This window comes from Bacillus cereus group sp. RP37, assembly GCF_040459695.1.
Lineage (GTDB): Bacteria > Bacillota > Bacilli > Bacillales > Bacillaceae_G > Bacillus_A.
The window spans coordinates 4312237-4369907 of record NZ_JARVHP010000001.1 but is presented as its reverse complement, the minus strand read 5'-3'; the positions used below and the strand labels follow the sequence as shown (position 1 = coordinate 4369907).

Here is a 57671-nt window from a genome sequence, read left to right as displayed (position 1 = left end):
TAGATGATGTAGTAGAAAATTCATCTGATGGAAGTTCGGTAGCGAGAATTGAATCTGTAGGTGAAGTAGAGCAAGGATATGAACAGACAGAAAGACGTCTCATTTTAGAGGATATTTTTAACGTATTAAATGAGACAGAAAAGAGTGTTATTCATTATATATTTGGAGAAAATTTAAATCAAAAGGATACAGGGGAACGGTTAGGTATTTCACAAATGCACGTTTCTCGTATTAAAAGACAAGCGATAAGTAAATTGAAGCAAGCGGCGTTTTTAGATACATAAAAATTTTAAATAATTATGTTTAAAACATGTGAAAAGGGGTAGTTATTAAGTATAGGAGGAGATATGAAAATGTCACACGATGTGAAAGAACTAATCGAAGGATTGAATGAAGACTTAGCAGGAGAATACTCAGCAATTATTATGTATAACCATAATGCAGCTACAGTTTCTGGTATATATAGACAAGTGTTAAAACCTTTCTTTGAATCTGAAATTAGTGATGAACAAGGACATGCCCTATATTTAGCGGAGAAAATTAAGACGCTAGGTGGTACACCTACTACAATCCCTTTACCAGTGAAACAAGTAGAAGATGTTAGAGAAATGTTAGAATACGCTAGACAATCAGAATATGAAACAATTAAGCGTTATGAAACGAGAAAAGAACAGGCAGCGAAATTAAATATGACAGAGTTAGTTGTAAAGTTAGAAGATATGATTGCAGATGAAACAAATCATATGGAAGAATTGGATCGTCTTTTAAATGATAAAGCAATGGTGCTAAATTAAAAGTGGAAATTTATAGAGTGAAAGAACAAACTCTCATTTCTGGGGGTTTGTTCTTTTTCTGTATAAAAAATATGTTTGAGTAGGAAATTTTCATTTTATAACTGAGTATGTAATACTAGAAAAATAGAAAATGATAATAGATTTACATTTTAAATACGAAAAGGGGAAATAACTTGTGTCCATTTTAATTGTCGATGATAATCCGGTTAATATCTTTGTAATTGAAAAAATTTTAAAACAAGCCGGATATCAGGATCTTGTATCGCTGAATTCTGCACAAGAGCTTTTCGAATACATTCATTTTGGAAAAGATTCTTCCAGGCATAATGAAATAGATTTAATTTTATTAGATATCATGATGCCTGAAATTGATGGACTTGAAGTTTGTAGGCGATTACAAAAAGAGGAGAAGTGTAAAGATATTCCTATTATTTTTGTAACAGCTTTAGAAGATGCGAATAAATTAGCTGAGGCTCTTGATATGGGGGCAATGGATTATATTACGAAACCTATAAATAAAGTTGAATTGTTAGCGCGTATGCGTGTAGCATTACGCTTGAAATCGGAATTAAATTGGCATAAAGAACAAGAAGAAAATCTTCGAAATGAACTAGATTTAGCTACACAAGTACAAAGAAACTTATTAAGTAGCCCATTAAGAGAAGAGCATATAAAAATTGAAGCAAGTTACTTACCTTCATTTAAACTAGCTGGAGATATGTATTATTGGTATAAAATCGATGAAAATCGCTACGGTATTATATTATTAGATGTGATGGGACATGGTGTATCTGCTTCATTAGTTTGTATGTTTATTTCGTCTGTATTACGTGAAACGATTAAATGTTTAATCGATCCAGAACTCGTTATTAAAGACTTAAATAAATATATGACTCTTTTACATAATGAGAATGACAACATTCCATATTATTTTACAGCGATATACTTAGTAGTGAATACAGAAAATAGAACAATTGAATATGTAAATGCAGGACATCCTTCTGGATATGTTTTAGTTGATGAAACAAATGTAGTTGAACTAGATCGCGGGAGTTGTGCGGTAGGATTTTTTGATGAAATAAAAGTTCAGAAGACAGTTATACCTTTTGAGAAGAACGCTCAAATCGTATTGTTTACAGATGGTGTACTTGAAGCAATTGCAAATGATGAATTTGAGTCTGAAGAGAAACTACGCACTTTTACAGGAAGAAAATGGGGAGATTTAGAAGAAGAGATAGAAGGGTTTTATAAGGAAGAACAGAAGAAAGCACAATCAGATGATATGTGTCTAATTATGATACAAACGAATGCGAAATAAAAAGCGTATGAAATCCAAACAGAGGATTTCATACGCTTTTATTGTATTTTTTGATAAATTTGTTCGTTAGGATTAAATTGGATATAATGCGGCATTATATCTGAAAAACGAAGAGTTTCTTTATTTCCTAAACATAGGAATCCATTGTGACCTAAACTTTCATAAAATAGTTGCTGTACTTGGTTTTGAAGTTTACTCGTAAAGTAAATTAAAACGTTACGGCAAAGTATAATATGAAATTCGTTAAAAGATTGATCAGTTACTAAATTATGCTGCGCAAAAATAATGTTTTGTAAAAGAGAAGGATTAAAATAAGCGAAACGATTATCTGTTGAATAATAGTTAGAAAATGCTTGTGTACCACCAGCTTGTAAATAATTTTTCGTATAAGTTTGCATTTTATTTAACGGAAGGATAGCTTGTTTTGCTTTCTCTAACACATCTGTATTCATATCTGTTGCGTAAATAACAGCTTTTTCACTTAATCCTTCTTCGTGAAGTAAGATGGACATTGATAATACTTCTTCACCAGTTGCGCATCCAGCGTGCCAAATTCTAATTTCAGGATACTTTTTTAATTCAGGAATCACATGCTCTCTTAGCGCTTTAAAAAAGTTAGGGTTACGGAACATTTCAGTTACATTAATGGAGAAATCATTTAATAACTGTTCTAAAACCCCTTCCTCATGAATTACTTTTTCAATTAATTTTGAAATGGTAGGGATATGAGAGAGCTGCATTCGATTACAAATTCTTCTATAAATAGATGTGCGAGCATATTGTCGAAAATCAAATCCTGATAGTTTAAATACCGCTTCCAATAGTAATTCAATTTCTAAGTTCGTGCGCTTATCCATATCTACAGATGGATCAAAATTATAATACTTATTTTCCACTTAAACTAAACCTCACTTATTTTATTAACCATACACTCATTACCGAATAGAGTTGATGTAAATTTAATGGTTTACTTATATAATCTGAAGCGCCAGCAGATAAACATTTTTCTTTATCATTTGGCATTGCTTTAGCAGTTAATGCGATAATAGGTATTTCATGTAACCTTAAGTTCATTCGGATATGTTCCATCGTTTCATAACCGTCCATATTCGGCATCATAATATCCATTAAAATAAGGTCAATATTTGTATTGTTTTTTAGTATGTCTAAACACTCTATGCCGTTTTGTGCAGTAATAATGTTGGCATGTTGTTTTTTTAATGCATTTTGTAATGCAAATATATTTCGATGATCATCATCGACAATTAAAATAGTTTTCTCTTGGAAGACGTTATTTGTTTCTGGAGTAACGATAGTTTCCTCGACAACTTCAGCAGGAATAACGTCATCTATCGTTGCTGCGACTTCTAAATTGGATACCTGTATATCATGTAATCCATTTGGAAGGTTAGGAATATATACGGTAAAAGTACTGCCTTCTCCTATATGACTCTCTAACGTAATCCAACCACCTAATAATCTAGCAAACTCTTTACAAATAGATAAACCTAAGCCTGTACCACCATATTTTCGAATCGTTGCTCCATCTGCCTGTTGAAAGGCTTCGAAAATAAGTTGATGCTGTTCTTTAGCGATACCAATACCAGTATCTTTTACTGAAATTGTAATCCAATCATTACTGATAGACTGCATATCATGACTCAAATTGGTTGTTTCTATTGAATCGAAATGTAAAGAGACAGATCCTTTTTCCGTGAATTTAAATGCATTGGATAATAAGTTTTTAATAATTTGTTCAACCCGTTTTGCATCTGTATAAAACAGATCAGGAATTGTATCACTGTCTTCAATCGTAAATTCGACATTTCTTTGTGCAGCTATATGTAAAAAGTTTTGATGCATATTTGCTGCCATGTCACTTATGTTCGTTGCTTCAAAAATGACATCTAGTTTTCCGGCTTCTACTTTAGATAAATCTAGTATGTCATTAATTAAAGTAAGTAAATCTTTCCCTGATGAATGAATAACGGTTGCTAATTCAATTTCATCATCAGATAAATGATTATCATGATTTTCTCTTAACATTTCAGATAATAGTAAAATACTATTTAACGGTGTGCGTAATTCATGTGACATATTTGCTAGGAATTCTGATTTGTATTTTGAGCTACGTAACAACTCGCTTGCTTTTTCTTCTAATTCTGATTTAGCAATTTGTAAGTCAGTTGTCTTCTGCTCGGCCTCTTCAGTTCTAGACTCTAATTGTTCATTCGTTGTTCTTAACTCTTCGGCTTGCATTTGTAGTTCTTCAGCTTGTGTTTGCAATTCTTCTGATTGAACTTGCAACTCTTCCGTCATTGCTTGTGATTCATGTAAAAGATTTTGAATTCGCATACGTCCCATAATACTATGGATTGTTAAACCTAGATTATCAACGGTTTGTTGAATTAAATCTTGATGTAAATCTGAAATCTCAGTTACACTTACTAACTCCATTACTGCGATAACTTCATCTTCAAATAAAATAGGGATGACTAGTAGATTTTTGGGACGTATTTCTAATAATCCAGTAGTAACGTAACGAAACTCTTCGGGTATGTCTCGAAGAATAAAGCTTTGTTTTTCTAAAGCACATTGCCCAATTAAACCTTCACCCATTTTAATGGATTGTTTTCCAATATCAGAAATTTGATCGGCGAAAGAAGCTTTTTTCACATAGTAGACAGTTTCTTCAACTTCTTCACGTACATAGAATGCACCGCAAGAGATTTGCGTTTTTTGTATCATTCCACTAAGAATTTTGTTACCCAACATCTCAATAGAAGGTACACCTTGATACATTAAAATTAATTCTGCAAGCTCGGTTTGTAACCACTCTCTTTTAGATATTTCGTCTAGTAGATGGTTCGTTGTATGAGCAAGCTCTTTTATTTCATCATGGGTGTTTACATGAATTCTTTCCGTAATTTTTTCTTTAGAAGAAATGGATGTAATAGCTTGAATTACATTTTTAATCGTTTTTGTAATGGAATTCGAAATATAGAGTGAAATGATAATAGAAATACAAGAAAGTAAGAACAATAAACTGTATAACCAAATCTCTAATTTATTATTTTCAGTATCTAATTGTGCAGCTCTTTTTTTTGTTAGTTGCTCCTCTACACTACGGAAGTTAGTTAGCTGTGATTGTAATGATTGAATTTGAGTCGTGTCGATTGCTTGTATGTTATTACTATTATGATTCGTAATGAATGGGTGAATCTCTTTATTAATCCAACTAGTAATGTTTTCATTAATCTGTTTTAATTTTTCTTGCTGAGAGGGGTTATCCTCTAATAAAGCAAAAAGATCTTGATAATGTTTTTCGTAATCCTTTTCCGTAGCGTTAAGGGATTGAACGTAATTAGGGTTATTAGAAGTGATAAATCCTTTCGCTTTATTTTCAATTGTTAGCAGCTCTTTCTCCACTTGATTCGTTAAATTAAGAACTTTAAAATCGTGATCAATAATAAAATTACGAGATTTTTGTAAATTAGAAATCTCATTGTTTAACATAATGAAAGAAATAAGTAAGAACAAAATGATAACTAAGTAACCAGCCATAATTTTGTAGCGAATACTAAATTTTGCTTTCGGGTTCATTAAAAATTCCTACCTTCAAGGTTAGTAAAAGTTTTCTATTGTAAAGAATGAAAAACGTAATATATATTATATCAGTTTTCGTAAGGCCAAACTAGAAATCCCCCTATTGTATTAGGGGGTCTCGTTTTGAATAGAGGAAATCATTTTGAAATATAAAAAGATATATGAAAAGTAACAATCGAGGGAATAGGGGGATTATAAAACTTTTAAGAAGGAAAGAGTGTTCTTAAAGCTTTTTTTGCATCTATTCCTTCAAAGATAAATAATACAAGCTCTCTCTTTTTTACAGTAAGGAAAAAGGATATTAATGTACTTAAGTTTTTAATAGAAGTAAGTGTCCCGTGTTTACTTATAAATAAATTCGTTTGAAATGTTGTCATTAAAGCATAAAAATGATGAATCTGAGTTATTGTAGGTGTTTCATTATAAGAAATAGTAGTAGAGTGAATGGCATTCATCGAAATATTCCTTTCTGTATAGTAAGCATAACAATATAAACATACCCGTTTTAAAAAATGTTAAACATATAAATACGAAAAAATATAATTATAGTTTTTTAGGTTTAGAAAGGGTTACGAAGGGTATACATATACTACAAAGAGATTGGCTGAAGAGGAATGATAAGATTTCTAGTCTATAAAAATATACTTTTACTTTAAATAAAAAGGAGTCTGGTATACATGAATGAAATGATGATTGATATTACGTTTGATTTAATTTACTTGTTAAGTAGTTCGCTTGTAATGCTTTTACTATTCGCTTTTTTCGTAAATGGTTATGTTAATAAGAAAATTAGTGTATACAGAAATGAAGAAAGATAAAGATACAATATATAAAACTTTAGGAGGTTAATAGTTATGGATGTAGATAGAAAAATAGTAGGTATTTTTAGAACAATTGATGATGCGGCACTCGTTATTAATGAATTAAATGAAAAAGGATATGCAAAAGATAACATTTCAGCTATTGCGAAGGATCAAAAGGAAATTGAACATCTGGAAGAAAAATCGGGTGAAAAAGTAAATAATGAAACTGCACATAAAGCGGATATCTTTTCAGCGACAGGGCTTGTGGCAGGAGGAGTAGCAGGCGGACTCGGTGGTTTATTAACCGGCCTTGGCATACTTGCCGTATCTGGGATGGGTCCAATCGTAGCAGCGGGACCTATCGCAGCAGCTGTTGGAGGAGCCGGTATTGGCGGAGGAGCTGGAAGTTTAATAGGAGCATTTATCGGCTTAGGAATCCCTGAAGAACACGCTAAGAAATATGAAGAATACATTTACGATGGAAATATATTAATTTTAGTAGATGCAAAATTAGATGATAAGTTAGAAATTTATAAAATATTTGATAAGCATAATGCTTATAACTCTGATTTCTTTAAATAAAATGATGAAAAATGTAAACATAGTGAATATCGTTTTTGGTCTTACAACTTTGGCGCGACCGAGGAGTCGTATGACTATAAGAGAGGAAGGGCTTATAGTAAAAGATCAAGTTCTATTACGTTATTGAAAAAGAGAGAGGTGTCTATTCGTGATTGTGAAAATATTAAAGGATAGTAGTAATAGTTTCCTTTGTACAGTTCAAAATAAAAATGGAGATCAGTATGTGAAGAGATGGTTTCGTAAACAGGAAAACAATGAAGAATTAGGACGACCAACTTTCAAAGAAGTAGAAAGGGACTGGAGAGAAAATAGAGAATCATTTATGTATCCAAATGTTAAAGCGCTTTATTAAACATAATAGGCGTTTTATTCTTACAAAATTGTCACACTCCTGTAAGGTAATTCAATAGATTCGTTGCTTGTTCCATGTCATAATAAAGACATAAGAAAGCTAATCAAAAATTATAAGTTATAGGAGAGTGTCAGTCATGATTGTAACAACAACGTCTGGAATTCAAGGTAAAGAAATTATTGAGTATATCGATATTGTAAATGGTGAAGCTATTATGGGTGCAAATATTGTCCGCGATTTATTCGCTTCCGTTCGTGATGTTGTCGGTGGTCGTGCTGGTTCTTATGAAAGCAAGCTAAAAGAAGCTCGTGATATCGCAATGGATGAAATGAAAGAACTTGCAAAACAAAAAGGTGCGAACGCTATCGTTGGTATTGATGTAGATTATGAAGTTGTTCGTGATGGAATGTTAATGGTTGCTGTAAGTGGTACAGCTGTACGTATATAATTAAATAAAAAACAGGCTCACCCCTTGAAGTTCATGCTTTGAGGGGATTTTTTTGTTTCATGATTAAAGTTAAAATGAAGAAGAGTTGATGGCGTATTATAAGTACAAAAAATAAGATGATGGCGAATGTACTGGCTCGCTAAAATGATATAACCGCTTAAAGGATAAGCTGAAAAAACTATACTGTACATATGTTTAAAATAAGCAAAACGTTATTGTAAAAAATGCTAGGATTGCTCCTAGCATTTCGTGAGGGGGTATTGCACGGGAATTTAGATAATAAGCAGACATACCCACTTATTTCAAATGTAGTATATATTGTTTTCAAGGAGAAAAGTAAGAAATACAACAATCTTTATATATGTTTAACGAGAGTGTTAACTTTATGATAAATAATAAAATTGTTATTTGGGGTAAGGAGAGAATGAGGGATATGGATAACTTTAAAGGTGGTTAAGAGGAATTTACAATGAAAACAAAAAAGCGGATATACAAAAGAGGGAGGAGAGGAAAATCAATAAAAAAGGTGTATAGGATGTGAAAGGTAAGGTGATAGTGTTGATGCAAAAATAAAGGACAGTACATATTGTATATGACTACTATGTACTGTCCCGATGATTCTTTTTGGATTATGAAAAGTTGTTTCCTGTCTTGCTATAAATTTCATAGGCGAAATAACCAAATAAATAGCCTATTCCAGACCCTAAACTAATGGAAAGCAGTGAGAAAGCCGGGAAAAACATACCGAAAATCAAACCAATCATACAGCCGACAAGCATTCCCATAGGTATTAAACTATCTAATAACAGTTGAGCTTTTTGAGATTTTTTTTTACCTAATTTTCCGTTCTTATATTTATGTTCCAATCTTTTAATTACAAATACTACAATTCCACCAACTATTACAACAGGCGCGATTGCCGAAATGAACCACATGTCAGAAGCTCCTTTCGTTTTTAATTAAATAATACCATATATTAACATTTTTAATTTAAGCGGAGACAAGATCTTCTACATTTCTTTTCCTTTTATTCATGACTAAAGTTAATAGGAATAAAAGGAAGCTTAAAAGTGCCATTATAATAAAAACTTGCGTATAACTATTAAAATAATCACGAGCGATTCCTGTTAGGACAGGAATGAATCCGCCCATAATATATCCTCCGGACTGCATCATAGCAGTCCATGCACTCGCATCTTCTGAAGTTTTTGTTTCATATAGCGGTAGCATAAGAGCGAGTGGAAATACGCCGCCGAGCCCGATACCTAGTAAAATAGTAGGGATCCATGGTGTAGTTAGTGGGTAAATCATAAGCGATAAACCTACGAGTACAAAGCATATACTCCCTAATAACCAAAGTGCTCGGTTTTTATAAATATCCGCTAATGTTGGAATTAAAAAGCTGCATATCATTTGAACAACTGTAAAAACAGTTATAAGAGTACCAGCTTGTTCGCTACTGACACCCATATTTTGATTTGCCGGCGCAAGCCAAGTCGTAATGGAATAAAAGATTCCTGATTGTAGTCCGAAAAAGATTGTGAACAACCATGCTTTTTTATTTCTTAAAGGTAAGCTATTATTCTTTTTATCTTGTGTACTCGTATTCTTTTTTCGTTTCATAACCGGATACCAAAATATAATAGCGATTATAGTAAGTACACCCCAAAAAGCGAGTGCCATATTCCAATCGTCTTTTAATACATGTTGTAAAGGAATCGTTAATCCTGCACTTAAAGAAGCGCCAGTTCCCATGCCTACTGAATATATTCCAATCATTAAGCCGATTTTCGTAGGGGATTTTTCTTTAATAAAACCTGATAGTAACGGACCTGCAAGTGCAATTCCAATGCCGATAAATAAAGAGCTCGCGAATAATGTGGAAATGGAAGAGGTAAAAGCCCTCATACATGTAGCAAAGCCAATTAAAATAAGACAAGCCATAATTGCTTTTTCTGCCCCATATTTTTTAATTACCTTCCCAGTCAGTAAGGCGAATGCCCCCATACAAAAAACAGGAATAGCTGTTAAAAAACTAACGGAAAAATTGCTTATATTTAAGTCTTGTCGGATGGTTTCTAATAAAGGTGAAATAGATGTAATTCCGATACGTAAATTAATGGAAACAAAAAATAGTGCTAGTATATACAAATAAGTTCGTCCTTGATGTTTCAATTTCATTTTCTCCTCTCATAAACATCAGATGTTATTGAGTATATCATCTGATGTTTAAGTGTAATATATAAGGAGCTTATTTCAGCTCCAAATTTTGAACGGCGTATGTTCGTGCCTCTTCGGCATTTTGTTCTAAAATAGCTTGGAATAATTTTTCATGAATTTCAGAGTTATCTTCATAGTTCACTGTATTTAATATTAATTGGCTTAAAATGTGGCGAAGGGCAGGTACGAAAGATTGATACAAATCAAGTAGAACTTCGTTTTTGCTCGCCTTTGCAATTGCTAGATGAAACTGAATGTCTGCATCTATGTATGCTACATAATTTCCTTCTTGAAGGGCATGTTTTCTTTTATTCAAATGTCCTTTTAAGTATAAAAGATCCTCTTCACTTCGGCGCTGTGCCGCTAACATAGCTACTTCTTTATCTAACATATTTCTTGCTTCATACACATGATTAATATTAGCTGCTTGCAATCGTTTTTCAAATGAATCTTGTGTTGTATTTAGTGAGACAATACGAGTACCTTGTCCTTGTCGAACTTCTAAGATGCCGGCATGTACTAATATCTTTATGCTTTCTCGCAGCGTTGAACGTCCTACTCCTAACTCTTCCATTAATTGCGGCTCTGTAGGGAGGCGATCGCCAACTTCATACTCGCCAGAAAAGATTTTCTCTTGTAGACGTTCCAACACTTCATCGACTAATTTCCGCCGAGAAACTTTTGAAAAAGATTTCTTTTCGTTCATATTCATCTGCTCATCTCCTGTTATATTAGTTTTTATGATAACCAATTTAAGGTCTGTTGACAATGTTATTTTTTAGGTAGTTGAAGCCGGGATACTAAAATAGGGTTTATAAGACATAAAAAAATCTATTTTGATAAAATCGATTTCTCCTGAATACATAGTAATATAAGAAAAAGACGCCCTTGTGAGCGTCTTTTTTCAACTTGAGATAGATGTATCATTATTGTTCTGCTAGGTTACATAGTTCTCGTATAAAGTTTTCTCACACAAATGATCTGTGTATCAATTTGTTTTTGATATACAGATCATTTGTATGATAATTCTTATAAATAATTGCTGAATGATAACCTTACATGAATGCTTTTAAAAGCTCTTGAACTAATGGAATTACTCCACCTACAAAGTTTAAAACTGCCATTGCGATTTCCATATGATTGCCTCCTTTAGTAGTAAGATGTAATAAATCTTTATAATTCCATTATAGTAAGCGCTTACAAAGACATCAATGCATTTCGATATGCAATATTTCATATTTATATTTGGTAATGAGGATGAGGCGGAATCAGTAACTTATCCCGCTATTTGTGGGAGTCGGGCTGTCCATAAAAGCACAATTGGTGAGGGCTAATAACTAATGGGGATGGACAAAAGCCCCAATGATTAAAGTTTCACTTTATCAAAATGTAAGCTGTATCTTGTATAATATAATGGTGGAGGTCGAATATGAAAAAAATAAATTCAAATATAGATTTGGATAAAAATGTATTGGAAGCGGTATTTATTCCAAGAAGGTTTATTGTTTTATGGATTACACTCGTATATATAGCTTCAATACTTTTAGAATTTCGTAATAATATTTTCTCTATGGATAGTTTTTTCTTTACAATAGTCATTGTTATTCATACTATTTTTCATTGGTATGCGAGTTCATTAAAAAATAGGCAATTGTTGTACTTCTTTTTTGTACAACTTTTCATTGTGTTTTTGGCTGCGTTTATTGCGACAAATGCTTCGATAGCGATTTTTGTTGGATTAACTCCTATTTTAATCGCCCAAAGTTTATATGTTTATAACAATATATTTAAAGTAATGGCAGTTTTTACTCTTATGTATGCAATATTTTGTGCTGCAATTAGTATTAATTATGGTGTGAATAAATTAGCTATTCTTATCTCTATGTTTCTTTTAGTGTTAGCAATTATTATTCCTTTTTCTTATATTAATAAGCAGCAATTTGATGCACGTAATCGTATACAGAGCTATATTCAAGAGTTAGAGTCTGCATATATGAGAGTGGAAGAATTGACATTAGCTAATGAAAGGCAGCGTATGGCAAGAGATTTACATGATACGTTAGCGCAAGGTTTAGCAAGTTTAATTATGCAATTGGAAGCAATAGATGCCCATATGCAAAAAGGGAATACAGGACGCTCTCAAGAGATCATGAAACAAACTATGATAAGAGCGAGACAAACTTTACATGATGCAAGGTTGGTTATTGATGATTTGCGTCATACTACTAATTCATTTAATGAAGCAGTAAAGGAAGAGGTTCAGCGTTTTTCTGAAGCTACGTCCATACATGTGAGACTCACTATCCAAAGTCCACCGTATATTTCAAGCGTAGTAAAAGAGCACTGTTTATATGTAATTAGTGAATGTTTAACGAATATCGCAAAACATTCACAGGCAGCAGATGTAAATTTAAATGTTGAATATATCGATGATCTTGAAAAACTTACTATTGAAGTTGAAGATAATGGAATTGGTTTTGACACTAGATATATCGGTAAGAATCCTGGACATTATGGTTTAATTGGTCTAAATGAGCGTGTTCGATTGATTAAGGGAGAAATACATATATTGAGTGAAAAGATGAAAGGTACGAAAGTGTATATTCAAGTGCCTATAAATAAAGAAGGAGATAGCCATGAAGCATAATGTATTAATTGTAGATGATCATTTCGTTGTAAGAGAAGGTCTGAAATTAATAATAGAAACGAGTGATTCATTTCAAATTATAGGTGAGGCTGCAAATGGAGAAGAAGCTCTTTCTTTCATAGAGAAAAAGGAACCTGATGTCATTTTAATGGATTTGAATATGCCTAAAATGAGTGGTTTAGAAACAATTGAGGCTTTGAATAAAAAACAAAACCATACGCCGATTATCATATTAACTACTTATAATGAAGATGAATTAATGTTAAAGGGAATTGAGTTAGGGGCAAAAGGATATTTGCTAAAAGATACGGATCGTGAGAATTTGTTTCGAACGTTAGAAGCGGCTATTCGAGGTGAGATTTTACTACAACCAAATATTATGGAAAAGATAGTGAACTATAAAAGGAAAGAAATACATGCTGATAAGGTTGAAGGGAACAGCTTAACAGAAAAAGAATTGTTTGTGTTGAAAGCTATTGCACGCGGATATAAGAATAAAGAAATTGCATTTGATATGGGGATAGCTGAGCGAACGGTAAAAGCGTATTTAACAAATATATACAATAAATTAGGTGTTAATTCCCGGTCAGAAGCAGTAGCTGTATCTATTGAAAGGAAGTTAATTCATTTTTAAAACATTATATATGCCCAATCGTACATTATAGGCTTGCCCTTTTGTACGATTTTTTTATTTCTTTCTCGTGTTATGCTTCAGAAAGTATGAGAGATTTAAGAACATTGTAATTGTATTACAATTACAGGCGTTTCTAATGTAGGAAAGGAAGAAGAATAAGTAAATGGAAACTTTGCTTTTAATTCCTGTATTAATTTTCTTTATTTGGCTGCAAAGCAAACAAAGAAAATTAAACTGGATAGATATTATAACTTTTCTCATGATGATAGGGATTATTACTTATATGGCGCCGCAACCAATGACTAGGGATTTACAAGCAGAGTTACTGGCAGTTACGCTTTTTTCTTTCGCTATTGGTGTTTGGCAAGGTGGGGGAATTACAGTCTGTTATGAGGATGAAACTTTATATATTACAAATGGAAAACAGTTTTCCATTTCATGGGTTCTCTTAATAATTGGCAACATAATTATTATTAACATATTTGAAGATGGATTTACATTTAATGGACCATGGTTTCTTTTGTGTAGTGTTGTCATTACATCTGGGGTGAAAACCAGTATTCTATGTGTTCTGTACAAATTAACAGTGCGAAATTGAATGGGAAATCAAAGCTGTTTTCTTTTATTCCAACATAAAACGTATTGCTGTCAGTGCATTAAAAGACTGTAGTTGATAAAAATGAGAAGGAATTATTGGAAGAATGGGGGAGTTAACATAGATGTTTCTACCTATTACTATATTTGATAGGTTTAGTTGGCTGGGGAATGTTGCTTTCTCTTCAGAAAAGACTAGCAGGGATCGAGCACTTTCGAGGGCAGAAGAAAGCAATGTTAATTTGTGTGAAAATAAATGTAGAGATTCAGTTAATAATATTCATCAAAAAATAAATGTGGATACTTTGGACTATAGTAATAATCGTATATTGGGCCGTGCAGAACCTCATTCAACAATTGTCATAACAAGTAGTGATATGTATGTTGGAAGCGGAAGAGTTAATAAGTATGGAGAATTTAAAATATATACAAATGATTATCTGGAAGAGTATTTGGTACTAGAGATTCAGTTGATAACGGGCGGTTTCTATCAAGGAAGTATAACGGTAAAGTTAAAAAGTTAATGTATGATGATTTTCTTTTTATTTACTAAATAAAAAGGAAGCAACCGTAGTCGCTTCCTACATCTATTAAGCCGAAGCCTTCTTCATTCTCTCAAGTAAACTAGATAACACATGCGTACGATACGATTCTAGTTTTTTACCTTCATAAGTACGAATACCTAATTTTTTAAGTTCTTTTACATACCAACCTTTGCTTCCGAAATACATATAATCGCTCCCCTTCAACTTTGTTTTTATTTGTCCTGATTGTACTTGGAGGTACAGGTAATATAATGAAGGAAATGAATTTCGCGCGAAAATGGTTAACTTTGTTGCAAAAGACATATATACTAAAGATAGTATACAACGAGGTGGACAAGACGTGATTATAGAGAAGCACGAAATTCAAATTGACCAAATTACGAGCGGTAAAGTGAATATCTTTACTTTCTATCGAAATAGAAAGCAAGTTGATGATCATTTTTTACGATTGCAAGAACCATCGCTTACAGCAAACTACTTCTTCCATTTTCATTTTGATGCAGAGAGCTTGCATCTACTGCAGGAAGAGTTTCCAAGCGTATATCCGTACAACGGTAGTGAAACGATTCACGACTGGACGGAAAAGATGAAAGCAGAATTGCAACATCAGATCCAAACAGGAAAATGGAATAAACGCGTACGTATCGGTAATCGCATTCTAGATGTGGTGTTTACGTGGTGTGACGAAGATATAGTAGAGTGAAAAAGAAGCGGATGACGCTTCTTTTTTTAGCGCTGGAATAAAACGAGCTTACCTGCAGAAGATGTGCAGCGATGTGTTTTTTCATACAATCCTTTTTCTTGTAAAATAGATTCACCTTTTGCTTTCGCTTCTTTTTCAGTTGCCGCCTCGAATGATTCGTCTAATGCTTTCGAACCATCTTTTTCAAAGACTGTTAGAACGTATACTCCCATGAAAATTCCCTCCAATAATAAAAATCAGAATCTTATAACTATTTTGGCATAAATCACTAGAATATGCAAAGAAATATATGACATTGCGTGTTAAAATAGAGGGGAAGTTTTATGGACACTAGATTTACTATTCGTAGTAAAGTACGGAAAAGGAAAGGATCGTTATTTGTGAAACAAGTGAAGTTTATACATGCGGCTGATTTGCATTTGGATAGTCCGTTTAAAGGGATGGAGATGAATGTACCACAGTCTGTTTGGGAGAGAATGAAACAAAGTACGTTTGAATCGTTCGAGCGTATTGTTGATAAAGCGATTCAAGAGCGCGTTGATTTCGTATTACTAGCCGGGGATTTGTATGATGCGGAGACGAGAAGTTTGAGAGCGCAAGTGTTTGTGCGCGAGCAAATGAAGAGACTTTCGCAGTACGATATTCCCGTTTTTATTATTCACGGTAACCACGATCATTTAGGCGGAAGCTGGGCAGCAATTGAGTTTCCAGAAAATGTTCATGTGTTTACAGAACCTTATGTAGAAGAGAAATCATTTTATAAAAATGGTGAGCGATTAGCTTCGATTTACGGGTTTAGTTATTTGCAGCAAGCGGTAACGGATAATATGACAGCGCAGTATACGAAAATGAGTGATGCGCCTTTTCATATTGGCATGCTTCACGGAAGTGTTGAAGGGGATGCAGAGCATAATCGTTATGCACCGTTTCAAATTCGTGAGCTGAAAGAAAAGCAGTTTGATTATTGGGCTCTTGGCCATATACATAAACGTGAGATTTTATCAGAAGAGCCGTACATGATTTATCCAGGGAATATACAAGGACGTCATCGTAAGGAGACAGGGGAAAAGGGTGCGTACCTTATTGAACTTACGAAACAAGGGTCGCAATGTTCATTTTTCCATACGGCAGATGTTATGTGGGATGAAATTGAAGTGAATATTGATGGACTTGAAACTGTTGATGAACTTATGACTGTTATATCAAGTACGATGAATGATTGCCGAAGAGAAGAAGAAGGGACGCTTTTAACTGTCGTATTTACAGGGCAGGGCCCACTTTCTCCATATTTACGTGAAGACAAGCGTGTCGAAGAAATTTTTCATATTTTAGCGTCTAGCGAAGAGCGAAAAGATTTCGTATATGCGATGAAGTGGAAAAATGAGACGGTTTCTTTTGCGGAAATCGAACGTTTGAAAGAAGAAAATCATTTCGTCGGTAGTGTGCTAAAAGAGTTAGAAGCTTTCACAAATATGGACGGAGTATTACGCACGATTTGGACATCTCCTGTAGCGCGTAATAGTATTGAATCTTTTACAGAAGAAGAGAAGAAAGAGATTCAAAAAGAAGCAGAAAATATTATTTTAGAGCAATTATTCCAGCAAGAGAGGGATAAGAAATGAGAATTGAAAAACTCCATATTTATGGATACGGAAAATTAGAAAATGTGGAAATGGATCTTTCGTCGCTGACTGTTTTATACGGTGAAAATGAAGCGGGCAAATCGACTATTCGCTCGTTTATGAAAAGTATTTTATTCGGTTTTCCGACGAGAGGACAGCGCCGTTATGAGCCGAAAGAAGGCGGCAAGTATGGCGGTGCGATGACTGTGCAAACAGAGAAGTACGGTCGTTTGAAATTTGAACGATTGCCAAAGACGGCAGCTGGTGAGGTAACCGTTTATTTTGAAGACGGGAAAACGGGCGGCGAGGAGATTTTACACGATATATTAAGCGGAATGAATGAAAGTTTATTCGAATCGGTCTTTTCTTTTGATATGCACGGTCTTCAAAACATTCATCAGCTTGGCGAAGCGGATATCGGCAATTATTTATTTTCCGCAAGTGCAGTCGGAAGTGATGCATTATTGCAGCTCGATAAAAAGTTAGAAAAAGAAATGGATCAGCGTTTTAAGCCGAGTGGGCGAAAACCAGAAATTAACGTGTCACTGCAAGAGATGAAGAAGCTTGAAGAGAAGATGAAAGAGTGGCAAGGGAAAATTGGCACGTATGAAAAGCAAGTGGAGCAGTTAAAAGAAAGTGAAGAGAAACTTGCTTCTGTTCGTGCGGAAAAAGAGAGTGCAGAAAAGCGAAAGCAAGATTATGAAATATTAGCAGCGCTAGAGCCTCTCGTTATTGAAAAGCGTGCGCATGAGAAAGTGTTAGAAAACGAGAATGGGCAGTTTCCTGTAAACGGGATGGCGCGTTATGAAGCGATTAAGGCGAAGATGGAGCCGCTCCAATTACAAGTTGATTCGCTCCATAAAAAAATAGAGAATGTGCAATCGGAAATGGAATCGATTCAAATAGATGAAGCGTTTTTACAAAAAGAAAGTTATGTAGAAGAACTTCGTATGCAGCATATGTCTTATGAAAATGCACGTCAAGAAATGCGTGATTTGACAGGAACGATTACGAATATAAAAGAAGAACTGGCAGAACTAGAGCAGCAAATTGGTGCTACTTTTGAAAAAGAAACAGTCCTTTCGTTTGATATGAGTTTGGCAACGAAAGAGCTGATTACGCAAACAGTGCAAAAGGCGCGCGAGTTAGAAACACAAAAAGTACAGCTGGATGATCGTTTTAAAGTAGCGCAGGAGCAACTAGAAGAACAAGAAGAAAACACAAGACAGATTCAGAAACAAATGTTAGCGGATGAAGAGCGAAATGCGTTAAGTGAGAAAGAGAAGTCGTTCCAAGACGCGGCATTTATCGGTATGGGCGCTGAGCGAATGAAGCGTAAGTATGAAGAGAAGGCAGGAGCAGCTGTGCAAAAGAAAAAGCAGTGGCAAAGAGTTTGTCTTCTGTTACTGCTTATTAACACAGTTGTTTTATTCACGAGTCTATTTATAGATTACCGCCCGCTTTTATTTATTAGTGTTATTGTTTTTGTAGGAATTGTTCTTGCTCTTGTTTTATATAAGGATCCGTCAAATGGATTACAAGAAGAACTCCTTACCCTTCAGCAAAGTGCTGGCGGGAGACAAAGTGAAGAAGCGATGTCTGTGCGCTATGAGTTAGAAAAAGATGAAGAGATTCGGAAGTTATTTGAGCGCGAGTCGTATAAGTTGCAGCAAATGGAACGAGCGTATGATAAAGTCGTTTCATCCTATGAGGAATGGGAGAGAGAAACGTTCCGCATTAGTGAACAAGTACATGCATATAAAACACGTTATATGTTCCCTGAATTTTATACGTATGCACACATATTGCCGGCGTTTGAGCGTATGGAAAAAATGCAGCAATTATATCGTGAATTAGAGAAGCAAGGCGCGCGAAAATCTTCATTATATGAAATGATTTCGCAATTTGAACATAAACTAGAAACTGTTATCGGTAGCGCAGAATATAGTAAGCTGCACGAGGCACAAAGTCGTATGCAAAATGAGAAAGAGAAGCGCCAAACTTGTAAGCAGCTAAAAGAGAAATTAGCGGAATGGCAAGAAGAATACGAGTTCACGCAAGAGCAATTGAAACAACTATTAGTAGAAAGAGATGGATTATGGCATATCGCACATTCTACAGATGAAGAGATGTTTTTAGAGGCAGGTAAACTGGCGGAAAAACGTGAAGATGCTGAGAAACAAGTGGGTCGTTTATTACCGCAAATTGATCTTTTAGAACAACGTTTAACGAGTTTATCATTAGCTGAACATTATGAAGCTGACGGTTATGATGAAAAATTAAAGCAAGAGATGACAGCCGCGCAAAACTGTCTGGAAAAAGAAAAAGAACTGACAGAGCGTATTGCGAAACATCGTATGGAAATTGCGAATTTAGAAGAAGGCAGTACGTACGGCGATTTAATGCACGAATGGGAAATGAAAAAAGCGCAAGTGCGTGAACAGGTGAAGAAATGGGCTGCTTATGCGGCCGCAAAGACAGTGTTAACGAAAACGAAGCAATATTATCATGAGGTACACCTTCCTCGTATTTTACAAAAATCAGAAGAGTATTTCGTCTATTTAACAGGCGGGCGATATAGTAAAATCTTTTCACCGTCAGAGGCGGAACCTTTTATTGTGGAACGTAACGATGGTATGCGTTTTTACAGTCATGAACTAAGCCAAGCGACAGCAGAGCAGTTATATTTATCGTTACGATTTGCATTAGCGAAAACATTTGAGCATGATTATCCGTTTATTATTGATGATAGTTTCGTGCATTTTGATGCGGTAAGGACGAATCGTACGATTGAACTAATAAAGGAAATTGCGCAAGATAGACAAGTCATCTTCTTTACATGTCATGCACATTTGCTAACATATTTTACAGAAAAACAGATTATAAAATTAACGCATAAGCGTAAAGAAAATGAGTTGTAGTGTGCTATACTAAAAGTAACTGATATGGTGGAGGAATTCGAATGAAAAAGAAAATTGCAGAATATGAAGTTGGTGAACAAGTCGATGTTTTCTTGTTAATTAAAACAGCGACAAAAGGTCTAGCAAGCAATGGAAAGCCGTTTTTAACAGTAATCTTACAAGATCCAAGTGGAGATATTGAAGCGAAGCTATGGGACGTATCACCAGAAGTTGAGAAACAATATGTAGCGGAAACAATCGTTAAAGTAGCTGGTGACATTCTAAACTACAAAGGACGTATTCAATTACGTGTGAAACAAATCCGAGTTGCGAATGAAAATGAAGTAACGGACATCTCAGACTTCGTAGAAAAAGCACCAGTGAAAAAAGAAGATATGGTCGAGAAAATTACGCAATACATATTTGAAATGAGAAACCCGAACATTCAACGTCTAACAAGACATTTATTAAATAAGCATCAAAATGAATTTTTAGAATATCCAGCAGCGACGAAAAATCATCACGAGTTCGTATCTGGACTAGCTTATCACGTCGTATCGATGCTTGATTTAGCGAAAGCTATTTCAGCTCTATACCCATCATTAGATAAAGACTTACTATATGCAGGCGTTATTTTACATGACCTTGGTAAAGTAATCGAATTATCTGGTCCAATTTCCACAACATACACGTTAGAAGGAAATTTACTAGGCCACATTTCTATTATGGTGAACGAAATTGGGAAAGCTGCAGACGAATTGCAAATCGATGCAGAAGAAGTATTAATTCTTCAACACATCGTCCTTTCTCACCACGGAAAAGCAGAATGGGGTAGCCCAAAACCACCATTAGTAAAAGAGGCAGAAATTCTGCATTACATCGATAACTTAGATGCAAAAATGAACATGATGGACCGCGCATTAGGACGCACAAAACCAGGCGAATACACAGAACGTGTCTTTGCTCTTGATAATCGTTCGTTCTATAAGCCGACGTTCCATAATTAATAGTGTGAATCGAATGGCCTCATTAAGTGTTAATACGCTTAGTGAGGCTGTTTTTTTATTAAAAATTAAATGAAATGGTTAAGAAGTACGCATGGGGTTAACGAAGAACGATTAAAACATATCTCACCACTAGAATGGGAGCATATCAACTTTAATATGGCAGATACTTAGAATTGCTTCAGCCTGTATAACAGGCCTAAAAATAAGAGTTGAAACTTGTTTAGCATCTATTTTTGTTAAAAGGTGAGAGGGATCCTTATATAAAAAAGACACCCTAAGGTGCCTTCCCTCGACTAGATCGGAGTACCGCCAGCATTTCAGAAAAAATATGCTAAGCAAAAAATACAATAAGCTGTCCATATGGACAGCTTATTTACATAATTATCGTTCTCGGAAGTAAATATATTTGCTTTATCCGTGATTCGTAGTAATTTCATCAAAAAAACATTTTAATTCAGAAAACTTTTCTAAATCTCCCATTGTTGAAAAAACTTCTTCCCCTTTTTCATGACAAATAACAATTGAAGGGATCTTCTTAAATAAACCAACAGTTTGCTTCTGTTCTTTAAATTCTATGATTTCTTCATGTTTAATTTCAAAAAGAATTTTATTCATTTTCATTGTTTCTGTATAAAAAATTATTCTCTTATTTGTTGATAACAATAATCCAAATACATCAGGAGAATTAGAAATTATACCGCTTAACATTGAAAGAGAAGTCAAATTGCTATATTTATAATAAGCTTTAATTTGATTTTTCACTTTTTCATTCTCTTCTAATAAAATTTGTTTTAACATATTAAGTCTCTCCTTATATAAAAATAAAATATTGATGATATTTTCTGAAATCTGTATATCTCTATATTATCATGAAACGAAAACGTAACAACTTATTGTTTTGCATAATTTTGATTAATAACGAGATTCTTAATGTGTTTTTTAAAGAAACAATGACTTTCATAGTAATCTACACTCACTAATCATTCTCACCTGAATATACCTTTAAATCTTCCATTGCTATGGCTATAGCGTGTTTTTTTGTATCAATTAACGATATTCCTTGTTTAATAGGAGCCCAATACTCATATTCATAATCCAAAAACCAAGCAAAAACTTCTGTAGTGAAAAAACCATTATTTCGTTTGATCACTTGAACCTTGTATCTTTTGTTTTTGGAAACAATCTCTTTAATAATTTCTTTCATTGTCTTTCTCCTTCTACCTTTTATCCAGATTGTACCACATCAAGAATATAGATAATGAAAGGTATTTTGATTGCATAAAGTATTCATTTCATGTTTACATAACGTCTCATTATCAGCAGCAAGGAAAAGGAGGAACCTCCTTTTTTCGTTCTATGGACCTATGCATTTTTTCATACATTCCTATTCTGGCGCGGTTTTAGATTTCTCGTTTGTTTTTGGATCAACCAAAAAACTGTATTAAATCTTGTTTGATCCTAGGGGTCACTATATATGAACACTACGTATTTGACTTTCTCAATGACCAATATTACTTAACGTGGTAAAATAATATCCAATGTTATTAAAATTAAAGTGGTTATCAAGTCGGAGGAAGGCACTTTAGGGTGTCCTTTCTTTTTTAATATATAAGCGCACCATCCTTTTCCTAATAGAGATCCTCTCATGCCTCCTTACAGGGAGAATGATAAGGCATTTTTTATTTACCCAATTACCGAGCTCTCACATGTTTTAAATAGTTACAATACTTGTATTGCTTCAATAACATAGGATCATTCTTAAGAATGTCATTGAAATGTATCAATAGATTCTAGTGTAGCAAAATAAATTGTGCTATGATGTGAGCAAATATAAAACTAGCTAACGGAGGGATTCACATGCCGCATGTTGTGTTTCGTGGAATTACTACTGAACAATTAAAACACATAAGCAAGCCATTAGTAGAAGAGCTCGCAGAGATTTGTGAGTGTGGTATGGATAATTTTACGTTGGAACTACCAAGTTCTACGTTTGTATTCAATGGAGAAGAAATAGAAGCGTTTCCTCTTATTGAAGTGAAATGGTTCGAGCGTGGACAGGAAATTCGTGATCGATTTGCCAAGGCCATTACTACATATATAATGGATTTTGGACTTCCAGAAGTAGAGGTTGTATTTACGGTTTTCACAGAATCAGCGTATTATATTAACGGGAAGCATTGTGCAAGTTAGAGCTATTTGAAAGATTTTTGTAACATTTATAAGGGGTAGAACCACATCGCTATTAAGCTAACTAGACAAAATACCCCCTAAAAAGAAAAAGGCGTTATTCTTTCTGAGAAATCATAGTAAAGGATAACGCCTTTATATCAATATGGAGTACAGCCGAGATACGTGTAAAAATAGGTCATAGACTTCCTTTTTTCCAACTTTGACCTATTGAGTTTATAAAGGGATTGCTTCTTCTATTGGTTGGGGGATTTTCTGTAAATCAATTACATAATCCCCAAAGCGTTTTATATGCATAGTCATATAAGGACTTAGCCTTTCTAAATCTTGGCGTGAAAAGCGATAACCTTCTTTTTTAGTTGCCATAAAATTATAGTGATATCTACTACATTTTGAAAAATTACAGAATTGGTGATTAAATCATTGTATTTAATACGTTTTTCTTGTTCGATTGGATCGTTTTCCGTAATAATACCATCGCGGCCAAAAAACAACCATCATGATATAGAGGCAAATATAAAGAACATGTTAATCAAAACATGTTCTTATTTAATATAATCGATTCACTTTTTTATAAAAAGTTTGGTTATTTTATTGAAGCTTACTCCACAAACGCACCCGTTTGTTAACTTTTTTACCGTTTGAAAGCCATACTTTTTATATTGCTTCATTTATTGGAAAAACCGAAAGCTTTAAAATCTCTCTATTACATATTTATTTTTGGAAAAATAGCCTAACTCCAAATACTAATAATACTGTGCCAGTAATACCCTCTATTGTACGGTTCACCTTTTCTTTTCTTAAAAAAGTTCTTAATTGACGTATTAGAGAGATATAAAGTAAATACCATATTGCTGTCAAAGTCGTAAATGTGAATCCCAACAAAAGAAATTGGAAGAAATGACTTTGATTACTCACAATAAATTGGGGTAGAAAACTAAGGAAAAATACAGCCGTTTTTGGGTTTAAGATTGCCGTGGTAAATCCTTGTCTAAAACTTTTAACCGTTCCAATATCCTTAGAGTTTATTTCCACTGAACCTGACATATCTTCTTTTTTAGAAAAGGCACTTTTAATTGACTTTACAGCTAAATAAATTAAATAAAATGCCCCAGCATATTTTATTAATGTAAATAGCATAGCAAATTTCATTAAGATAGCAGAGAGTCCTAGTGTAGCCATTATTGTATGAATCATCATTCCAGATACCGTTCCTAAGACGGTCTTTATCCCACCATTTCTACCATGAGAGATAGTGTTTTTTGTAACTAAAGCAAAACCGGGACCAGGCATCATTATAATAAGGAGTGCTGTAAGGATAAATAGCAAGTAATTTTCCATGTTCTGGTATTTCCTTTCTGATTTTTAGTTTCGCTTATAGTATAGCTTTTTTCCTTAAAACATTAAATATAAAAAGTGTGATCAGGATAGTATCATAAACTTTCAAGGTGTTGTAATTGAATTATAGAGGGCTTCACTTGAATAATGTTCTTCTGTAAATGAGCGTTTTAATGGAATGCTAATTACATGAATAATCAGATTTTTGTATGAAAGGATAACTCAATTAAATAAATTAAATAAATTAAATAAATTAAATAAATTAAGAGCGTTTTTTAATTGATTTTTCTCGGAATACTCTTAATTTTCTTTCGTTTATCGAGGGTATTAGTATCAACTTGACCAAACATTATCCAAAAACTACATTTAAGATTTACGAAAGCATATTCGAATAATCATTCATTAAATTTCTTATCAATCACCAAAAATTAATTATCATAAGGAAGAGGTAAGTGACCTTTTATTTAAGAAATTACTTATTCTTGAAAAAATGAATTAACTCCCCATAAATAATTGTAAAGATATAAAATTCTATAATTCCCTCGGAACAAAAAATTATCTTTTATAGCAACGAAGTTCATTTTTATCGTTTTGGGGTAGTGTATTCTTGTTAGCTTGATGGGCATGGGGAGCTATAAGTCTTTAGTTTGATAGTGACGCTATCCAGAAATTAATGATTTTACACCCTAAATGTTATTTAACAAAAAAATATCTCGAATTTGAGATAAATTACTTGCTTTTTTATCACTTGAGATGTAAAGTGATAGTAACGAAAGCGATTGAGTCATATGAAAAACATACACTCACTTGCTTTCGATTAAAAAACGAAGTAACTTATTCAGTAAAAACTAAGATGAATTTACAAAAATATAATGAGAATAAATTGAAAAGCTAAGAAGCATATTATTTTTTAATTATCACTTGACTAGTAAAATGAAGCGGAGGAATTATCAATGTATGAAATTAAAGGGCATCATCACATTTCAATGGTCACGAAAAATGCAAATGAAAATAATCACTTTTATAAAAATGTACTTGGTTTACGTCGTGTGAAAATGACAGTAAACCAAGATGATCCGTCAATGTATCACTTATTTTACGGAGATAAAACCGGAAGTCCAGGTACGGAGCTATCGTTTTTCGAAATTCCTTTAGTAGGAAAAACATACCGTGGTACGAATGCGATTACTCGAATTGGGTTACTTGTTCCTTCAGAGGATAGCTTGCATTACTGGAAAGCACGATTTGAGGAATTTGATGTGAAACATAGTGAAATGACAACATATGCAAATCGTCCTGCTTTGCAATTTGAGGATGCTGAAGGTCTTCGCCTCGTACTACTCGTTTCAAACGGAGAAAAAGTAGAGCACTGGGAAACTTGGGAGAAATCAGAAGTTCCTGCAAAGCATCAAATCCAAGGAATGGGTTCTGTGGAAATGACAGTTCGTAGACTTGATAAAATGGCGAGTACACTTACAGAGATGTTTGGTTATACAGAGTTTAGCCGAAATGACGAAGAAGCGATTTTTCAGTCCATTAAAGGAGAAGCTTTTGGAGAAATCGTTGTGAAATATTTAGATGGTCCTACTGAAAAGCCGGGCCGCGGTAGCATTCACCACCTAGCAATTCGTGTGAAAAATGATGCAGAGCTTGCTTATTGGGAAGAACAGGTGATACAAAGAGGTTTCCAATCTTCAGGAATCATCGACCGTTTCTATTTTAAAAGCTTATATTTCCGTGAATCAAACGGAATCTTATTTGAAATTGCGACAGATGGACCAGGATTTACAGTTGATGGAGATGTAGAACATTTAGGAGAAAAACTGGATTTACCGCCGTTCCTAGAAAATCAGCGAGCAGAGATTGAAGCGAATTTAGCACCTATTGAAGAGAAGTAATAAAAGAAAAAATACCACTTTAATATATAAATGAAAACCATTGGAGGAATATAAAATGAACCAATTAAAAGGAATTCACCACGTTACAGCGATTACAAGTAGTGCAGAAAAAAACTATGAGTTTTTCACTCACGTTTTAGGAATGCGTTTAGTTAAAAAAACAGTAAACCAAGATGATATTCAAACGTATCATTTATTCTTTGCAGATGATAAAGGTAGTGCAGGAACAGATATGACATTCTTTGACTTCCCAGGTATTCCAAAAGGAGTACACGGTACAAATGAAATTTCAAAAACTTCATTCCGTGTTCCAACTGATGCAGCATTAGAGTATTGGGTAAAACGCTTTGACCGTCTTGAAGTGGAGCATACAGGCATTAAAGAGCAATTTGGTAAGAAAACTCTTTCTTTCGTTGATTTCGATGATCAACACCATCAATTAATATCTGATGAATTAGATAAAGGGATCGAATCAGGTACACCGTGGCAAAACGGGCCAGTTCCATTAGAATATGCAATTACTGGTTTAGGACCTGTATTTATTCGAATCGCGAACTTTAGTTTCTTTAAAGAAGTGTTAGAAAAAGTTCTATTATTTAAAGAGGTTGCGCAAGAAGGAGAATTCTATTTATTTGAAGTAAACGAAGGTGGAAATGGTGCTTCTGTCATTGTAGAACATAATACAGTTCTTCCAGAAGCAAGACAAGGTTTTGGTACAGTGCACCATGCTGCATTCCGCGTAGAAGATCGCGCTGTATTAGAAGAATGGATTGAGAGAATAAGTAGCGTTGGACTTCCTTCATCTGGCTATGTAGATCGTCACTTCTTCGAGTCATTATACGCAAGAGTTGCACCACAAATCTTATTTGAATTTGCAACAGACGGCCCAGGATTTATGGGAGATGAGCCATACGAAACACTGGGCGAAAAATTATCTTTACCTCCGTTCCTAGAGCCAAAACGTGAAGAAATCGAAAAATTAGTTCGTCCAATTGATACAGTGAGAAGCACGAAGGAATTTATTAAAGAGTAAAAGTAGAGGTAATAAGTAGGAGAGCAAGTATTTTTGGCTGATAGCTAAAAATACTTGTTTTTTTTATTTTCGCTTTATAAGTATATTGAATAAAATAATTGACTTACTTTTTATATGTAACTATAATAGTTACAAAGTAATCTTTAACAATGGCAGTGAGTAATATTTTTTTAGTATAATTGTAACTGTTATAGTTACAATTAAAATTAATCATAAAAAAACCAAATAATGTAAAAACTTTGAATAGCAACAAGAGAAAGGAGACGGGAATGTTGAAACGGTTTAAGTTTTATATGATTAGCGGTATTGTGCTCGTTTTGTTAATCGTTTGTAACTTCGTTGATAAGCCGATTGCGAAGGTTGGAGAAGTGAAAGATACTGTTATGATGAAGATAAATACGAAAGAGAGTATGGCACAGATTGATGGGCAGACGATTTATTTTAAGCAAATTGGTGAGGGAAAGCCACCTTTACTTATGCTGCACGGGTTTGGTGGTTCTTCTGATGGATTTAGTGATATTTATCCGGAACTTGCGCGAGATCACACAATTATCGCAGTTGATATTTTAGGATTTGGGCGTTCTTCTAAGCCAGTTGATTTTCAGTATTCGTTTCCTGCGCAAGTGAATTTATATTATAAGTTAATGAAGAAGCTTGGATACGATCAGTTTGCGGTGCTCGGTCATTCAATGGGCGGAGAGATGTCTCTCAATTTAGCGTATTTATATCCGGATGCAGTGACGCATCTCATTTTGGCAGATTCTACAGGAATAGAGTCTTTCCAGCAAAAAGAAAGTTATGAAGTGCCGCCGTTATCAACTGATCTTCAAACGGTAACAGAGATTACGAATTATAATAAAGATGAAGTAAAAAATAGTCGCGACGATAAAGAGCATTATGATCAGCTGACGAAAATGAGAGAGCGCCGCATTGCGATGGAAGCTGATAAAATTAAGGTGCCTACTTTAATTATATGGGGACGACACGATAAGAGCGTTTCTTGGAAAAATGGTGAGCTGTATCATCAGCTATTTGCAAATAGTACGTTCCATATTATTGAAAAAGGATACCATGCGCCGTTTCGCCAGGAACCAATAGAGTTTATGGAATATGTACAAGCGTTCTTCGCGAAGAATCCACAACGATAAAATTTTAAGCATAAATCCACTTCTTTCCTCATACAGTGAAACTAATAAGGCTTGTCTAAGGAAAGGAATGAAGTGGAGTGGAAACTTTACCATGGTGGGTGTATCTTGTAATTGTTGGGATTGTACTAAGTGGCTACATGGTTTTATATACTTCAAAAAAAGAGCAAGAGATGGATAATGAGTTTATCGAAAAAGAAGGCGAAGTGTATATGAAGCGCTTAGAAGAAGAGCGTGAGAAACGTAATCAGAGTAGTGATAAGGATTCGGTATTGCTTTAATAGAAATTTTGAAAGGCTACCATCTAGTAGAACTTTACATCTAGGTGGTAGCCTTTTTCTTTTTGGAAAGCATGTATACGAAATTCATCATGAACTTTTATTGATGGTATTTATATATATTTCTACTCATAAGAATGGAACTAGCGTGTTATTTACTGGGGGGGATTAACAATGCATAGGGATGAAACATCATTACATCCTGATACAGGTGTTACATCTGTAATGTTTGTTGAGCGTTCATTAAATGAAATTCGTTTTTGGTCTAGGATTATGAAAGAGCATTCTTTTTTTCTTCGCCTTGGATTTAGATGCGAGGATACGCAACTAATTGAAGAGGCGAATCAATTTTATCGATTGTTTGAACATATTGAACAAATAGCGCATTCCTATACAAATGAAACAGATCCTGAGCAAATAAAAAGATTTAATGCAGAAGTACAACAAGCCGCAACTAATATTTGGGGATTTAAACGAAAAATTTTAGGGTTGATTCTCACATGTAAATTGCCAGGACAAAATAACTTTCCGCTGTTAGTTGATCATACAAGTAGGGAAGCAGATTATTTTAGAAAACGTTTAATGGAATTAAATGAAGGGAAATTAGATGCTCTTCCTGATGCTATTATTAAAGAAAATGTTTTCTTTCTAAGGATTATGGCAGACCATGCTAAATTTATTGGTCATCTTCTTGATCCATCGGAAAGAAAGCTTGTAGATACAGCTCGGAATTTTAGCAATGATTTTGATGCATTAATGTATCAAGCAATTGACTTAGAATCAATGAAACCACAATCCCAAACAGTCCCTCTTTTAGATCAATTTTTAGATCAAAATCGTGTGTCGGTTGCATCTCTTCGGGATTTTAAGAAAACAGCACGTGATTTAATTGAGCAATGCAAAATAAAGAGCATCATTCACCCATTATTGGCAGATCATGTTTTCCGTGAAGCTGATAGATTTCTTGAAATCATTGATATGTTTGATGTTCATCTTACAAATATTCAATCACAACCTAGATATTAGAAGATAAGGAAAGATACTATTTTACTTTCAGTTGAGAAGTTAACAATTTATTGTTAGCTTCTTTTTTTTGAAGAAAAGGTTTGAAAATGGAACTTTACGTTATTCTTTCTGGAGAATGATAAGAAAGGATAGCGTATTTTTTATGCCTCATTTAGTCTTTATTAGTATTAATTCTTTGTATTATTGTTCGGGAAATTATTATAGAAGAAAAATATATGAAACCTACATCGTATAGCATATGAAATAGCGCCATTACAAGCTGTAACGCACAAGTTGCACAGGCTACGCAACGACAACTAGCTTTACTCTTCATCAGTTATTTGTCCATACTAGACGTAGAGAGGTGATAAACACAGTATGATTTTTAGTGAACGCTTAAAACAAGAACGAGAGAAACGAAATTGGTCGCAAAATGATTTGGCTGAAAAAATTCATGTAAGTAGGCAATCTGTTTCGAAATGGGAGACGGGAAAGAACTATCCGAGCATCGAAATTATTATTCATTTAAGCGATCTGTTCGGTATTACGATTGATGAGATGCTAAGGAGTGATGAAGAGTTGACGCAGAAAGTAATTGAAGATAGTAAGCAATTAGCATATCCAAAATGGAAGGTGTTTTTCGATAGTCTATTCATGCTGGGAGTATTTCTGTTTCTTACAAAAATCGTTGTATGGATGTTAAATAAATTTGCCGGAGCGAGCATTACCATTATAGCGGACGCACCGTATGTAATGAACTTTCTACCTCTTATATTAATGATCATAGGTGGCACGGCTTCTGATAAGTTGAAGAAAATATATAGATAGAGGAAAGAAATCCCCTACACTAGCTGTTCTTTTCACTTAAATTGTGTACTATAAAGGATAGGATGACATAAAGAAGGGGACATTTAGAATGGAATTTCATGAACAGAAGATTTTGCCGGCAGTGAGGCAAATTAAAGATTTGGAAAAGCTATTACATAGTTCGTATGAATATATCGTTATTTTAGATATTCATGTCGGTCAATTGAAGAGTGTTATATCACTTGCGAAGCAATATTGTAAAAAGGTGTTTTTACATGTGGATTTAATTCATGGTTTGCAGAGTGATGGGCATGCGACGGAATATTTATGCCAAGAGTTTAGACCGTACGGGTTACTTTCGACAAAGGCGAGCGTAATTATGAAGGCGAAGCAAAAGGGTGTTGTCGCAATTCAGCGTATTTTTTTAATTGATTCTAGTGCAATGGAGAAGAGTTGTAATCTTTTAGAAAAGACGAAGCCAGATTATATAGAGGTGCTTCCAGGAGCGTTAACGGATGTTATTACTGAAGTGAAGGAGCGCACTGGTTTACCAATTTTAGCAGGTGGTTTCATTCGTACAGTTGATGATGTGGAGAAAGCGTTAAATGCTGGTGCGACAGCAATTACGACATCAAAACGCGAACTATGGAAACATTACCAAAAAAAGTGACGAAAATGTGAAAAAATTCTGTTGACACCGCTTTCATGAGAGGTTAACATTATAGACAAGTTAATAAACGTGACGGAGAAAAGTAGAGATCCACATTTCATTGTTTCTATATAAACTTATATAGAAGCGTGCAAAGCTGTGGGTCTTTTTCTTTTGACAAAAACGAATGGCCATTCATTTTACCTCTATCACATTTGGAAGCGTTTAAATTGATTGTGGAGGGATACTATGTCAGCATTTTTAGGAGAGTTAGTAGGGACTGCGTTGTTAATCTTACTTGGTGGCGGCGTTTGCGCTGGTGTAAGTTTAAAGAAGTCGTTTGCGAAAGATTCTGGTTGGATTGTTATTACAATGGGCTGGGGCTTAGCGGTAGCAGTTGCAGCGTATGCAGTAGGATCAATTAGTGGGGCACATTTGAATCCGGCTTTAACGATAGGATTAGCATTTAAGGGAGCGTTCCCATGGAGTGACGTACCAGGTTATATCGCAGCACAAATGATTGGGGCAATTATCGGGGCAGTTCTTGTATATTTACATTACTTACCACACTGGAAAGAAACAGAAGATCCAGGAACAAAATTAGGTGTATTTGCAACAGGTCCAGCAATTCCGAACACATTTACAAACCTTTTAAGTGAAATGATTGGAACATTCGTTTTAGTATTTGGTATATTAGCAATTGGAGCAAATAAATTTGCAGATGGTTTAAATCCATTCATCGTAGGTTTCTTAATTGTAAGTATTGGTTTATCATTAGGTGGAACAACAGGATACGCGATTAACCCGGCTCGTGATTTAGGTCCGCGTATTGCACACTTCTTCCTTCCGATTGCAGGAAAAGGCGGTTCAAATTGGAAGTATGCATGGATTCCAGTAGTTGGTCCAATTTTAGGTGGATCACTTGCAGGTTTATTCCATCAAGTTGTATTTGAAGGAAAACAAAACTCAGCACTTATTTATGTGATTATCGCAACTGTGATTGTACTAGCAATCTCTTATATGACAAGTAAAAAAAGTGAAAGTAACACAAATAGTAGAAAAGTAGCATAGGGGGAAACCATTATGAAAAAATATATTCTTTCATTAGACCAAGGAACAACTAGCTCACGCGCAATTCTTTTCAATAAAAAAGGTGAAATTGTTCATTCAGCTCAAAAAGAGTTTACACAACATTTTCCGAAGCCAGGTTGGGTAGAGCATAACGCACAAGAAATTTGGGGATCTATTTTAGCAGTTATCGCAACTTGCTTAAGTGAAGCAGATGTAAAACCAGAACAAATCGCTGGTATCGGTATTACGAACCAACGTGAAACAGCGGTTGTGTGGGATAAAACGACTGGAAAACCAATTTACAACGCAATTGTATGGCAATCTCGCCAAACAGCTGAAATTTGTGATGAGTTAAAAGAAAAAGGTTATAGCGAAATGGTTCGCGAAAAAACAGGTCTTTTAATTGACGCATACTTCTCTGGTACGAAAGTAAAATGGATTTTAGATAACGTTGAAGGTGCAAGAGAAAAAGCAGAAAACGGCGATCTATTATTCGGAACAATTGATACGTGGCTTGTATGGAAACTATCTGGTGGTAAAGCGCACGTAACTGACTACTCAAATGCATCACGTACATTAATGTTTAACATTCATGACTTACAGTGGGATGATGAGCTTCTAGACATGTTAACAGTACCAAAGAGCATGCTTCCAGAAGTACGTCCATCATCTGAAATTTATGCTGAAACAATTGACTATCACTTCTTCGGTCAAAATGTACCGATCGCAGGTGTAGCTGGTGACCAACAAGCGGCATTATTTGGACAAGCTTGTTTCGTTGAAGGTATGGCGAAGAATACTTACGGAACTGGTTGCTTCATGTTAATGAACACAGGTGAAAAAGCAGTAGCTTCTGAGCATGGTCTATTAACAACAATTGCATGGGGAATAGATGGTAAAGTAAACTACGCATTAGAAGGAAGTATTTTCGTAGCAGGTTCTGCAATTCAGTGGTTACGTGACGGAATGCGCATGTTTAAAGATGCAAGTGAGAGTGAAGTATATGCTTCTCGCGTTGAATCAACGGACGGTGTATACGTTGTACCGGCATTCGTAGGTTTAGGTACACCTTACTGGGATAGTGAAGTACGCGGTGCTATGTTTGGTGTAACGCGCGGTACGACGAAAGAGCATTTCATCCGTGCAACACTAGAATCTTTAGCGTACCAAACGAAAGATGTATTATGCGCAATGGAAGCAGATTCAGGTATTGAACTGAAAACATTACGCGTTGATGGCGGAGCTGTTAAAAATAACTTCTTAATGAAGTTCCAAAGTGATATTTTAGATGTTCCTGTAGAGCGTCCAGTGATTAACGAAACGACTGCTTTAGGTGCAGCATACTTAGCTGGTCTTGCGGTTGGATATTGGAAAAACCAAGATGAAATTAAATCACAGTGGCATATGGACAAACGCTTTGAACCAACGATGGAAGCGGAAACAAGCGAAGAGCTATATGCTGGATGGAAAAAAGCAATTGAAGCAACAAAAGCTTTCAAATAATCATAAACAGTGTTATAATGGTGACAAGTTAATAATTCGGTAGGAGATTTGGAGAGACCACAACGCGCTATAGAGGCGAAATCTATAGCGGAGTTTGTGGTCTCTTTTTTCGTTATCAAAGGGAGGAATTACCATGAAATTTTCAAGTACACAACGTAAAGACGTATTAAACGGAGTAAATAAACAAGAGTTAGATGTGATCGTAATTGGTGGAGGTATTACTGGTTCTGGTATTGCATTAGATGGGGCAACACGCGGGTTATCAACAATTGTGTTTGAAATGCAGGACTTTGCAGCAGGTACATCAAGTCGTTCAACGAAGCTTGTACACGGTGGTCTACGTTATTTAAAACAACTTGAAGTGAAAATGGTAGCAGAGGTGGGGAAAGAGCGTGCGATCGTATATGAGAACGGTCCCCATGTAACAACACCAGAGTGGATGTTACTTCCGTTCCATACAGGCGGTACGTTCGGATCATTCAGTACATCAATTGGTCTTCGTGTATACGACTTCTTAGCAGGTGTAAAACGAAGCGAGCGCAGAAAGATGTTTAACCGTGAAGAAACATTAAACAAAGAGCCTCTTGTGAAAAAAGAAGGATTAAAAGGTGGCGGTTACTACGTAGAATATCGTACAGACGATGCGCGTCTTACAATTGAAGTAATGAAAGAAGCAATTGAGCATGGTGCGAAAGCTGTTAACTACGCAAAAGTAGACAGTTTCTTATATAAAGATGGGAAAGTATGCGGTGTACGTGTAATCGATTTACTAGACGGAGAAGTGTACGAAGTTTACGGTAAGAAAATTGTAAACGCAGCTGGTCCTTGGGTAGATACACTTCGTGAAAAAGATAACTCGAAAAAAGGGAAAGTACTTCAATTATCAAAAGGTGTTCACTTAGTCATTGACCAAAAACGTTTCCCATTAGGGCAAGCGATTTACTTTGATACACCAGATAAACGTATGGTGTTCGCGATTCCTCGCGGAGGAAAAACATACGTAGGTACAACAGATACGTTCTATGATAAAGATGCAGCTGTACCACACATGACAACAGAAGATCGCACATACATCATTAACGCGATTAACTACATGTTCCCAAGTGTGAAAATTACAGAAAAAGATGTGGAGTCAAGCTGGGCTGGTGTACGTCCGTTAATTTACGAAGAAGGTAAAAACGCATCTGAAATTTCTCGTAAAGATGAAATTTGGACTTCTGAATCTGGTTTAATTACAATCGCAGGTGGTAAATTAACAGGATACCGCAAAATGGCTGAAATGGTAGTAGACTACGTAACGAACTTACTACAAAAAGAAGGTCATAGTGCATATCCGAAGAGCACAACGAAACATATGCCAATCTCTGGTGGACATGTAGATGGTTCTAAAGGATTACCAGCATTTATCGCGAAAAAAGCAGGCGAAGGTACGAAATATGGTTTAACGACAGCACAAGCAGAAGAATTCGCAAAATTCTACGGCTCTAACGTTGACGTACTATTTGATTTAGCGAAAAAACATAAAGACGAAGCGAAAGAATACAACATGCCGCTAGACGTTCTAATCCCACTTGTATACGCAATGGATTACGAAATGACAGCAAAACCAGTCGACTTCTTCGTACGCCGCAGAGGCGCTGTATTCTTCAACATCCACTGGGTATACGAGTGGAAAGAAGCAGTAATCAACTACATGGCTGCGAAACTAGGCTGGAGTAAAGAAGAGCAAATGAAATATACAGCTGAACTAGAAAAAGCATTAACAGACGCTGTCATTCCTGTAGATCAACAAGAACAGGCAGCTGCATTAGCATAAAATAGAGAAACACCTGGAGGGAAGCCCTTCAGGTGTTTTTCATCTTGACTAAAAATAAATAAAATGTGTTACAATGATGATAGAGTATTTAGTATGAATTTTGCATAAAATAAAGAAGACAGAAGCCTGAGAAACTTCTGCCTTGTGTAACCTAACTTGCTATTGTGGTGGTAGTAGGTGCGGTTATAAGACAATTACATTAACGTTTTAGCCGAGAACCGCCCTTACCTTTTCCACGAAGCAGGGTGGTTCTCGCTTTTTTGTATACAGAAATTAGCCACGGACCGACGTATCTTCTACCGATGACAACGCCAGCTCCGGTTAGGATACCGTACACTAATTTAATTACAAACATCGCGATCATTTTATCACCTCCTCCTTTTTTCAAAATGGAAGAGATGATTACCACACCTACTAGTTATAGCTTATTAAGTTACGCATTAATTGTATTATGTTTTAAAATAGGGAACAAGACATATGGATGAAAAGCCCTAGTTTTAAATGGTTGGTTATTGTGTAAAGTGTGGTTTGTCATATACAACTTGTTTGTGAGCCTCCTACAAGTCAAGGTTTTCATTCGAGTTACGTTTCTTTTCTTTAATTTCATTAAGTTGTTCCATCAAGAATGTAGCATCAGATTTTGTTAATTCAACTTTCGGAATGCCATTTTCAAAAATGATTAAAAAGTAACTTATAATTCTCCTTACAATTTGTTCCTTGTTAAATAAACAAACATAATTAAAAAAATAGGGATACTGATAACAACGTTCAAATGAAATACACAGCAGAACTAGAAAAAGCAGCTGTGTTATGTATAGAACTTCAAATACTATACTTGTATTTTATAACCAAAAAACCTAATATTTAGTTTATAAAGATAGATTTAATGAAAAAATAAGATACCAATATGAGGTGTATCATGAAAAAATTAATTACCTATGACCCTGAAATCCAGATGGCATATCTGTATGTAATTCCATTTACTTCAGAAATTGAGATTGAATCGACTGAAGAATTGGAAGAAAATCCGAAATTGAATTTAGATATAGATCAATTTGATCGCATAGTTGGGATTGAGTTTTTTGGAGAAAATGCAAGTAAATTAAAAGGATTAACAAATAGGAGTAAAATATATATATAGAAAACTTCAAATGATAATAACTACATATACTCATTTCGGGTTTCTCAGGAAAATCATTTGCAAAAAGTAGCATTTCATCATGTTGTATTTTATTTTGCGGATAAGAAGTATGAAGAATTTATTGGTTTTGATATTATGAATCCCTCTTTGTATGGCCATGAGATATTAGATTCTTTAAGTGAGTATTAGGAAGAAGGGGGACTCGGTGAAATGAGTTCTCTTTTTCATTTAGCGGTGAGGGGAATATTGACTATAGAAAACGAAGGCAAAATCCTTATTGCAAAATGAAAGAGCGCCTTGTGAGGAAGACGCTTTTTAGGTGAATGTAGTGTAATGACTATTCGGTTTATTATATGTAATTTGCTGAGGGAATGATTTCGCAAAAAAATATTATTTTAAAAAGGGAGTTGTAATTGATGAAATGGAGAGTTCCTAAGGTTGCTATTCATTAGGTATTTTTTCAATCGTAGCATCATTTGCAATTGGAGGTGTAGATTTAGTCGTTGCACCGAAAGATATAACGAGTTTATCCCCCAATTGATAATTCCTATTTTTTTCGATAGGAAGTTTTAATAGTTTATTTGGAATAAATTTCATTGCTTCCACCTCGGAGTAGGAAAGTGCTTCCTTTTTTGTAGGGGTATCTGCAACGAGTATGTATACAGTGTCAATTGAAATAACATATCCTGTGAAAGTCTCCGTTTTTAGAGAAGCAGTACTAGTTTGGTTGGGCGAATCTAGTGCTACTGTGCATCCGCAAGCTAATGTTAGGGTGGTTAGTAAAGTTATGATTTTTTTCTTTGGCATTATTAGTTTTGGCCTCCGTATAGTACGTGTTTTTATTATTATATTATAATATATAGATTAATGAAGTTATACCATGAGAAAGTGGATTTAAGTTAGAGATATAGTATAAGTACGATTAAAAATATTATGTGGAAGTGAAAATGAGCTTGAACTTTAGATGGAGATGGAGTAGTACTTATAAATAAGTGGCTGTCTCCTATGCAGAGTTTAAAGGGCTACATGGATTTTATGAAATCAAGAGTACTTGAAATAAAGGTTAAACAAAACGGTACGGACATTGCCATCTGTATTTTTTTATAAATTTATAAAACTTTTCCATACAGTACGTCGTCTAATATATGGGAAGGAGGAAATGATGTGGATGAATTAACGGTAGAAGCGTTTGAAATAGAAGATAAGGAACTCCTTATCGATGAAATCATGAGCAAGTATGGACAAGAAGTCCTGCAGCTTGTGTATTCATATGTAAACAATAAAGAGATTGCGGAGGATGTAACGCAAGATATATTTGTGAAATGTTATAAATCTCTTCATACATACAAAGGGAAGTCGAATGTGAAAACGTGGTTATGGAGAATTGCGATTAATCAATGTAAGGACTATATAAAGAGTTGGTATAACAACAAGGTGATCGTGACAGAGGATGAATTTACGTTTGTTGGGAGTCAAAAAGAGAGCGTTGAACAAACTGTCATTCAAAATGCGGAGGACCGTGAGCTGGCTTCTGCGGTAATGAATTTACCGATCAAATATCGAGAAGTGATTTATCTATTTTATTATGAAGAGTTATCAATTAAAGAGATCGCTATTGTAATAGAAGTGAAGGAAAACACGATAAAAACGAGGCTGAAAAAAGCGAAGGAGCTTTTGAAGAAAGGATTGGAGGAATAGTCAAATGGAAGATCGATTAAAAGGTTTGCGAAAATCAATGGAGAACACAACTTTTAAACATTTGAGTTTTTCTGATCAATATCGAAAGCAGGTGCGCGAAAAAATCAATGCGTCAAACGAAAAAGAAGAGGACATTTCTTTAGCGATTTTACAACTCCTCAGTAATGAAAAAACAGGATACGAATTGTCACAGCTACTACGAGGGAGAGGGATTCGGAAATTCGAAGGAAATGAAGGGTTTTTATATACCGTATTACATCGTCTAGAACAGAATCGCTTTATTCAATCTAGCTGGGATCATGAAGGAGCGAAATATTATCAACTAAATGATAAAGGAAGAAAGATGCTGCGAAAGGCAGAAAAAAATGCTACGAAGGCACAATTTATATTAAAAGGCTTAGTACAGGAGTGAGGCGAAATTGAATAAAAAAGGGGAACGTTTTGTAAGCGAAGTTACGAATCATATTAAATCAAAAGAAGCAAAGAGCTTTGTAGCAACCGAACTAGATTTTCACTTAAAACAGGCAAAGAACACATGGATAGAAAAAGGTTTAAGTGAGGAAGTTGCTGAAAATAAAGCTGTGGAACAAATGGGAAGTCCGGTTAAACTTGGTCAGGAGCTTAATAAACTTCATAAGCCAAAGGTGGATTGGTTCTTACTTATTTTATTAGTGGCTGCGATGGGGTTAGGTTTTTTGCCAGTTATAGCTTTTGGATATATGAATGATTTACTAATGGATAAGGTGATATCTGTTGTTCTTGGTATTGCAACAGCATTAGGGATGATGCTGATTGATTATCGGAAGTTAGAGAGATTTGGATGGCTGTTTTATACAATTGGGGTACTTATCTTGTTAATGCTATACTGCTTTCCGAATGCTGGGATGCTTGGAGAACCGATAATAAAAGTTGGTCCTATTGCAATTGACCGTTTAATGGCGGTACCTTTCTTCTTTTTAGCTTGGGCTTCTTTTTTCAATAACAATAGATTGAAAGTTAGGTATCTTGTAGTGTTGTATTTATTTTCTTTGTATTTATTCTTAATTGGCGCAGCTTTTTCAGTGATTTTTATTTATATCACGATGGTATTCGTTATGCTTTGGTGGAGTAAGTTAGGAAAGAAAACGGCATTAATTATTACAATTGTACCAATCTGTTTATTGATTATAAGGGTGTCTTTTTCCTGGCCCTCAGTAAAAGGATATCATTTGGATAGATTTTTAGGGTATTTGAATCCAGAGCGTGATGCACAGGGCGCAGGATTTATGTATATACGTTTAAAAGAGGTAATGTCGTCAGCAGGTTGGTTTGGTACATATGGAGATGTAAAGCTCATCCCTAATCCAGATACTGATTTTGTATTTGCAAGTTTAACTTATTATTATGGATATGTGCTTGCGCTGGTTCTTGTCTTAATTCTTTCTCTTTTTGTAGCGCGGTTAATGTTCATATCTTATAAAATAAATGACCGGTATGGTAAATTGCTTCTCATTGGAGGAATGACTCTTTTCGTAGTTCAATTCCTTTATAACGTTGGTATGATTTTAGGTTTATTACCGATTACTGCTATATCCTTACCTTTTATTAGTTATGGATTAACACCTACTTTATTTCATGCATTTATAATGGGAATCGTACTAAGTGTATATCGACGTAAAGATATTCCAGCGAGAAAATCAGCTTAAAAAAACAAACCACCCGTTCCCTATCTTCTTTAGGGAATAGGTGGTTTTATTTACACACTTAACAAGTTTTTTCCGTTTTCAACTTCTCCGCATGAATCTGGAATTTGCTTATCTTTTATTAATAGTAATAGAAGTTCAAAAAACTGTTCACGTTGCTCTAATGTGAGGTTTTGCAAAATATCGTTTGCGACCTTATCTTGGAAAGTGAGCGCCTTCTCCATATTGGAGTGCGCGCGTTCAGTAAGTTGAATTAATGTAGCTCGGCGATCAGTTGGATTTGCCATTATATTTATGATAGTTTAGCATTCATACTTGTTTTTAAAAGGAAATAACGTCACTTTAAAAAAAGATATATTCTACTTTAAAGGTGTAAGTCCTGCACAAAAAAAGAAACACCCTGATTGTTATCAAGGTGTAATAAGTTCAAAACTCTCCGAATTAGCCCCAAGTATAAAAGGACTAACCTCACCAACGCTATATAGTTGTAATTCATGCATCGCGCGCGTACAAGCAGTGTAGAACAATCTGCGTAGACTTTCATCACTATACACATCTTGAGAGGCATCGTAAATAATAACAGCGTCAAATTCGATACCCTTCGCTAAGTAAGCAGGAATCACGACAATGCCTTGCTCATACTCGGCTGAGCTACTCTTCACAAGTTTAATACCTTCAATGCTACTAAGTGCCTCATAGGCAGCGGCACTTTCGGCAGCGGATTTACATATAATTGCGATCGTATTGTGCTTCTCTGTTTGTAGTTCAGCAACTTTGGCAGTAATATGCTCGTGCAGTTCGTTGTCATTCGATACTTTGGTCACTGTAGGTTTCTCGCCGTCACGTTCAAAGGCGTGAATGTTCTCTCCTTCTGGTACGAGGGCACGTGTAAATTCAATAATTGGTTTTGTTGAGCGATAGCTACGAGTTAAGTTGATGCCGTTCGTTTCATCTGGTCCGTATAAGCTAGTAAGTGTATTGAAATTCACTGCTTCACTCGCATGGGCAAATATCGCTTGGTTAAAGTCCCCAAGTACCGTCATTCTTGCAGCAGGGAAGAGACGTTTCAAAAACTCGAACTGAAACGGCGAATAATCTTGCGCTTCGTCTACGAGTACGTGTTTAATCGATCTGTTCGTTTGGAAGCCTTCAATTAACTCTTTTAAAAGTAAAAATGGAGTCGCATCCTCGTAATATAGCTTTCCTTCATCGAGCATGTTTACTGTTAATGAGCAAATATCATCCCACTCTTTCGGTTTTTCTCCAGTAACCCATGATGCATCTGTGAAGAGTTGTTTATATATTCCTGTGAAATTGATGAAACGTAATGTTTGAACACCTTTACGAAGTGGCTTCAATTTTTTGCGGACAATCATACGTCCAAGTACTTTCGTTTCTTTCTCAAAATCATGAAAGGAGTTGTCGTCAAACTCGCCCTTTTTCTGCAAGTATTTATAAGCTTTTTGATATTCATCTTTACTAAGTAGTTCAATTTCTTCTTCTACCCAAGGCTTTTTCAGTTCTGTCTTTTCAAGTGCATCTATTTGTTTATTTAGCCAATCTGTTAACTTCTCAATTCGACTATGGAAGCGGAGGGAGGAGTCAGTGTTGTAAAATTGCTCTGTAATTTCTTTTGCAGAAACAATTAGTTTTCCTCTAAATTTCATTCCTCTAAATAGCATGCCTGAAGATTCAAGGGATTGTCTGTACGCTCTAATCATCTCGAAAAATTGAGTAGATGCTTTAAATCGAATGCTAGCATTTCTCGTTTTATAGGTAGGGCTATTCGTTTCAGTTAACATATATTCTAATTGCTCATAAGGATCTTCAACGTCAAATGACTTACTTAGTCTATGGTTTAAATATTCTTGGAATGTAACTTGCTGCATATTCTCTTCACCGAGTTCAGGCAATACGTTAGATACGTAGCTGTTGAACATAGAGTTAGGGGAGAAGAGAATAATTTGATCTGCTTTTAACCATTCGCGATATTTATATAGTAAGTAGGCGATTCGTTGCAGGGCAGCTGACGTTTTACCGCTACCAGCAGCTCCTTGCACGATAAGTAGTCGGCCTTCATCGTGACGAATAATTTCATTTTGCTCGCGCTGAATTGTAGCAACGATGCTTTGCATATGTTTGTTCGTACCTTTTCCGAGCGCTTGTTGCAAGATTTCATCACCAATTGTAAGGCTCGTATCGAACATAGAATCAATCTCGCCATTTTGAATAATGTATTGTAATTTCTTCTCCACATTACCGTGGATTACGCCTCCTGGTGTACTATATTCGGCTGGTCCTGGTGGATAATCGTAGTACACACTCGAAATGGGTGCGCGCCAGTCATATATAAGAAAGTTTTCTCCGCTTGCATCAGTAAGTGTAGCTACGCCGATATAAATTTTCTCTGCAGCAGATTCTCCTTCTTCTTTGAAATCAATTCGTCCGAAGTAAGGTGCTTTATGCATGCGTCTTAATGCGGCAAGTCGATTAAAGGTGTGCTTATGGGTAATTTGTGTGACAGCTAGTGACTGAGCTTGTTGTCTTAAGTTGATAACTGTTTCAAGATAATCATCAAAAGTATCAGTATTCACTTTCACGTCATCCCAGAAGTGTTTACGAATATGGATTACTTCTGCCCGGCGTCTGCCAGTTTCGTTTTCCAGTTTATCAATTTGCTCCGTAATGGTTTCTATTACGGTATCCAATCTTTTTTGCTCTAGATCAAGTTTTTTATTCATAAATAAGCACTCCTTTAAAAGTGAAAAATAGGGGTTGACTGAAGATGTGTTTTGGTGTAAAATTAAGATACGGATAAATACGTTCCTTCCATTTTAGAAAACGTGTTTCTGTACTAATTTAACATAATTTTTTCATTTAATCAATGATAATAAGATAAACCTTGGTCCGTGCTACGTGGATCAAGGTTTTTTTGTGTTTTTGAAGAGGGGATCGCAATCACTGTCAGTTTTTACTGGTGAGTCGATATAATTGAAAAATCGCTGCTATATTTAGGACCAAGGTTAATCTATTTGAGAATTAACCTTATAATTTCATTTATCGAGAGAAGAGAGTATACAAAAAAGCTCGGGCCTAAGCCCAAGCTTTTTTCAATTCATTATTTCTTTTCGTCTTTCTTAGCGTCAGCTTTTTGCTCTTTGAAAAGATCTTTTAAATCTTTGTCGTCAACTTTTACGTCAGCTTTTTTGATTTCTTTCATCATAAGATCGTTCATGAATTCGCCGTCTTGTGCTTTCTTCGCAACTAACTCTTTTTTCAGGTCAGCTTTTGATTGCTCAAATGATTTTTCTGGCTCTTTAATGTCTGTAACTTTAATGATGTGGTAACCGAATTGTGTTTTTACAGGTTCGCTTACTTCATCTTTTTTCAGTTTATAAGCAGCATCTTCGAATTCTTTAACCATTTTACCATGTTCGAAGAATCCTAAGTCTCCACCTTTTTCTTTTGAACCAGTATCTTCAGAGTATTGTTTCGCTAACTCTTCGAAAGATTTACCTTGTCCAAGTTCTTCTTTAACCTTTTTAGCAGTCGCTTCATCTTTTACAAGAATGTGGCTTGCTTTAATTTCAGGTTTGTAGCTTTCTTTTAGTTCTTTATCAGTGATTGTTTTCTCGATAGCTTTTTCCTGCGCTAATTGAGCACGCACACCAGTTTTTAAAGTTTCTTCTTTAATACCTTGTTGTTTTAATAGTGTATCGAATTGATCACCGTATTGTTTTTTCATCTCATCGAACTTTTTGTCTACTTCTTTGTCTTCAACTTTGTAGTTTTTAATAAGTACTTTTTCCATAACCATGTTGTTTAATACTTGTTTACCAGCTTGTGTCTTCATTTGATTGTAGAACTCGTCTTTTGTAATGTCACCAGCTTTAGATGTAACGATTTTGTCTGATGATGATGTTCCACATGCTGATAATGCGATTACACTTGTTGCGGCTAAGGCAAGCATAGCTTTCTTCATTCGATAAACACTCCTACTATTATGTATTTTTAATTTATCCCACACCAATGAATTTTGGTTCATAAGAGCCCGATTAAGTCTCACTGATACTTTTGCTTTTTTCGTTGGTAAAGCGCGCTTAACAGGGCTTACCGAGGCTGAGGATAAAGTTAAGATGCGTGTCATTTATTTCATAGTATAAGCAATATGTACAAAATTTAATATATCATATTTCGACTCGATTTCATATTGATAAAGAAAAATTAACCAGTGTGTGTCAGATTTTGAAGGTGTAGCCTATTGGGCGCATGCCGCATATATAGAAAAGAGGAGGGGATGGGGATGAATTCTCAACTTATTTTATTACTTGTACTGTTTATTTTATTGGTTATAGTAGGTATAATTTGCTTATAGAGGAAAAAAGTGAGGAAAGGGCTTTCCTTCCTCACTTTCCATGAAATATAATTTCTATATAACTAGAAATTAATAAAATTGTTATACATACATTAATAACCCGAAAGACACCGGGTTGGCGGCTCGCAGCTATTTGTTTTCGTTCACACAGTGTATGTGTCATGAAATTCGTGTAAAATATAACAAGAAGTGCGAATGCGACAAAAACAACTGTTATAAGTGTCATGAGGCGAGACCTCCTTTTGGCTAAAATACATATACTTTATATATTGTATCATACGATATTTTGTTCGTGTTATAAAATTCAGAAATAGAAGACTTTGTGTTAGAAAGTGAGGGAGAAAATGGACGTTGTTAGAAGATTAGAACAAGCTGAATACTACGTAGACCTACTATTTAAAATGATTGATGAAGAAAAGTGTCCATTTTATTCTTTGATCATAAAGAAAAAAGCTCGTAAAAAAGATATTGAACGTATACTAAATCTTTGTGAAATACTGAACGAGCAATATGTAGTGGAGAAAGCAGAAGGGCTTCTTTTGTTCGATGCGCTGTTAGATCAATTTGAAAAAGCGCTTCCACATCAGCTCGAAGTACACGAAACTGCGGAAGCGCTAGCAAAACAAGGTTTATTTAAGCCGCTTATGAATGAATTCTTAAGCATGATTGCGAAAAAATAAATAGATTACTTCTTAACTAACTTCTGATCGGATTCTGTAAAGTTCTCTTCAATATCTTCTAATGATTTCTCAAAAATATCGATGAAGTCTTGTCCGTAAATATTACGCAAGATAGCAATCAGTTCGATATTTTCTGGGAACTTCCCATAAAAATTACGAAGTGCAAGAGCCCCATTAAACACTGAATTATTTTCAGGATCATACTCCTCCATTAAGCGAAGTAGTAATTCTTCCCCTTTGTCTGTAATTTCAATGTACGTATTTCGTTTGTCATCTTCTTTTTTCGAGAATACAAGATAGCCGCGTTCTTCCAGCTTTTTCGAGAAGTTAAACGCCGTTGATACGTGCATAACTCCAAACTTAGCAATCTCAGAAATAGAAGCCCCTTTTAAATGATAAGCGATTGTTAAAATATGATGCTCATTGATGTTTAAATCATAAGGCTTAATCCACATCTGCCAATCTTTCTCTACACATTTCCATAACGCTTTCGATAATTGAGCAATGCGTTGGCTGAAAATCATCGCTTCTTTTACCGAGTAATCTTTTTCTCCACTTTTCATTTACTCACCCACTTTAACATTCTTTTTCATTACTATCTATTATGCCAGTAAAATAAAAATTAATAAAGTCTTTTTGTGAGAATTGTGAAAATTTTTTAAAAAAATGACATTCTATACAAATCATGCATAACTATGGAAGCGGTTTATGAGTCACGAATACATGTGTTGTCCATACATGTTAAGTGATAACATATATTGTAAATGCATAAAAACACGGCATATCTATGTGATATGCCGTGTTAAGGTCAATTTATATAAAAAATATTTGTTATATGCAAAAAACTAAGCAGGAATTTGTTTACGCTTTTTCCGGAACAGCTTCTTGCAGTTTCTCAATTGATTTTTGAATGTCCAAAATCTCTTGCTCAATATGTCGTTTGTTTTGAGAAATATCTTGCTTCCAGTTAGAAAGCGTATCGTGCATATCGTCTTTTAATTCTTGAAACACTTCTTTACCTTCTGAAGCAGTTTCAACGATTTGACGTTTTAATAATTTTGTATCAGCTGTAATATCAGCTAAAGTTTTTTTAATATCAGTTCCTTTTTCTTTCAGCTTACTGCGCATAGCTTTACCAGAAGAAGGGGTAGAGAAAAGAACAGCTAATCCAGCAACTGCTCCGCCGCAAATGACACCTGTAATAAAGGATTTAGCTTTTGACATAAAAGGAAACCTCCTTATTTTTTGTTCGTATTCATGATGTGAAAAAATATGCATATCTGTAAGACAAGGGAAAGAAAAGTGTGCAGTGCACAGTCCCCGGCATCTTAAGTGGAGAAACAAGCCATGCAATATGTAATCACTTTAGGAAAGTGGCTTGCTATGTATTACTTCTTATTATAGTGTCACTATTTTACACTATTTGCAATTGTACTTGCGATGTTTTGTAAATTTTCCATTGTGTATTCATTTTGATGTGATTTCCAAACAGCACCGAAACCATCGTTTTCACCGTAGCGTGGAATTAAATGAAGGTGGAAGTGGAACACAGTTTGTCCAGCTTTTTCACCGTTATTGTTAAGTAGGTTAAAGCCAACTGGATTAAACTCTGCTTTAATCGCGTTTGCGATTTTCGGAACGACAGAAAAAATATGTGACGCGATTTCTGGCGTTAACGCAAAAATGTCTTGTTTGTGAACTTTTGGAATAACAAGGGTATGTCCTTTTGTTACTTGACTAATATCTAAAAATGCAAGCACATGTTCATCTTCGTATACTTTTGAGCAAGGGATTTGCCCGTCAATAATTTTACAAAAAATACAATTATCCGCTGTATGATTCATTGATCTCATCCTTTCAAATAGCCTTAGCCGTATTTTACCATAATTATATAAGAGAACAAACACGAAAAACAGGAAGCTGACTCAGCTTCCTGTTTTCTGAAGAGGGATTGAAAAAGCATTATCGTAATTTACGTTTCGCAGACACCTCATTTATTTAAGAAATGCACGGTAAATCGGCTAAAGTTTCTGCCGTAGACACCCCATTTTCAAGTGAAATGAATTGCAATCTTTATAAAAGGAAATTGTTTATTTTTTAAAACAGTATATGCTCTTTCGGAGACACCCCGTTTCTAAAATGAAACAAATGATCTGGTTATGTGTAAATTTCTTTGTCCAACATGGACACCCCATTTCATGATGACTTCACTATGTTGTTGTACTCATCAATTGGTGGTCGCTTTTTCAATGTGTTCCTTCTTCACTAATTATGATGTCCGCTTTCGTAAAAATATATGCTAACAAATTTAAATTTTTTTTAAGACATCGATACTATGTAGTACAGCGCCATTTTTGGTAAGATGAATATAGAATGAATACTAATGAAGAAAGTGGTGTCGTATGAGCGAGTTATTGCGTGTAGAAAATGTTACAGGAGGATATACGAAACGACCTGTACTAAAAGATGTTTCGTTCTCTGTTAATAAAGGCGAACTTGTCGGCTTAATCGGTTTAAATGGAGCTGGTAAAAGTACGACGATTAAACATATTATCGGTTTAATGGAACCGAAAAAAGGAACTGTCACAATTAATGGGAAAACAATTCGTGATGATATGACAGCGTACCGTTCTAGTTTTTCGTTCATCCCAGAAACACCAGTATTATATGACGAGCTAACGCTAGAAGAGCATTTGAAATTAACGGCGATGGCGTACGGTGTCGATGAAAAACAATATGAAGAACGTGTAGGACAACTATTACAAGAATTTCGCATGAAAAATCGTTTGAAATGGTTTCCATCTCATTTCTCAAAAGGGATGAAACAAAAAGTAATGATTATGAGTGCGTTTTTAGTGGAACCATCTCTTTACATCGTGGACGAACCGTTCGTTGGGCTTGATCCGTTAGCGATTCAATCCCTACTTCAAATGATGGATCAAATGAAAAAGAGTGGTGCAGGAATCTTAATGAGTACACATATTTTAGCGACGGCAGAGCGTTATTGTGATTCGTTTATTATTTTGCATCAAGGCGAAGTAAGAGCGAAGGGAACATTATCTGAACTGCAATCACAGTTTAGTATGCCAGGTGCAACGTTAGATGATATTTATATTGCATTAACGAAGGAAGAAGATTATGAATAGCACAGCATTATGGAAAGAACGATTTCGTCACTTTCTAAAAGAAGTTCGTACATATAGTAAATACGTATTTAATGATCATTTGAAATTTATTTTCGTATTCATCATCGGCGCAGGAGCCTACTATTACCAGCAATGGTTACAAACGTTAACACCTTCGTTTCCAACAGCGCTCGTTATGGCAGTGTTGCTTGGTCTCGTATTAACGGCGGGATCCATCCAAACGTTATTAAAAGAAGCGGATCTCGTTTACTTACTGCCAGTTGAAGAAAAGTTAAAACCTTACTTCACAAAGGCATTTCTCTTTACGTTTATGATTCAGTTATACATAATCGCAATCGTGGCGGCAGCGCTTGCTCCGTTATACTTCCAGCAAATGAAACAAACAGGTGCAGCTTACATATGGATTGTAATCGCGTTTGTCATTGTAAAAGCGTGGAACTTATTCGTCGCATGGGAAAAATCATTTTTAACAGATCAAAATATACAAAGGGCTGATTGGTTCATTCGTTTTATTTTAAACGGCTTATTTGTATACTTCCTTGTAGAGCGTACTTCAGTTATGTTTATTGGCGGAATCGTTCTTCTTATGGTGTTATATCTCGCTATCCTGCATCAAATGGTGAAGGGAAAGCCGCTAAACTGGGAGTATTTAATTTCTGAAGAAGGTAAGAAAATGATGCTGCTGTACCGCATCGCGAATATGTTCGTTGATGTACCAGCATTAAAAGAGAGAGTAGCACGTAGAAAATGGCTTGATTTCATTCTTTCGATGATTGGTGAGAAGCGTACATATTTATACTTATATACGAGAACGTTTTTACGATCTGGTAACTATTTTGGCTTATATGTGCGCCTGCTCGCGCTTGGAGGAGTTATTCTTTACTTCATTCCGTTTTTATATGGACGATTTATTGTAAGCCTTATTTTCCTATACTTAATCGGTTATCAGCTATTAACTTTATGGAAGCATCACCGCATGAAGATTTGGCTTGATTTGTATCCGGTAGGGGGAGAAGAGAAGAAGAAAGATTTTCTTACTTTATTAAATGCGATCCTTATGATCGGCAGCGTTGTATTTACAGTTATATTCGCCCTTGCGACGAAAGATTTCATGATGACGGGAATTTTACTAGTCGTAAGCATAGTATTTAGTATCGGTTTCGTTTATCAATACGGGGCAAAACGTATTGAGCGTTTAAATTGAAGGGAATGAACCTATGATTACATATGAAGAGAAGGTTATAAAAGAGCTGGAGCAGTGGAAAGCTACATTCATGAAAGATTCTTCTATGATGACACGGTTCTCAAAGAAAGTGCAGACGAAAGTACAACAGCTTATTCCGGCGAAAGTACAAAAAGTATTAACAGAAACGATTCGGATGATGGTGCAAACAATTAGTGCCGGGTCAAACTTTATAAAGCCGAAATTAAAAGAGACGAACTGGTCACTGCAAAGACGAGACGACGAAGTACGTAAAAAAATGGATGAGTACAAAAAAATAGCAGCGGCAGAAGGAGCAGGGACGGGAGCAGGTGGTATTCTCCTTGGCCTTGCCGACTTTCCGCTTTTACTCGGCATTAAAATTAAATTTTTATTCGATGCCGCAACATTGTACGGATTTGATACAAGTAACAAAGAGGAGCGCCTTTTTATCCTTCATGTTTTTCAACTTGCTTTTTCAAGTGACGATCACCGAAAAGAAATATGGAAAGCAATCGAAACGTGGGATACAGAAGAAGAAAATCATATGGACTGGGAAAAGTTCCAAACAGAGTACCGAGACTATATCGATTTAGCAAAAATGCTTCAGCTCGTACCAATAATCGGTGCCCCAGTCGGTGCATATGCGAACTATCAATTACTGCAAAGACTTGGAGAAGTGACGATGAATTGTTATCGTATGCGATTGCTTAATAGAAATTGATTTGCTTTATAAGAAAGAAGGCATCCTAACTTCCACAGTTAGGATGCCTTCTTTTTTATATTTATTATTCCCTGTCGAATGAAGGAATGGAGCGCAGTTTCTATAATATATTTACGGAAATCTTATTAAACCATAACAATATCTGTACCACCTCTAATCAATTACTTATAAGTAGGGTCTCGCCACATCGCCAGCAGCTTAAGAAATTGGCATTTCCCATATCGAAAAAAATGAGCTGAATTATTATAAATAACTCTGGAAAGATAAAATTTTCATTTTGGGGATACTTCAAAATATTAGCTTGGTGGACATAGGTATCACCACATGTCCATGGATTAAAGAAAGAGCCTATTATTAAACTGTATACCCTACTCTTTGGGTCGGAAGAGGTGCTATAGATGAATGTAAAGACATACAGGGCTCAAGTGTTTTCTTGGTCTAAGGAGGCCAAGGTAGAAATAGTAGAACTCATTTCCGCCGGCATAGGTATGGCCGGACCTGTTCTGTTCGCCACAGTTCTAGGCTATCCCGCTCTTGGTTTTGCTGCATCGGTCGGCAGTTTGGCAGTCAGTAGCGTGAAAGTCGGTTCGAGTTTTATAAATCACGGAAAAAAGTTGGCATCAGCGCTAATATCAGTAGTGCTCGCTGCGATTGCTGCTGTTCTCTCTTTCGGACATGGCTATCTGACATTTGGAGTCTTGATCCTGCTAGTAAGCCTTGCTGCGTTAATTGGCGGATATAGTCGTGCCTTGGCGGTGGCAACAACACGCTTTGTCATATTCCTGATCATCATCCTCAACATGGTCGACCAGACGGAGTACAGGATGGAACTAATTTTTTCAATCTTAGCAGGGGCGATTTGGACCGTCAGTATCAGCTTGGTGCTAGGCATCTGGGTACACCGTTGTTATAAATCATCGTTAGATGGAGATGTGAAAGGGCCAATATCGAAAAAAATCATTCTATGGCGGAATTCTCTTTCACACCTATCCGGTTGGCAATTCCCAATCAGGCTCGCATTATGTCTAGGTATAGCTGAGGGATTGCGAATACTTTGGCCCGAGCACCACTTCTATTGGATTGCAATTACCGTAGCGATCCTTACTCAGCGGAAAATAGAACTCTTTCCAATCAAAACAACGCAACGAGTGCTTGGTACAGTAATCGGCGTGATTGTTGCGAGCTTGCTTCTCGCAACTAGTCTACCAATTTGGGGGGTAGTTATAAGTATCGGACTATTCGCAGGTGTTCGACCTCTTCTAAAGGTTCGAAATTATCTTGTATACTCTGCAACGATGATCCCGCTCATTATTTTGATCATGGAAGCCGGCAAGCCGTTCCAGTTTATCATTCTGTTCGACCGTGTATTGGCAACCCTTATCGGTGCAGTCATCGTGATTGCAGTGAACTTGATATTCAGTAGAGCGATGGTGGAATCAGTGTAAAGGTGGTTATCTAGCCAAAGATGCTTTAATATTTCGGGTATCTTTTCCAGTTGAACAAAATCCCCTAAAATGAAAAAAACGCTATTCTTTCTGTAGAATCATAAGAAAGGATGGCGTTTTTTTGTGAATCCACCACCTAGTGAAATGGAGGAAGAATGGAGGCTGAACTTGGTTTTTCATGCGGCCAATCGCTCGGCAATGAAGCTTCTGTCTTATGGGAAGTATAAAGCGAAACAATCTGAAAGTGGATGGATGAGATATACAAATCCATAAGGTTTACTTAACAGACACTAACTAGCTTGGTGAGCATGAGGCACCGTCACATACCCATCAAGCTAAGGTCTTTAAGTACCCCCTAAACAAAATTTTTAATTTTTTTACAGTTATTTATGTGAATTCAACTCGTTTTTTTCGTTTTAAGAACAATGCATTTTTAAAGTTGATGACTATGCTCAAATTTGAGAGTCTTTTTTTCATATTTCTATTCATATTTTTCATCTTTTTACCAATAATATACAAATAGAGTTACTTGAGCTTATTTTATTGTATGTAGGGGTGCAAATATGAAAGTATCAATTTTTATCACTTGTGTGGCAGATGTTTTTTATCCAGAGGTCGGAAGTGATGTCGTCGAAATTCTTGAAGATTTAGGCTGTGAAGTTGATTTTCCTAAAAGCCAAACTTGCTGCGGACAACCTGCCTATAATAGCGGGTACGTGAAAGAAACAAAAACAGCTGCAAAACATATGATTGAAGTCTTTTCTAGTTCAGAATATGTTGTGGCACCATCGGGTTCGTGCGCGATGATGGTTCACGAGTTTTCTAGCTTATTTTCTGACAGTGAAGCGGAGTGGAAGAAAAAAGCGACGGAGCTTGCGAATAAAACGTATGAATTTACACAATTTCTCGTTGAAGTATTAGGGAAAGAAGACTTAGGTGCGGAGCTTCATAAAAAAGCAACGGTTCATACATCGTGTCATATGAGCCGATTAATGGGAATTAAAGAACCACCACAAAAATTATTAAAATGCGTCAAGGGACTAGAAGTTGTTTCGTTGCCACATAATTATGATTGCTGCGGATTTGGAGGAACATTTTCAGTGAAAATGCCAGAAATCTCTGAACAAATGGTCGATGAAAAAGTAAAGCATATTATGGAAACCGGTGCGGACTTGTTAATTGGGATGGATTGTAGCTGCCTAATGAATATAAAAGGACGTTTAACACGAAATGGCTATCCAATTGATGTAAAACATATCGCTCAAGTATTAAATGAAGACCGAAAATAAGAGGGGGAAATAAAGATGGGAATGAAAATCGGGAACGATCCCTTTCATAAACGTACTGCAACCGGTATTGGTGATCAATTTATGCGACAGGCTGTTAGGAAAGCACAAGATGGTCTTAGGGGCAAGAAATTAAAAGCGACTGAGAGTCTTGGGAATTGGGAAGAATGGCGAGCTTTAGGAGAAGAAATTCGAAAGCATACATTAGAAAACCTTGATTATTATTTATATGAGCTGAGTGAGAATATTGAGAAAAACGGTGGTTTTGTTTATTTTGCAAAGACGGCCGAAGACGCAAGGGAATATGTAAAAGAGATTGTAAAAAAGAAAAATGCGAAAAAAATTGTGAAATCAAAATCGATGGTAACGGAAGAGATTAGTTTGAATGAGGCAATTGAAGAAGCTGGAGCGGAAGTGTTAGAAACAGATCTTGCTGAATTTATTCTACAAGTGAACGACCACGATCCGCCGTCACATATTGTTGTTCCGTGCCTTCACAAAGATAAAGAACATATTTGTGAAATATTTAAAACAAAGTTAAATTACACTGGAACATCTGACCCTACGGAAATGGCGAGGTTTGTAAGAAGCTATTTACGAGATGATTTCTTTGCGGCGGATATAGGAGTGACTGGATGTAACTTTGCAGTTGCAGAGTCTGGGTCCATTTCTATCGTAGCAAACGAAGGAAATGCAAGACTTACTACGACACTTCCGAAAACGTTAATTACAGTTATGGGAATGGAGCGTATTGTTCCGACATGGGAAGAGCTTGATGTTTTAGTAACACTTCTATGCCGAAGTTCTGTAGGACAAAAGTTAACGAGTTATATTACAGGATTAACGGAGCCTGGCGGGACAGATGGACCTGAGGAATTTCATTTAGTTATTGTGGATAATGGTCGTTCTGATATTGTAGGGACAGAATTCCAAAGTGTCCTACAGTGTATTCGCTGCGCAGCATGTATTAATGTGTGTCCTGTATACAGGCATATTGGTGGACATGCATATGGCTCCATTTATCCAGGGCCAATTGGAGCTGTGTTGACACCGCTTTTAGGGGGATATGATGAATATAAGGATTTACCTTATGCCTCTAGCCTTTGTGGTGCGTGTACAGAAGCATGTCCAGTGAAAATCCCGTTACACGACTTATTAATTAAACATCGCAGCCGCATTGTAGAAGAAAAACGATCACCTGTAGCTTGGAATGCGGCTATGAAAGGTTTTGAAAAAGTAGTGAAGAGTCCTAGCTTATTTTCTTTTGCGGCGAAGAGCGCTCCGTATGCATTAAAACCTCTTGCGAAAGGTGATAAAATCGAGCGTGGCATTGGGCCGTTAAAAGCTTGGACAGATGCGAGAGATTTCCCGGTTCCGAAAAAACAACCGTTTCGAAAGTGGTTTGAAAAACACGTAAAGGAGAACGATGATGGCCATCCAAAATCGTGAGGAATTTTTACTCCAATTATCAGAAAAGCTTGGTAGGAAACGTCCAGAAGCAGTGGAAAAGCCGAAATGGTCTTTTGCCCCGCAGTGGACTGTTTTTGACGGACTCGCGCAAGACGAACTTGTAGTACAGTTAATGGAGCACTGCGAAGTCATTCATACAGAAGTAAAGCGAACAACGAAGGAAAATCTAGTTGAAACATTTCAATCTTTACTAAAAGAATGGAATATTAAATCCGCAATGTATGCGAACGATGAGCGCTTTCATGAGTACGGCCTTACTCCACTTTTCAACAGTGAAGGCACAACGCATTTTCGTATTTGGGGATTGGATCATAAAGAAGAGGACATAGCATTTGCGAAAGCTGCTGACCTTGGCATTACGTTCAGTGATATGACCCTGGCAGAATCAGGAACCGTTGTACTATTTAATGACGGGTTAAAGGGAAGACATGTTAGCCTTCTTCCAGAGTCGTACATTGCAATTGTTCCTAAAAGTACGATCGTGCCAAGATTAACCCAAGCTACAAAAATGATCCATGACCAAAATACATCAGGAAAAAAACTGCCCGCTTGTGTGAATTTCGTTTCTGGTCCATCAAATAGCGCAGATATTGAAATGAACCTTGTCGTAGGTGTACATGGGCCAATCCGAACAGCGTATATTATTGTGGATGATCAATAATGAAAATAGAAAGCACTGGCCGTTTATATAGCCAGTGCTTTTCTTACTGATGAAAGTTAAAGACCGAGTCCGCTATAGCCGCCGACTCCAGCTACGATTAATATGATAAAGAGCACAATGAGTACTATATAACCGCTACTAACGCCCTTACCATCTTGTCCAGCTTCACCGCCGCCAGTGCCACCACTACCACCTTTACCACCAAGTCCCATAGGAATATCCTCCTTATTGTTATATGTTGCTTTTACTTTATACTTTTCTGTATTTACCAATAAATTCCTTCCGTAGCGTTAACTAACTTGCAAATCATTTCGTTTCATTTTATAATTTACTTACCGACCGGTAAGTAAAAATAAGTGAGGTACAGTATGACAAAGAATTTACAAACATCGCAAAACATTGTCGAGGCATCATTTAAACTTATGGCAGAGCACGGTATTGAGAAGATGAGCCTTTCTATGATTGCGAAAGAGGTAGGTATTTCAAAACCGGCTATTTATTATCATTTTTCTTCTAAAGAAGCGTTAGTCGATTTTTTATTTGAAGAAATTTTTTCTGGGTATCATTTCGTGAGTTATTTCGATAAAGAACAATATACGAAAGAAAACTTTACAGAAAAGTTAATTTCAGATGGTTTACATATGCTCTCTGAATATGAAGGGCAAGAAGGAATATTACGCGTTATAAATGAATTTATCGTAACTGCATCGCGAAATGAAAAGTATCAGAAACGCTTATTTGAAATACAAGAAGATTTCTTAAATGGTTTTCACGATTTATTGAAGAAAGGTGTAGAACTTGACGTTGTTTCACAACAGGCAACGGAAGAAAATGCTCATACGTTAGCGCTTGTGATCGATAATATGAGTAATTACATGCTGATGGGATTCCAGTTAAAGTATAAAGAAATTTGGATTCAAAATGTGAAAAACGTAATGAAGGAGGAATAAAAGTGAAAATGCAAAAAAACTGGTGGCTCGGTTTTCTTGGGTTCATTGGAGTGTATAAAATTCCAGGCATGATAGAAGCTTTTCAAGCGGATGGAAGTTGGATGAAGCTAATCGGTTTCATTTGGCTACTTTGGTTCGGATATTTTATTCCCGAGAAGAAAGAAGATTGAATTTCAATTCCCTGTAAAGTTATGTAAAATATAATTTGAGAGTATTCATATATTAGATTACTAGATTTGGAGTGGTTACATGGATCCATTGAAGAATGAAATTCACCCTGACATGGTCAAGGTGTGGAAAGTTCGTGCTGTCATTGAAGAAGGGATTGGTATCCTCGTTATTTTAGCTTACCTTTTCCTCATGATAAAGTTTGATTGGTGGGCGTGGATTTTGTATGTGATGATTGGGCTAACAGTTGCGTTCGCACCATTTTCGTACTTCTTATTCCCGAAACTACGTCAACGTTATTACAGTTATCAATTAAATGAAGAAGAGCTTGAAATTCAGCACGGTCTTTTCGTCGTAAAGCGCGTATTAGTGCCGATGATTCGTGTACAACACGTGACGATTGAACAAGGGCCGATTATGAGAAAATATGGCTTAGCAGAATTACACATTTCAACGGCGGCAACTTCTCACAGCATCCCAGGCTTAACGATGTATGAAGCTGAAATGTTGAAAACGAAAATCGCAGAATTAGCGAAAGTGAGTGATGAGGATGTATAAGAGGCAGCATCCAATCACGATGTTATTAGAATTAAAAATAACAGACTTTATACCACTCATTATTTTCATGTTTAGTTTAAATGGAAAGTTTCCATTTTGGTATTTAATTCCCGCTGGATTCGGTTTACTCACTGTCTTTTCAGCGTTTGAAAAATGGTATTACACAACATATTGGGTTGAAAATAACGTATTGCATGTGAAACAAGGGCTCTTTGTGAAGAAGGAGAGCTATTTAAATAAAGAACGTGTTCAAACGATTAACACAAGTTCTAACGTGTTATATCAAATGCTCGGTTTAAAGAGAATTCAGATTGAAACAGCTGGCGGAGGCGATGATGCAGAAGTTAGCTTAGCTGGTATTACAGTAGAAGAGGCAACAGAGCTTATTGCAATGCTAAATGAGCCAACTCCAGAAGTGAAAGCAGAAGATACATCAGAAAAAGTAGTCGAAAAAGAAATCGTTACAGAAGAAAAACAAGCGACAGAATACAAATTAACTTGGAAAGAAATTTTATTAGCATCTGTTACATCTGGTCAGTTTGGACTATTATTCTCATTAATCTTTTTCGTGTACCACCAAGTAGATGAGTACATTCCAAAATGGATAGAGAATGGCGTAAAGTCGTATGTAATGGAACATGATATATATGGCTGGATTTTCATGGTAGCCATTTTGATCGTCCTTTCGTGGATTATATCGACAATCGGTTATGCGCTAAAACATGGAGATTTCACAGTGAATCGAAGGAATGACGAAGTCCGCATTTCGCAAGGTTTGCTTGAAAAGAAAGAGCTTGTACTAAAATTACATCGTATTCAAGGTATTACGATAAAAGAAAGTATGTTACGTCAGCCATTCGGCTATTGTGCTGTGCAAGTAGAAGTGATTCAAAGTAAGGGAATGGGTGACGAAAAAGAAAAAGTTACGCTGCATCCTATCATTCGAAAAGATCGCGTACAACAGTTACTCGCGCATTTACA

The 57671-nt window shown here is 35.6% G+C and carries 63 protein-coding genes and 4 pseudogenes (2 of these 67 only partly in view); 44 read left to right on the top strand and 23 right to left on the bottom strand.

From position 1 onward, the window contains the following. From sigB to QCI44_RS23060, 3 genes are all read left to right on the top strand, one after another. Positions 1–284 carry the end of an RNA polymerase sigma factor SigB gene (gene sigB, locus QCI44_RS23070; protein WP_098986618.1) on the top strand. Its footprint begins 493 nt before the window's first position, so only the last 284 of its 777 coding nucleotides appear in the window; its start codon lies off the left edge, out of view; its stop codon occupies positions 282–284. A gap of 69 nt (positions 285–353) precedes the next feature. Further along, positions 354–794, top strand: a complete 441-nt coding sequence (locus QCI44_RS23065; protein ID WP_000017756.1) for a ferritin-like domain-containing protein — start codon at positions 354–356, stop codon at positions 792–794. 175 nt (positions 795–969) lie between these two features. Next, positions 970–2112, top strand: a complete 1143-nt coding sequence (locus QCI44_RS23060; RefSeq protein ID WP_016089042.1) for a fused response regulator/phosphatase — start codon at positions 970–972, stop codon at positions 2110–2112. Between the two features lie 38 nt (positions 2113–2150). Here QCI44_RS23060 and QCI44_RS23055 read toward each other — a convergent pair whose 3' ends face one another. From QCI44_RS23055 to QCI44_RS23045, 3 genes are all read right to left on the bottom strand, one after another. Then, a complete protein-coding gene (locus QCI44_RS23055) occupies positions 2151–3008 on the bottom strand; it encodes a CheR family methyltransferase (protein ID WP_016133821.1) in 858 nt (285 codons plus the stop codon). A 16-nt stretch (positions 3009–3024) separates the two neighbouring features. Next, a complete protein-coding gene (locus tag QCI44_RS23050) occupies positions 3025–5715 on the bottom strand; it encodes an ATP-binding protein (protein ID WP_098986620.1) in 2691 nt (896 codons plus the stop codon). Positions 5716–5921: 206 nt separating this feature from the next. After that, positions 5922–6173 carry a hypothetical protein gene (locus QCI44_RS23045; protein WP_016089039.1) on the bottom strand — a complete coding sequence of 84 codons (252 nt, stop codon included), beginning with the start codon at positions 6171–6173 and terminating at the stop codon, positions 5922–5924. Positions 6174–6395: 222 nt separating this feature from the next. Between QCI44_RS23045 and QCI44_RS23040 the strand changes: the two genes are divergently transcribed. The 4 genes from QCI44_RS23040 (at position 6396) to QCI44_RS23025 (ending at position 7903) form a co-directional block, all read left to right on the top strand. Further along, complete coding sequence (locus QCI44_RS23040; RefSeq protein ID WP_016089038.1) at positions 6396–6536, top strand: hypothetical protein; 141 nt, start codon at positions 6396–6398, stop codon at positions 6534–6536. Between the two features lie 36 nt (positions 6537–6572). Next, positions 6573–7103, top strand: coding sequence for a general stress protein (locus tag QCI44_RS23035; protein ID WP_016089037.1), 531 nt, complete (start codon positions 6573–6575; stop codon positions 7101–7103). Between the two features lie 148 nt (positions 7104–7251). Further along, positions 7252–7455, top strand: coding sequence for a DUF4028 family protein (locus tag QCI44_RS23030; RefSeq protein ID WP_098986621.1), 204 nt, complete (start codon positions 7252–7254; stop codon positions 7453–7455). Between the two features lie 136 nt (positions 7456–7591). After that, positions 7592–7903 (top strand): YbjQ family protein, encoded by a 312-nt coding sequence (locus QCI44_RS23025; protein ID WP_000637510.1) that lies wholly within the window; start codon positions 7592–7594, stop codon positions 7901–7903. 629 nt (positions 7904–8532) lie between these two features. Here the strand turns inward: QCI44_RS23025 and QCI44_RS23020 are convergent. The 4 genes and pseudogenes from QCI44_RS23020 to QCI44_RS23005 all read right to left on the bottom strand — a co-directional run bounded on the left by QCI44_RS23020 (position 8533) and on the right by QCI44_RS23005 (position 11360). Further along, positions 8533–8838 carry a hypothetical protein gene (locus QCI44_RS23020; RefSeq protein ID WP_064473034.1) on the bottom strand — a complete coding sequence of 102 codons (306 nt, stop codon included), beginning with the start codon at positions 8836–8838 and terminating at the stop codon, positions 8533–8535. Between the two features lie 55 nt (positions 8839–8893). After that, positions 8894–10084, bottom strand: coding sequence for an MFS transporter (locus QCI44_RS23015; RefSeq protein WP_098986622.1), 1191 nt, complete (start codon positions 10082–10084; stop codon positions 8894–8896). Between the two features lie 70 nt (positions 10085–10154). Next, positions 10155–10835 (bottom strand): FadR/GntR family transcriptional regulator, encoded by a 681-nt coding sequence (locus tag QCI44_RS23010; RefSeq protein WP_353811453.1) that lies wholly within the window; start codon positions 10833–10835, stop codon positions 10155–10157. A 343-nt stretch (positions 10836–11178) separates the two neighbouring features. Further along, positions 11179–11360: pseudogene (locus QCI44_RS23005) on the bottom strand (hypothetical protein). A 192-nt stretch (positions 11361–11552) separates the two neighbouring features. Between QCI44_RS23005 and QCI44_RS23000 the strand changes: the two are divergent. The 4 genes from QCI44_RS23000 (at position 11553) to QCI44_RS22985 (ending at position 14522) form a co-directional block, all read left to right on the top strand. Next, positions 11553–12770 (top strand): sensor histidine kinase, encoded by a 1218-nt coding sequence (locus QCI44_RS23000; protein WP_016133826.1) that lies wholly within the window; start codon positions 11553–11555, stop codon positions 12768–12770. Continuing rightward, positions 12760–13404: a response regulator gene (locus QCI44_RS22995; RefSeq protein ID WP_016133827.1), complete on the top strand. Its 645-nt coding sequence runs from the start codon at positions 12760–12762 to the stop codon at positions 13402–13404. The genes QCI44_RS23000 and QCI44_RS22995 overlap by 11 nt, the downstream gene beginning before the upstream one ends. A 163-nt stretch (positions 13405–13567) precedes the next feature. Then, the gene (locus QCI44_RS22990) at positions 13568–14002 is read left to right on the top strand and encodes a hypothetical protein (protein WP_098986623.1); all 435 of its coding nucleotides are present in this window, start codon (positions 13568–13570) and stop codon (positions 14000–14002) included. Positions 14003–14123: 121 nt separating this feature from the next. Beyond that, complete coding sequence (locus tag QCI44_RS22985; RefSeq protein WP_098485945.1) at positions 14124–14522, top strand: hypothetical protein; 399 nt, start codon at positions 14124–14126, stop codon at positions 14520–14522. A gap of 66 nt (positions 14523–14588) precedes the next feature. Here QCI44_RS22985 and QCI44_RS22980 read toward each other — a convergent pair whose 3' ends face one another. Next, entirely contained in the window at positions 14589–14729 is a 141-nt protein-coding gene (locus QCI44_RS22980; protein WP_000273536.1) for a YflJ family protein, read from the bottom strand. A 154-nt stretch (positions 14730–14883) separates the two neighbouring features. On the opposite strand from QCI44_RS22980, the gene QCI44_RS22975 reads away from it, so the two are divergent. Beyond that, a complete protein-coding gene (locus tag QCI44_RS22975) occupies positions 14884–15246 on the top strand; it encodes a hypothetical protein (RefSeq protein ID WP_000582797.1) in 363 nt (120 codons plus the stop codon). Positions 15247–15272: 26 nt separating this feature from the next. On the opposite strand, the gene QCI44_RS22970 is transcribed toward QCI44_RS22975, so the two are convergent. Further along, entirely contained in the window at positions 15273–15458 is a 186-nt protein-coding gene (locus QCI44_RS22970) for a YhzD family protein (protein ID WP_000539551.1), read from the bottom strand. A gap of 168 nt (positions 15459–15626) precedes the next feature. On the opposite strand from QCI44_RS22970, the gene QCI44_RS22965 reads away from it, so the two are divergent. Genes QCI44_RS22965 through yhaM form a run of 3 tightly spaced genes read left to right on the top strand, consistent with a single transcriptional unit; the run spans position 15627 to position 20775 of the window. After that, on the top strand, positions 15627–16868 hold the full coding sequence (locus QCI44_RS22965) for a metallophosphoesterase family protein (RefSeq protein WP_116349165.1): 1242 nt from the start codon (positions 15627–15629) through the stop codon (positions 16866–16868). Further along, positions 16865–19789, top strand: a complete 2925-nt coding sequence (locus tag QCI44_RS22960; protein WP_098986624.1) for an ATP-binding protein — start codon at positions 16865–16867, stop codon at positions 19787–19789. The genes QCI44_RS22965 and QCI44_RS22960 overlap by 4 nt, the downstream gene beginning before the upstream one ends. Positions 19790–19830: 41 nt before the next feature. Beyond that, positions 19831–20775, top strand: coding sequence for a 3'-5' exoribonuclease YhaM (yhaM, locus tag QCI44_RS22955; RefSeq protein ID WP_000726648.1), 945 nt, complete (start codon positions 19831–19833; stop codon positions 20773–20775). A 411-nt stretch (positions 20776–21186) separates the two neighbouring features. On the opposite strand, the gene QCI44_RS22950 is transcribed toward yhaM, so the two are convergent. Together QCI44_RS22950 and QCI44_RS22945 are read right to left on the bottom strand one after the other, a co-directional pair. Next, complete coding sequence (locus tag QCI44_RS22950) at positions 21187–21573, bottom strand: PH domain-containing protein (protein WP_088083409.1); 387 nt, start codon at positions 21571–21573, stop codon at positions 21187–21189. 178 nt (positions 21574–21751) lie between these two features. Then, positions 21752–21979, bottom strand: a complete 228-nt coding sequence (locus QCI44_RS22945; protein ID WP_098405296.1) for a hypothetical protein — start codon at positions 21977–21979, stop codon at positions 21752–21754. 653 nt (positions 21980–22632) lie between these two features. Between QCI44_RS22945 and QCI44_RS22940 the strand changes: the two genes are divergently transcribed. Beyond that, entirely contained in the window at positions 22633–22965 is a 333-nt protein-coding gene (locus QCI44_RS22940; RefSeq protein ID WP_353811452.1) for a DUF1904 family protein, read from the top strand. A gap of 213 nt (positions 22966–23178) precedes the next feature. Here the strand turns inward: QCI44_RS22940 and QCI44_RS22935 are convergent. Together QCI44_RS22935 and QCI44_RS22930 are read right to left on the bottom strand one after the other, a co-directional pair. Next, positions 23179–23459, bottom strand: a pseudogene (locus tag QCI44_RS22935) (Tn3 family transposase); the annotation flags it as partial. A 217-nt stretch (positions 23460–23676) separates the two neighbouring features. Next, positions 23677–24303 carry a LysE family translocator gene (locus QCI44_RS22930; RefSeq protein ID WP_000432978.1) on the bottom strand — a complete coding sequence of 209 codons (627 nt, stop codon included), beginning with the start codon at positions 24301–24303 and terminating at the stop codon, positions 23677–23679. Between the two features lie 950 nt (positions 24304–25253). On the opposite strand from QCI44_RS22930, the gene QCI44_RS22925 reads away from it, so the two are divergent. The 10 genes from QCI44_RS22925 to glpD all read left to right on the top strand — a co-directional run bounded on the left by QCI44_RS22925 (position 25254) and on the right by glpD (position 35505). Next, a complete protein-coding gene (locus QCI44_RS22925; RefSeq protein ID WP_016133836.1) occupies positions 25254–26198 on the top strand; it encodes a ring-cleaving dioxygenase in 945 nt (314 codons plus the stop codon). 55 nt (positions 26199–26253) lie between these two features. Next, on the top strand, positions 26254–27231 hold the full coding sequence (locus QCI44_RS22920) for a ring-cleaving dioxygenase (protein ID WP_353811451.1): 978 nt from the start codon (positions 26254–26256) through the stop codon (positions 27229–27231). Between the two features lie 272 nt (positions 27232–27503). Next, positions 27504–28379: an alpha/beta fold hydrolase gene (locus QCI44_RS22915; protein ID WP_033659809.1), complete on the top strand. Its 876-nt coding sequence runs from the start codon at positions 27504–27506 to the stop codon at positions 28377–28379. A gap of 77 nt (positions 28380–28456) precedes the next feature. After that, on the top strand, positions 28457–28657 hold the full coding sequence (locus QCI44_RS22910) for a sporulation YhaL family protein (protein ID WP_000449230.1): 201 nt from the start codon (positions 28457–28459) through the stop codon (positions 28655–28657). A gap of 171 nt (positions 28658–28828) precedes the next feature. Continuing rightward, positions 28829–29680, top strand: a complete 852-nt coding sequence (locus QCI44_RS22905) for a DUF2935 domain-containing protein (RefSeq protein WP_088083412.1) — start codon at positions 28829–28831, stop codon at positions 29678–29680. A 357-nt stretch (positions 29681–30037) separates the two neighbouring features. Further along, positions 30038–30487, top strand: a complete 450-nt coding sequence (locus QCI44_RS22900) for a helix-turn-helix domain-containing protein (RefSeq protein WP_016136591.1) — start codon at positions 30038–30040, stop codon at positions 30485–30487. Between the two features lie 88 nt (positions 30488–30575). Beyond that, positions 30576–31136: a glycerol uptake operon antiterminator GlpP gene (glpP, locus tag QCI44_RS22895; protein WP_016089019.1), complete on the top strand. Its 561-nt coding sequence runs from the start codon at positions 30576–30578 to the stop codon at positions 31134–31136. A 228-nt stretch (positions 31137–31364) separates the two neighbouring features. Then, the gene (gene glpF / locus QCI44_RS22890; RefSeq protein ID WP_016089018.1) at positions 31365–32186 is read left to right on the top strand and encodes a glycerol uptake facilitator protein GlpF; all 822 of its coding nucleotides are present in this window, start codon (positions 31365–31367) and stop codon (positions 32184–32186) included. Between the two features lie 12 nt (positions 32187–32198). Continuing rightward, positions 32199–33689, top strand: coding sequence for a glycerol kinase GlpK (gene glpK / locus QCI44_RS22885; protein WP_016089017.1), 1491 nt, complete (start codon positions 32199–32201; stop codon positions 33687–33689). Between the two features lie 133 nt (positions 33690–33822). Further along, positions 33823–35505: an aerobic glycerol-3-phosphate dehydrogenase gene (gene glpD / locus QCI44_RS22880; protein ID WP_098413149.1), complete on the top strand. Its 1683-nt coding sequence runs from the start codon at positions 33823–33825 to the stop codon at positions 35503–35505. A gap of 199 nt (positions 35506–35704) precedes the next feature. On the opposite strand, the gene QCI44_RS22875 is transcribed toward glpD, so the two are convergent. After that, positions 35705–35869, bottom strand: a complete 165-nt coding sequence (locus QCI44_RS22875; protein WP_000561154.1) for a hypothetical protein — start codon at positions 35867–35869, stop codon at positions 35705–35707. Positions 35870–36424: 555 nt separating this feature from the next. Here QCI44_RS22875 and QCI44_RS22870 point away from each other — a divergent pair. Then, a pseudogene (locus QCI44_RS22870) lies at positions 36425–36835 on the top strand (DUF2283 domain-containing protein). A gap of 252 nt (positions 36836–37087) precedes the next feature. On the opposite strand, the gene QCI44_RS22865 reads toward QCI44_RS22870, so the two are convergent. Next, complete coding sequence (locus QCI44_RS22865; protein ID WP_001124850.1) at positions 37088–37453, bottom strand: DUF3221 domain-containing protein; 366 nt, start codon at positions 37451–37453, stop codon at positions 37088–37090. Between the two features lie 357 nt (positions 37454–37810). Here QCI44_RS22865 and QCI44_RS22860 point away from each other — a divergent pair, with 357 nt between their 5' ends. The 3 genes from QCI44_RS22860 to QCI44_RS22850 are packed head-to-tail and all read left to right on the top strand — an operon-like array spanning position 37811 to position 40029. Further along, a complete protein-coding gene (locus QCI44_RS22860) occupies positions 37811–38344 on the top strand; it encodes a sigma-70 family RNA polymerase sigma factor (protein ID WP_088083413.1) in 534 nt (177 codons plus the stop codon). Between the two features lie 4 nt (positions 38345–38348). After that, complete coding sequence (locus QCI44_RS22855) at positions 38349–38756, top strand: PadR family transcriptional regulator (protein ID WP_016133843.1); 408 nt, start codon at positions 38349–38351, stop codon at positions 38754–38756. Between the two features lie 7 nt (positions 38757–38763). Next, positions 38764–40029 (top strand): FtsW/RodA/SpoVE family cell cycle protein, encoded by a 1266-nt coding sequence (locus tag QCI44_RS22850; protein WP_088083414.1) that lies wholly within the window; start codon positions 38764–38766, stop codon positions 40027–40029. A gap of 50 nt (positions 40030–40079) precedes the next feature. On the opposite strand, the pseudogene QCI44_RS22845 reads toward QCI44_RS22850, so the two are convergent. The 3 genes and pseudogenes from QCI44_RS22845 to prsA all read right to left on the bottom strand — a co-directional run. Beyond that, positions 40080–40307, bottom strand: a pseudogene (locus tag QCI44_RS22845) (MarR family winged helix-turn-helix transcriptional regulator); the annotation flags it as partial. Between the two features lie 129 nt (positions 40308–40436). After that, complete coding sequence (gene helD, locus QCI44_RS22840) at positions 40437–42767, bottom strand: RNA polymerase recycling motor HelD (RefSeq protein WP_016133846.1); 2331 nt, start codon at positions 42765–42767, stop codon at positions 40437–40439. 377 nt (positions 42768–43144) lie between these two features. Beyond that, complete coding sequence (prsA, locus tag QCI44_RS22835) at positions 43145–44008, bottom strand: peptidylprolyl isomerase PrsA (protein WP_000710056.1); 864 nt, start codon at positions 44006–44008, stop codon at positions 43145–43147. 279 nt (positions 44009–44287) lie between these two features. Between prsA and QCI44_RS22830 the strand changes: the two genes are divergently transcribed. Then, positions 44288–44401, top strand: coding sequence for a hypothetical protein (locus QCI44_RS22830; protein WP_002007073.1), 114 nt, complete (start codon positions 44288–44290; stop codon positions 44399–44401). Between the two features lie 31 nt (positions 44402–44432). On the opposite strand, the gene QCI44_RS22825 is transcribed toward QCI44_RS22830, so the two are convergent. Further along, entirely contained in the window at positions 44433–44627 is a 195-nt protein-coding gene (locus QCI44_RS22825; protein WP_000172690.1) for a hypothetical protein, read from the bottom strand. A 118-nt stretch (positions 44628–44745) separates the two neighbouring features. Between QCI44_RS22825 and QCI44_RS22820 the strand changes: the two genes are divergently transcribed. After that, entirely contained in the window at positions 44746–45081 is a 336-nt protein-coding gene (locus QCI44_RS22820) for a DUF1878 family protein (protein WP_000383651.1), read from the top strand. A 5-nt stretch (positions 45082–45086) separates the two neighbouring features. Here QCI44_RS22820 and QCI44_RS22815 read toward each other — a convergent pair whose 3' ends face one another. The 3 genes from QCI44_RS22815 to QCI44_RS22805 form a co-directional block, all read right to left on the bottom strand. Then, positions 45087–45644, bottom strand: coding sequence for an HTH-type transcriptional regulator Hpr (locus QCI44_RS22815; RefSeq protein WP_000834918.1), 558 nt, complete (start codon positions 45642–45644; stop codon positions 45087–45089). A gap of 298 nt (positions 45645–45942) precedes the next feature. Beyond that, the gene (locus tag QCI44_RS22810) at positions 45943–46305 is read right to left on the bottom strand and encodes a YtxH domain-containing protein (protein ID WP_016089010.1); all 363 of its coding nucleotides are present in this window, start codon (positions 46303–46305) and stop codon (positions 45943–45945) included. Between the two features lie 185 nt (positions 46306–46490). Next, positions 46491–46925, bottom strand: coding sequence for an HIT family protein (locus QCI44_RS22805; RefSeq protein WP_001016840.1), 435 nt, complete (start codon positions 46923–46925; stop codon positions 46491–46493). Between the two features lie 558 nt (positions 46926–47483). On the opposite strand from QCI44_RS22805, the gene ecsA reads away from it, so the two are divergent. The 8 genes from ecsA (at position 47484) to QCI44_RS22765 (ending at position 55014) form a co-directional block, all read left to right on the top strand. Next, complete coding sequence (ecsA, locus tag QCI44_RS22800; RefSeq protein ID WP_033659641.1) at positions 47484–48227, top strand: ABC transporter ATP-binding protein EcsA; 744 nt, start codon at positions 47484–47486, stop codon at positions 48225–48227. Further along, positions 48220–49431 (top strand): ABC transporter permease EcsB, encoded by a 1212-nt coding sequence (ecsB, locus tag QCI44_RS22795; RefSeq protein ID WP_016089007.1) that lies wholly within the window; start codon positions 48220–48222, stop codon positions 49429–49431. Before ecsA ends, ecsB begins: the two co-directional genes overlap by 8 nt. 13 nt (positions 49432–49444) lie before the next feature. Beyond that, positions 49445–50152, top strand: a complete 708-nt coding sequence (gene ecsC, locus QCI44_RS22790) for an ecs operon protein EcsC (protein ID WP_000634133.1) — start codon at positions 49445–49447, stop codon at positions 50150–50152. 398 nt (positions 50153–50550) lie between these two features. After that, complete coding sequence (locus tag QCI44_RS22785; protein WP_016089006.1) at positions 50551–51597, top strand: FUSC family protein; 1047 nt, start codon at positions 50551–50553, stop codon at positions 51595–51597. A gap of 123 nt (positions 51598–51720) precedes the next feature. After that, complete coding sequence (locus QCI44_RS22780; RefSeq protein ID WP_016089005.1) at positions 51721–51870, top strand: hypothetical protein; 150 nt, start codon at positions 51721–51723, stop codon at positions 51868–51870. A gap of 290 nt (positions 51871–52160) precedes the next feature. Continuing rightward, a complete protein-coding gene (locus tag QCI44_RS22775; RefSeq protein ID WP_016089004.1) occupies positions 52161–52886 on the top strand; it encodes a (Fe-S)-binding protein in 726 nt (241 codons plus the stop codon). A gap of 15 nt (positions 52887–52901) precedes the next feature. Beyond that, positions 52902–54332: a LutB/LldF family L-lactate oxidation iron-sulfur protein gene (locus QCI44_RS22770; RefSeq protein WP_016089003.1), complete on the top strand. Its 1431-nt coding sequence runs from the start codon at positions 52902–52904 to the stop codon at positions 54330–54332. Further along, positions 54313–55014, top strand: a complete 702-nt coding sequence (locus tag QCI44_RS22765; protein WP_353811450.1) for a LutC/YkgG family protein — start codon at positions 54313–54315, stop codon at positions 55012–55014. Before QCI44_RS22770 ends, QCI44_RS22765 begins: the two co-directional genes overlap by 20 nt. A 56-nt stretch (positions 55015–55070) precedes the next feature. On the opposite strand, the gene QCI44_RS22760 is transcribed toward QCI44_RS22765, so the two are convergent. Beyond that, a complete protein-coding gene (locus QCI44_RS22760) occupies positions 55071–55226 on the bottom strand; it encodes a sporulation protein YjcZ (protein ID WP_116349160.1) in 156 nt (51 codons plus the stop codon). A gap of 156 nt (positions 55227–55382) precedes the next feature. Between QCI44_RS22760 and QCI44_RS22755 the strand changes: the two genes are divergently transcribed. The 4 genes from QCI44_RS22755 to QCI44_RS22740 form a co-directional block, all read left to right on the top strand. Beyond that, complete coding sequence (locus QCI44_RS22755) at positions 55383–55964, top strand: TetR/AcrR family transcriptional regulator (RefSeq protein WP_016089000.1); 582 nt, start codon at positions 55383–55385, stop codon at positions 55962–55964. 2 nt (positions 55965–55966) lie between these two features. After that, positions 55967–56134, top strand: a complete 168-nt coding sequence (locus QCI44_RS22750) for a hypothetical protein (RefSeq protein WP_000783815.1) — start codon at positions 55967–55969, stop codon at positions 56132–56134. A gap of 79 nt (positions 56135–56213) precedes the next feature. Beyond that, positions 56214–56690 carry a PH domain-containing protein gene (locus tag QCI44_RS22745; RefSeq protein ID WP_000371356.1) on the top strand — a complete coding sequence of 159 codons (477 nt, stop codon included), beginning with the start codon at positions 56214–56216 and terminating at the stop codon, positions 56688–56690. Next, positions 56683–57671: the 5' portion of a PH domain-containing protein gene (locus tag QCI44_RS22740; RefSeq protein WP_016133850.1), read on the top strand. 451 nt of this gene lie beyond the right edge of the window; the window shows 989 of its 1440 coding nt (coding positions 1–989); the start codon lies at positions 56683–56685; the stop codon falls past the right edge of the window. Before QCI44_RS22745 ends, QCI44_RS22740 begins: the two co-directional genes overlap by 8 nt.

Excerpts from the sequence above, each read along its gene's own strand:
- QCI44_RS22775 (WP_016089004.1), top strand. The coding sequence starts at position 52,161 with ATGAAAGTATCAATTTTTATCACTTGTGTGGCAGATGTTTTTTATCCA.
- QCI44_RS22995 (WP_016133827.1), top strand. The coding sequence starts at position 12,760 with ATGAAGCATAATGTATTAATTGTAGATGATCATTTCGTTGTAAGAGAA.
- QCI44_RS22900 (WP_016136591.1), top strand. The coding sequence starts at position 30,038 with ATGATTTTTAGTGAACGCTTAAAACAAGAACGAGAGAAACGAAATTGG.
- QCI44_RS22785 (WP_016089006.1), top strand. The coding sequence starts at position 50,551 with ATGAATGTAAAGACATACAGGGCTCAAGTGTTTTCTTGGTCTAAGGAG.
- QCI44_RS22760 (WP_116349160.1), bottom strand. The coding sequence starts at position 55,226 with ATGGGACTTGGTGGTAAAGGTGGTAGTGGTGGCACTGGCGGCGGTGAA.
- glpF (WP_016089018.1), top strand. The coding sequence starts at position 31,365 with ATGTCAGCATTTTTAGGAGAGTTAGTAGGGACTGCGTTGTTAATCTTA.
- QCI44_RS22950 (WP_088083409.1), bottom strand. The coding sequence starts at position 21,573 with ATGTTAAAACAAATTTTATTAGAAGAGAATGAAAAAGTGAAAAATCAA.
- glpK (WP_016089017.1), top strand. The coding sequence starts at position 32,199 with ATGAAAAAATATATTCTTTCATTAGACCAAGGAACAACTAGCTCACGC.
- QCI44_RS23010 (WP_353811453.1), bottom strand. The coding sequence starts at position 10,835 with ATGAATATGAACGAAAAGAAATCTTTTTCAAAAGTTTCTCGGCGGAAA.
- prsA (WP_000710056.1), bottom strand. The coding sequence starts at position 44,008 with ATGAAGAAAGCTATGCTTGCCTTAGCCGCAACAAGTGTAATCGCATTA.
- QCI44_RS23040 (WP_016089038.1), top strand. The coding sequence starts at position 6,396 with ATGAATGAAATGATGATTGATATTACGTTTGATTTAATTTACTTGTTA.
- QCI44_RS22960 (WP_098986624.1), top strand. The coding sequence starts at position 16,865 with ATGAGAATTGAAAAACTCCATATTTATGGATACGGAAAATTAGAAAAT.
- QCI44_RS22930 (WP_000432978.1), bottom strand. The coding sequence starts at position 24,303 with ATGGAAAATTACTTGCTATTTATCCTTACAGCACTCCTTATTATAATG.
- QCI44_RS23025 (WP_000637510.1), top strand. The coding sequence starts at position 7,592 with ATGATTGTAACAACAACGTCTGGAATTCAAGGTAAAGAAATTATTGAG.
- QCI44_RS23020 (WP_064473034.1), bottom strand. The coding sequence starts at position 8,838 with ATGTGGTTCATTTCGGCAATCGCGCCTGTTGTAATAGTTGGTGGAATT.
- QCI44_RS22925 (WP_016133836.1), top strand. The coding sequence starts at position 25,254 with ATGTATGAAATTAAAGGGCATCATCACATTTCAATGGTCACGAAAAAT.
- QCI44_RS22980 (WP_000273536.1), bottom strand. The coding sequence starts at position 14,729 with ATGTATTTCGGAAGCAAAGGTTGGTATGTAAAAGAACTTAAAAAATTA.
- QCI44_RS22755 (WP_016089000.1), top strand. The coding sequence starts at position 55,383 with ATGACAAAGAATTTACAAACATCGCAAAACATTGTCGAGGCATCATTT.
- QCI44_RS22990 (WP_098986623.1), top strand. The coding sequence starts at position 13,568 with ATGGAAACTTTGCTTTTAATTCCTGTATTAATTTTCTTTATTTGGCTG.
- helD (WP_016133846.1), bottom strand. The coding sequence starts at position 42,767 with ATGAATAAAAAACTTGATCTAGAGCAAAAAAGATTGGATACCGTAATA.
- glpP (WP_016089019.1), top strand. The coding sequence starts at position 30,576 with ATGGAATTTCATGAACAGAAGATTTTGCCGGCAGTGAGGCAAATTAAA.
- QCI44_RS22865 (WP_001124850.1), bottom strand. The coding sequence starts at position 37,453 with ATGCCAAAGAAAAAAATCATAACTTTACTAACCACCCTAACATTAGCT.
- ecsA (WP_033659641.1), top strand. The coding sequence starts at position 47,484 with ATGAGCGAGTTATTGCGTGTAGAAAATGTTACAGGAGGATATACGAAA.
- QCI44_RS22770 (WP_016089003.1), top strand. The coding sequence starts at position 52,902 with ATGGGAATGAAAATCGGGAACGATCCCTTTCATAAACGTACTGCAACC.
- QCI44_RS22875 (WP_000561154.1), bottom strand. The coding sequence starts at position 35,869 with ATGATCGCGATGTTTGTAATTAAATTAGTGTACGGTATCCTAACCGGA.
- QCI44_RS22815 (WP_000834918.1), bottom strand. The coding sequence starts at position 45,644 with ATGAAAAGTGGAGAAAAAGATTACTCGGTAAAAGAAGCGATGATTTTC.
- QCI44_RS23035 (WP_016089037.1), top strand. The coding sequence starts at position 6,573 with ATGGATGTAGATAGAAAAATAGTAGGTATTTTTAGAACAATTGATGAT.
- ecsC (WP_000634133.1), top strand. The coding sequence starts at position 49,445 with ATGATTACATATGAAGAGAAGGTTATAAAAGAGCTGGAGCAGTGGAAA.
- QCI44_RS23065 (WP_000017756.1), top strand. The coding sequence starts at position 354 with ATGTCACACGATGTGAAAGAACTAATCGAAGGATTGAATGAAGACTTA.
- QCI44_RS22820 (WP_000383651.1), top strand. The coding sequence starts at position 44,746 with ATGGACGTTGTTAGAAGATTAGAACAAGCTGAATACTACGTAGACCTA.
- QCI44_RS22805 (WP_001016840.1), bottom strand. The coding sequence starts at position 46,925 with ATGAATCATACAGCGGATAATTGTATTTTTTGTAAAATTATTGACGGG.
- QCI44_RS22945 (WP_098405296.1), bottom strand. The coding sequence starts at position 21,979 with ATGAAAGAAATTATTAAAGAGATTGTTTCCAAAAACAAAAGATACAAG.
- QCI44_RS22970 (WP_000539551.1), bottom strand. The coding sequence starts at position 15,458 with ATGGGAGTATACGTTCTAACAGTCTTTGAAAAAGATGGTTCGAAAGCA.
- ecsB (WP_016089007.1), top strand. The coding sequence starts at position 48,220 with ATGAATAGCACAGCATTATGGAAAGAACGATTTCGTCACTTTCTAAAA.
- QCI44_RS22985 (WP_098485945.1), top strand. The coding sequence starts at position 14,124 with ATGTTTCTACCTATTACTATATTTGATAGGTTTAGTTGGCTGGGGAAT.
- QCI44_RS22765 (WP_353811450.1), top strand. The coding sequence starts at position 54,313 with ATGGCCATCCAAAATCGTGAGGAATTTTTACTCCAATTATCAGAAAAG.
- QCI44_RS23000 (WP_016133826.1), top strand. The coding sequence starts at position 11,553 with ATGAAAAAAATAAATTCAAATATAGATTTGGATAAAAATGTATTGGAA.
- QCI44_RS22920 (WP_353811451.1), top strand. The coding sequence starts at position 26,254 with ATGAACCAATTAAAAGGAATTCACCACGTTACAGCGATTACAAGTAGT.
- QCI44_RS22940 (WP_353811452.1), top strand. The coding sequence starts at position 22,633 with ATGCCGCATGTTGTGTTTCGTGGAATTACTACTGAACAATTAAAACAC.
- QCI44_RS22810 (WP_016089010.1), bottom strand. The coding sequence starts at position 46,305 with ATGTCAAAAGCTAAATCCTTTATTACAGGTGTCATTTGCGGCGGAGCA.
- QCI44_RS22855 (WP_016133843.1), top strand. The coding sequence starts at position 38,349 with ATGGAAGATCGATTAAAAGGTTTGCGAAAATCAATGGAGAACACAACT.
- QCI44_RS23050 (WP_098986620.1), bottom strand. The coding sequence starts at position 5,715 with ATGAACCCGAAAGCAAAATTTAGTATTCGCTACAAAATTATGGCTGGT.
- QCI44_RS22905 (WP_088083412.1), top strand. The coding sequence starts at position 28,829 with ATGCATAGGGATGAAACATCATTACATCCTGATACAGGTGTTACATCT.
- QCI44_RS23015 (WP_098986622.1), bottom strand. The coding sequence starts at position 10,084 with ATGAAATTGAAACATCAAGGACGAACTTATTTGTATATACTAGCACTA.
- QCI44_RS22825 (WP_000172690.1), bottom strand. The coding sequence starts at position 44,627 with ATGACACTTATAACAGTTGTTTTTGTCGCATTCGCACTTCTTGTTATA.
- QCI44_RS23045 (WP_016089039.1), bottom strand. The coding sequence starts at position 6,173 with ATGAATGCCATTCACTCTACTACTATTTCTTATAATGAAACACCTACA.
- QCI44_RS22745 (WP_000371356.1), top strand. The coding sequence starts at position 56,214 with ATGGATCCATTGAAGAATGAAATTCACCCTGACATGGTCAAGGTGTGG.
- yhaM (WP_000726648.1), top strand. The coding sequence starts at position 19,831 with ATGAAAAAGAAAATTGCAGAATATGAAGTTGGTGAACAAGTCGATGTT.
- glpD (WP_098413149.1), top strand. The coding sequence starts at position 33,823 with ATGAAATTTTCAAGTACACAACGTAAAGACGTATTAAACGGAGTAAAT.